The sequence below is a fragment of the Pseudomonas sp. AC211 genome, from assembly GCF_979258055.1.
On sequence record NZ_OZ409830.1, the window covers coordinates 229,844 to 286,175 of the forward strand.

General features: G+C 57.9%; 52 protein-coding genes and 10 pseudogenes (2 of these 62 cut by a window edge). 54 read left to right on the forward strand and 8 right to left on the reverse strand.

Annotated elements, in window-relative coordinates; genetic code table 11:
• The 40 genes and pseudogenes from nusG to ACZZZP_RS01315 all read left to right on the forward strand — a co-directional run.
• A pseudogene (gene nusG, locus ACZZZP_RS01120) lies at positions 1–467 on the forward strand (transcription termination/antitermination protein NusG) (it extends 66 nt beyond the left edge of the window).
• 115 nt (positions 468–582) lie between these two features.
• Positions 583–1,014 (forward strand): 50S ribosomal protein L11, encoded by a 432-nt coding sequence (gene rplK / locus ACZZZP_RS01125; RefSeq protein ID WP_108096542.1) that lies wholly within the window; start codon positions 583–585, stop codon positions 1,012–1,014.
• Positions 1,014–1,709, forward strand: coding sequence for a 50S ribosomal protein L1 (gene rplA / locus ACZZZP_RS01130; RefSeq protein WP_122453846.1), 696 nt, complete (start codon positions 1,014–1,016; stop codon positions 1,707–1,709). Before rplK ends, rplA begins: the two co-directional genes overlap by 1 nt.
• Positions 1,710–1,909: 200 nt before the next feature.
• Positions 1,910–2,410 (forward strand): 50S ribosomal protein L10, encoded by a 501-nt coding sequence (gene rplJ / locus ACZZZP_RS01135; protein ID WP_108096540.1) that lies wholly within the window; start codon positions 1,910–1,912, stop codon positions 2,408–2,410.
• Positions 2,411–2,488: 78 nt separating this feature from the next.
• Complete coding sequence (gene rplL / locus ACZZZP_RS01140) at positions 2,489–2,857, forward strand: 50S ribosomal protein L7/L12 (protein ID WP_122453847.1); 369 nt, start codon at positions 2,489–2,491, stop codon at positions 2,855–2,857.
• 220 nt (positions 2,858–3,077) lie between these two features.
• Positions 3,078–7,152: pseudogene (gene rpoB / locus ACZZZP_RS01145) on the forward strand (DNA-directed RNA polymerase subunit beta).
• A 62-nt stretch (positions 7,153–7,214) separates the two neighbouring features.
• Positions 7,215–11,408 carry a DNA-directed RNA polymerase subunit beta' gene (gene rpoC / locus ACZZZP_RS01150; protein WP_463384580.1) on the forward strand — a complete coding sequence of 1,398 codons (4,194 nt, stop codon included), beginning with the start codon at positions 7,215–7,217 and terminating at the stop codon, positions 11,406–11,408.
• Positions 11,409–11,589: 181 nt separating this feature from the next.
• Positions 11,590–11,961 carry a 30S ribosomal protein S12 gene (gene rpsL, locus ACZZZP_RS01155; protein ID WP_003186084.1) on the forward strand — a complete coding sequence of 124 codons (372 nt, stop codon included), beginning with the start codon at positions 11,590–11,592 and terminating at the stop codon, positions 11,959–11,961.
• A gap of 150 nt (positions 11,962–12,111) precedes the next feature.
• Positions 12,112–12,582, forward strand: coding sequence for a 30S ribosomal protein S7 (rpsG, locus tag ACZZZP_RS01160; protein WP_002555493.1), 471 nt, complete (start codon positions 12,112–12,114; stop codon positions 12,580–12,582).
• Between the two features lie 30 nt (positions 12,583–12,612).
• Entirely contained in the window at positions 12,613–14,718 is a 2,106-nt protein-coding gene (gene fusA, locus ACZZZP_RS01165) for an elongation factor G (protein WP_122453850.1), read from the forward strand.
• A 32-nt stretch (positions 14,719–14,750) separates the two neighbouring features.
• Positions 14,751–15,944, forward strand: a complete 1,194-nt coding sequence (gene tuf, locus ACZZZP_RS01170) for an elongation factor Tu (RefSeq protein WP_122453844.1) — start codon at positions 14,751–14,753, stop codon at positions 15,942–15,944.
• 141 nt (positions 15,945–16,085) lie between these two features.
• A complete protein-coding gene (gene rpsJ / locus ACZZZP_RS01175) occupies positions 16,086–16,397 on the forward strand; it encodes a 30S ribosomal protein S10 (protein ID WP_003186070.1) in 312 nt (103 codons plus the stop codon).
• Between the two features lie 83 nt (positions 16,398–16,480).
• Positions 16,481–17,116, forward strand: coding sequence for a 50S ribosomal protein L3 (rplC, locus tag ACZZZP_RS01180; protein WP_122453851.1), 636 nt, complete (start codon positions 16,481–16,483; stop codon positions 17,114–17,116).
• A 12-nt stretch (positions 17,117–17,128) separates the two neighbouring features.
• Positions 17,129–17,731: a 50S ribosomal protein L4 gene (gene rplD / locus ACZZZP_RS01185; protein ID WP_122493538.1), complete on the forward strand. Its 603-nt coding sequence runs from the start codon at positions 17,129–17,131 to the stop codon at positions 17,729–17,731.
• Positions 17,728–18,027: a 50S ribosomal protein L23 gene (gene rplW / locus ACZZZP_RS01190; RefSeq protein ID WP_002555488.1), complete on the forward strand. Its 300-nt coding sequence runs from the start codon at positions 17,728–17,730 to the stop codon at positions 18,025–18,027. Before rplD ends, rplW begins: the two co-directional genes overlap by 4 nt.
• A gap of 14 nt (positions 18,028–18,041) precedes the next feature.
• Positions 18,042–18,866, forward strand: coding sequence for a 50S ribosomal protein L2 (gene rplB, locus ACZZZP_RS01195; RefSeq protein WP_108096532.1), 825 nt, complete (start codon positions 18,042–18,044; stop codon positions 18,864–18,866).
• 16 nt (positions 18,867–18,882) lie between these two features.
• Positions 18,883–19,157: pseudogene (rpsS, locus tag ACZZZP_RS01200) on the forward strand (30S ribosomal protein S19).
• 11 nt (positions 19,158–19,168) lie between these two features.
• Positions 19,169–19,501, forward strand: a complete 333-nt coding sequence (rplV, locus tag ACZZZP_RS01205; protein WP_003103908.1) for a 50S ribosomal protein L22 — start codon at positions 19,169–19,171, stop codon at positions 19,499–19,501.
• A 13-nt stretch (positions 19,502–19,514) separates the two neighbouring features.
• On the forward strand, positions 19,515–20,252 hold the full coding sequence (gene rpsC, locus ACZZZP_RS01210; protein ID WP_463536202.1) for a 30S ribosomal protein S3: 738 nt from the start codon (positions 19,515–19,517) through the stop codon (positions 20,250–20,252).
• Positions 20,213–20,626 carry a 50S ribosomal protein L16 gene (gene rplP / locus ACZZZP_RS01215; protein ID WP_110618209.1) on the forward strand — a complete coding sequence of 138 codons (414 nt, stop codon included), beginning with the start codon at positions 20,213–20,215 and terminating at the stop codon, positions 20,624–20,626. The genes rpsC and rplP overlap by 40 nt, the downstream gene beginning before the upstream one ends.
• Positions 20,626–20,817 carry a 50S ribosomal protein L29 gene (rpmC, locus tag ACZZZP_RS01220; RefSeq protein ID WP_002555481.1) on the forward strand — a complete coding sequence of 64 codons (192 nt, stop codon included), beginning with the start codon at positions 20,626–20,628 and terminating at the stop codon, positions 20,815–20,817. The genes rplP and rpmC overlap by 1 nt, the downstream gene beginning before the upstream one ends.
• 2 nt (positions 20,818–20,819) lie before the next feature.
• Positions 20,820–21,086, forward strand: coding sequence for a 30S ribosomal protein S17 (gene rpsQ / locus ACZZZP_RS01225; RefSeq protein ID WP_108096530.1), 267 nt, complete (start codon positions 20,820–20,822; stop codon positions 21,084–21,086).
• A 23-nt stretch (positions 21,087–21,109) separates the two neighbouring features.
• A complete protein-coding gene (gene rplN, locus ACZZZP_RS01230; protein WP_003289207.1) occupies positions 21,110–21,478 on the forward strand; it encodes a 50S ribosomal protein L14 in 369 nt (122 codons plus the stop codon).
• Between the two features lie 11 nt (positions 21,479–21,489).
• Complete coding sequence (gene rplX / locus ACZZZP_RS01235) at positions 21,490–21,804, forward strand: 50S ribosomal protein L24 (protein WP_056836274.1); 315 nt, start codon at positions 21,490–21,492, stop codon at positions 21,802–21,804.
• Between the two features lie 20 nt (positions 21,805–21,824).
• The gene (gene rplE / locus ACZZZP_RS01240) at positions 21,825–22,364 is read left to right on the forward strand and encodes a 50S ribosomal protein L5 (protein WP_110618210.1); all 540 of its coding nucleotides are present in this window, start codon (positions 21,825–21,827) and stop codon (positions 22,362–22,364) included.
• 13 nt (positions 22,365–22,377) lie between these two features.
• A complete protein-coding gene (gene rpsN / locus ACZZZP_RS01245) occupies positions 22,378–22,683 on the forward strand; it encodes a 30S ribosomal protein S14 (RefSeq protein WP_463384581.1) in 306 nt (101 codons plus the stop codon).
• 212 nt (positions 22,684–22,895) lie between these two features.
• Positions 22,896–23,288: a 30S ribosomal protein S8 gene (gene rpsH / locus ACZZZP_RS01250; protein WP_108096527.1), complete on the forward strand. Its 393-nt coding sequence runs from the start codon at positions 22,896–22,898 to the stop codon at positions 23,286–23,288.
• A gap of 12 nt (positions 23,289–23,300) precedes the next feature.
• Positions 23,301–23,834 carry a 50S ribosomal protein L6 gene (rplF, locus tag ACZZZP_RS01255; protein ID WP_108096526.1) on the forward strand — a complete coding sequence of 178 codons (534 nt, stop codon included), beginning with the start codon at positions 23,301–23,303 and terminating at the stop codon, positions 23,832–23,834.
• Between the two features lie 10 nt (positions 23,835–23,844).
• Positions 23,845–24,195, forward strand: a complete 351-nt coding sequence (gene rplR / locus ACZZZP_RS01260; RefSeq protein ID WP_463536203.1) for a 50S ribosomal protein L18 — start codon at positions 23,845–23,847, stop codon at positions 24,193–24,195.
• Between the two features lie 3 nt (positions 24,196–24,198).
• Positions 24,199–24,720 carry a 30S ribosomal protein S5 gene (gene rpsE, locus ACZZZP_RS01265; protein ID WP_108096524.1) on the forward strand — a complete coding sequence of 174 codons (522 nt, stop codon included), beginning with the start codon at positions 24,199–24,201 and terminating at the stop codon, positions 24,718–24,720.
• A 2-nt stretch (positions 24,721–24,722) separates the two neighbouring features.
• Complete coding sequence (gene rpmD / locus ACZZZP_RS01270; RefSeq protein WP_003176408.1) at positions 24,723–24,899, forward strand: 50S ribosomal protein L30; 177 nt, start codon at positions 24,723–24,725, stop codon at positions 24,897–24,899.
• A 3-nt stretch (positions 24,900–24,902) separates the two neighbouring features.
• Positions 24,903–25,337 (forward strand): 50S ribosomal protein L15, encoded by a 435-nt coding sequence (gene rplO, locus ACZZZP_RS01275; protein WP_108096522.1) that lies wholly within the window; start codon positions 24,903–24,905, stop codon positions 25,335–25,337.
• Positions 25,338–26,666: a preprotein translocase subunit SecY gene (secY, locus tag ACZZZP_RS01280; RefSeq protein WP_463384582.1), complete on the forward strand. Its 1,329-nt coding sequence runs from the start codon at positions 25,338–25,340 to the stop codon at positions 26,664–26,666.
• Positions 26,667–26,694: 28 nt separating this feature from the next.
• On the forward strand, positions 26,695–26,811 hold the full coding sequence (gene rpmJ, locus ACZZZP_RS01285) for a 50S ribosomal protein L36 (protein ID WP_002555468.1): 117 nt from the start codon (positions 26,695–26,697) through the stop codon (positions 26,809–26,811).
• 130 nt (positions 26,812–26,941) lie between these two features.
• Positions 26,942–27,298, forward strand: a complete 357-nt coding sequence (gene rpsM / locus ACZZZP_RS01290) for a 30S ribosomal protein S13 (RefSeq protein WP_108096520.1) — start codon at positions 26,942–26,944, stop codon at positions 27,296–27,298.
• Positions 27,299–27,329: 31 nt separating this feature from the next.
• Positions 27,330–27,718, forward strand: a pseudogene (gene rpsK, locus ACZZZP_RS01295) (30S ribosomal protein S11).
• A gap of 17 nt (positions 27,719–27,735) precedes the next feature.
• Positions 27,736–28,354 (forward strand): annotated as a pseudogene (gene rpsD, locus ACZZZP_RS01300) (30S ribosomal protein S4).
• Positions 28,355–28,376: 22 nt separating this feature from the next.
• Positions 28,377–29,379: pseudogene (locus ACZZZP_RS01305) on the forward strand (DNA-directed RNA polymerase subunit alpha).
• A 42-nt stretch (positions 29,380–29,421) separates the two neighbouring features.
• Entirely contained in the window at positions 29,422–29,808 is a 387-nt protein-coding gene (rplQ, locus tag ACZZZP_RS01310) for a 50S ribosomal protein L17 (RefSeq protein ID WP_108096517.1), read from the forward strand.
• Positions 29,809–30,008: 200 nt separating this feature from the next.
• A pseudogene (locus ACZZZP_RS01315) lies at positions 30,009–31,461 on the forward strand (catalase).
• 56 nt (positions 31,462–31,517) lie between these two features.
• Here ACZZZP_RS01315 and ACZZZP_RS01320 read toward each other — a convergent pair.
• Positions 31,518–31,980 (reverse strand): annotated as a pseudogene (locus ACZZZP_RS01320) (tRNA (cytidine(34)-2'-O)-methyltransferase).
• A gap of 21 nt (positions 31,981–32,001) precedes the next feature.
• Here ACZZZP_RS01320 and ACZZZP_RS01325 point away from each other — a divergent pair.
• On the forward strand, positions 32,002–32,421 hold the full coding sequence (locus tag ACZZZP_RS01325) for a hypothetical protein (protein ID WP_463536204.1): 420 nt from the start codon (positions 32,002–32,004) through the stop codon (positions 32,419–32,421).
• A gap of 195 nt (positions 32,422–32,616) precedes the next feature.
• Here the strand turns inward: ACZZZP_RS01325 and ntrC are convergent, their stop codons facing one another.
• The 5 genes from ntrC to glnA form a co-directional block, all read right to left on the reverse strand.
• Complete coding sequence (ntrC, locus tag ACZZZP_RS01330; protein WP_122493530.1) at positions 32,617–34,050, reverse strand: nitrogen regulation protein NR(I); 1,434 nt, start codon at positions 34,048–34,050, stop codon at positions 32,617–32,619.
• Positions 34,047–35,132 carry a nitrogen regulation protein NR(II) gene (gene glnL, locus ACZZZP_RS01335; protein WP_122493529.1) on the reverse strand — a complete coding sequence of 362 codons (1,086 nt, stop codon included), beginning with the start codon at positions 35,130–35,132 and terminating at the stop codon, positions 34,047–34,049. The genes ntrC and glnL overlap by 4 nt, the downstream gene beginning before the upstream one ends.
• 191 nt (positions 35,133–35,323) lie before the next feature.
• Positions 35,324–35,944, reverse strand: coding sequence for a DUF4124 domain-containing protein (locus ACZZZP_RS01340; protein WP_122493528.1), 621 nt, complete (start codon positions 35,942–35,944; stop codon positions 35,324–35,326).
• Positions 35,945–35,947: 3 nt separating this feature from the next.
• Positions 35,948–36,505: a DUF4124 domain-containing protein gene (locus tag ACZZZP_RS01345; protein ID WP_463384585.1), complete on the reverse strand. Its 558-nt coding sequence runs from the start codon at positions 36,503–36,505 to the stop codon at positions 35,948–35,950.
• A 171-nt stretch (positions 36,506–36,676) separates the two neighbouring features.
• The gene (glnA, locus tag ACZZZP_RS01350; protein ID WP_122493526.1) at positions 36,677–38,083 is read right to left on the reverse strand and encodes a glutamate--ammonia ligase; all 1,407 of its coding nucleotides are present in this window, start codon (positions 38,081–38,083) and stop codon (positions 36,677–36,679) included.
• Between the two features lie 331 nt (positions 38,084–38,414).
• Between glnA and thiI the strand changes: the two are divergent.
• Together thiI and typA are read left to right on the forward strand one after the other, a co-directional pair.
• Positions 38,415–39,870 (forward strand): annotated as a pseudogene (gene thiI / locus ACZZZP_RS01355) (tRNA uracil 4-sulfurtransferase ThiI).
• A gap of 128 nt (positions 39,871–39,998) precedes the next feature.
• Complete coding sequence (gene typA, locus ACZZZP_RS01360; protein ID WP_463536205.1) at positions 39,999–41,819, forward strand: translational GTPase TypA; 1,821 nt, start codon at positions 39,999–40,001, stop codon at positions 41,817–41,819.
• Between the two features lie 189 nt (positions 41,820–42,008).
• Here the strand turns inward: typA and ACZZZP_RS01365 are convergent, their stop codons facing one another.
• Positions 42,009–42,416, reverse strand: a complete 408-nt coding sequence (locus ACZZZP_RS01365; protein WP_122453866.1) for a YkgJ family cysteine cluster protein — start codon at positions 42,414–42,416, stop codon at positions 42,009–42,011.
• A gap of 300 nt (positions 42,417–42,716) precedes the next feature.
• On the opposite strand from ACZZZP_RS01365, the gene ACZZZP_RS01370 reads away from it, so the two are divergent.
• The 7 genes and pseudogenes from ACZZZP_RS01370 (at position 42,717) to ACZZZP_RS01400 (ending at position 52,211) form a co-directional block, all read left to right on the forward strand.
• Positions 42,717–46,373 carry a DUF2339 domain-containing protein gene (locus ACZZZP_RS01370; RefSeq protein WP_463384784.1) on the forward strand — a complete coding sequence of 1,219 codons (3,657 nt, stop codon included), beginning with the start codon at positions 42,717–42,719 and terminating at the stop codon, positions 46,371–46,373.
• Between the two features lie 23 nt (positions 46,374–46,396).
• A pseudogene (locus tag ACZZZP_RS01375) lies at positions 46,397–47,759 on the forward strand (DUF3999 domain-containing protein).
• A 183-nt stretch (positions 47,760–47,942) separates the two neighbouring features.
• The gene (locus tag ACZZZP_RS01380) at positions 47,943–49,598 is read left to right on the forward strand and encodes a histidine kinase N-terminal 7TM domain-containing diguanylate cyclase (protein WP_463384586.1); all 1,656 of its coding nucleotides are present in this window, start codon (positions 47,943–47,945) and stop codon (positions 49,596–49,598) included.
• Between the two features lie 113 nt (positions 49,599–49,711).
• On the forward strand, positions 49,712–50,722 hold the full coding sequence (locus ACZZZP_RS01385; RefSeq protein ID WP_122453869.1) for a class 1 fructose-bisphosphatase: 1,011 nt from the start codon (positions 49,712–49,714) through the stop codon (positions 50,720–50,722).
• A 3-nt stretch (positions 50,723–50,725) separates the two neighbouring features.
• The gene (locus ACZZZP_RS01390; protein WP_463384587.1) at positions 50,726–51,328 is read left to right on the forward strand and encodes a DUF924 family protein; all 603 of its coding nucleotides are present in this window, start codon (positions 50,726–50,728) and stop codon (positions 51,326–51,328) included.
• Positions 51,329–51,387: 59 nt separating this feature from the next.
• The gene (gene bamE / locus ACZZZP_RS01395; RefSeq protein ID WP_122493520.1) at positions 51,388–51,642 is read left to right on the forward strand and encodes an outer membrane protein assembly factor BamE domain-containing protein; all 255 of its coding nucleotides are present in this window, start codon (positions 51,388–51,390) and stop codon (positions 51,640–51,642) included.
• Positions 51,643–51,653: 11 nt separating this feature from the next.
• Positions 51,654–52,211, forward strand: a complete 558-nt coding sequence (locus tag ACZZZP_RS01400) for a lipocalin family protein (protein ID WP_463384588.1) — start codon at positions 51,654–51,656, stop codon at positions 52,209–52,211.
• A gap of 84 nt (positions 52,212–52,295) precedes the next feature.
• Here the strand turns inward: ACZZZP_RS01400 and ACZZZP_RS01405 are convergent, their stop codons facing one another.
• Positions 52,296–52,661 (reverse strand): DUF2141 domain-containing protein, encoded by a 366-nt coding sequence (locus ACZZZP_RS01405; protein WP_463384589.1) that lies wholly within the window; start codon positions 52,659–52,661, stop codon positions 52,296–52,298.
• 116 nt (positions 52,662–52,777) lie between these two features.
• Between ACZZZP_RS01405 and ACZZZP_RS01410 the strand changes: the two genes are divergently transcribed.
• The 4 genes from ACZZZP_RS01410 to darH all read left to right on the forward strand — a co-directional run.
• Positions 52,778–53,695, forward strand: a complete 918-nt coding sequence (locus tag ACZZZP_RS01410) for a dialkylrecorsinol condensing enzyme (RefSeq protein ID WP_463536206.1) — start codon at positions 52,778–52,780, stop codon at positions 53,693–53,695.
• A 63-nt stretch (positions 53,696–53,758) separates the two neighbouring features.
• The gene (locus tag ACZZZP_RS01415; protein WP_463384591.1) at positions 53,759–54,916 is read left to right on the forward strand and encodes a beta-ketoacyl-ACP synthase III; all 1,158 of its coding nucleotides are present in this window, start codon (positions 53,759–53,761) and stop codon (positions 54,914–54,916) included.
• Positions 54,906–55,349 carry a DarG family dialkylresorcinol biosynthesis protein gene (locus ACZZZP_RS01420; RefSeq protein WP_463384592.1) on the forward strand — a complete coding sequence of 148 codons (444 nt, stop codon included), beginning with the start codon at positions 54,906–54,908 and terminating at the stop codon, positions 55,347–55,349. The genes ACZZZP_RS01415 and ACZZZP_RS01420 overlap by 11 nt, the downstream gene beginning before the upstream one ends.
• Positions 55,346–56,332, forward strand: partial view of a BtrH-related acyltransferase DarH gene (darH, locus tag ACZZZP_RS01425; RefSeq protein ID WP_463384593.1) — the 5' portion only. 12 nt of this gene lie beyond the right edge of the window; the window shows 987 of its 999 coding nt (coding positions 1–987); the start codon lies at positions 55,346–55,348; its stop codon lies off the right edge, out of view. Before ACZZZP_RS01420 ends, darH begins: the two co-directional genes overlap by 4 nt.

The window sequence follows — 56,332 nt, forward strand, 5'->3', positions numbered from 1 at the left end:
TCGAGCGCGTCAAGCTGGCCGGCATGGAAGATGGGTTCGGCGAGATTCTGGTTCCCACTGAAGAAGTGGTTGAGATGCGTAATGGCCAGAAGCGCAAAAGTGAACGCAAGTTCTTCCCCGGTTATGTTCTGGTGCAGATGGACATGAACGAAGGCACTTGGCACTTGGTCAAGGATACGCCTCGAGTCATGGGCTTCATTGGCGGTACCGCTGATAAGCCAGCACCTATTACCGATAAAGAGGCTGATGCAATTCTGCGTCGCGTCGCTGATGGTAGCGACAAGCCAAAGCCGAAAACACTGTTTGAGCCAGGTGAGATGGTCCGCGTTATTGACGGTCCGTTCGCTGACTTCAGTGGTGTTGTCGAAGAAGTGAACTATGAAAAAAGCCGGATTCAGGTGGCTGTGACCATTTTTGGTCGCTCCACTCCGGTTGAGCTGGAGTTTAGTCAGGTCGAAAAGGCATAGCTGACAAAGCATCCCGTACCCCGCAGTCTCAGGCTGCGGGGTTTTGTCGTCACTGGGATAAACACGTAAGTAAACCGGGAGCCGAAAGGCGTCAGAACCCGAATTGGAGTAGCTAATGGCTAAGAAAATCACGGCTTATATCAAGCTGCAAGTAAAGGCTGCACAAGCTAACCCTAGCCCGCCCGTCGGCCCGGCTCTCGGTCAGCATGGCGTGAACATCATGGAATTCTGCAAGGCGTTCAACGCCAAGACTCAGGGCATGGAACCTGGTCTGCCGACTCCAGTGATCATCACTGTTTATAGCGATCGTAGCTTCACCTTCGAAACCAAAAGCACCCCAGCTTCGGTTCTGTTGAAGAAAGCTGCTGGTCTGACTAGCGGTTCGGCTCGCCCGAACAGCGTCAAGGTTGGCACCGTTACTCGTGCTCAGCTCGAAGAGATCGCCAAGACCAAGCAGGCTGATCTGACCGCTGCTGATATGGACGCAGCCGTACGCACCATCGCTGGCTCTGCTCGCAGCATGGGCCTTAACGTGGAGGGTGTGTAATGGCTAAGTTGACCAAGCGCCAAAAGGCTATTGCCGAGAAAGTTGTTGCCGGCAAGTCTTACAGCTTCGAAGAAGCGGCCACCCTGCTGGGCGAGCTGTCGAAAGTTAAGTTCACCGAGTCGTTTGACATCGCTGTGAATCTGGGCGTTGACCCACGTAAATCCGACCAGGTTGTGCGTAGCGCTACCGTTCTGCCGCACGGCACCGGTAAAACCGTTCGCGTCGCAGTGTTCACTCAGGGCCCGGCAGCTGAAGCTGCTCTGGCCGCCGGCGCTGATCGCGTTGGTATGGATGAGCTGGCTGCTGAAATGAAAGCCGGCGAGCTGAACTACGACGTAGTTATCGCTTCCCCGGACGCCATGCGCGTTGTAGGTCAGTTGGGTCAGATCCTCGGTCCGCGTGGCCTGATGCCTAACCCTAAAGTCGGCACCGTAACTCCAGACGTAGCCACTGCCGTGAAGAACGCCAAGGCTGGTCAGGTTCGTTATCGCACCGACAAAAACGGCATCATCCACACTTCCGTTGGCAAAGTTGGCTTCGAAGCCATCAAGCTGAAGGAAAACGTTGAGGCCCTGATCGCTGATCTCAAGCGCATCAAGCCAGCCTCTTCGAAAGGTATCTACGTTAAGCGCGTTACTCTGAGCACCACCATGGGCCCAGGCCTGGTTATCGATCAGGGCTCGCTGGACGCGTAAGACAAATCAGTCGGAGCAAGTAATTGCTCCGATTGTTGAAAGATTGGGGTCCCTGCCTGGCGGGGGCTATCCAAGACCGTAGGCGACGCAAGTCTTAAACCACAAGCCTACGCAGATGGTGCTCCCGGTTCCTTACGGAATCTGACACCAAACGACATCCGGCTCCGGCCAGATGAAACGTAACAAGCAGGAGTTAACCCGTGGCAATTAAACTCGAAGACAAGAAGGCCATCGTCGCTGAAGTCAACGAGGCTGCCAAAGTCGCTCTGTCCGCTGTCGTGGCTGATGCCCGTGGTGTGACAGTAGGCGCAATGACCGGACTCCGTAAAGAGGCTCGTGAAGCTGGCGTTTACGTACGTGTTGTACGTAACACCCTGCTCAAACGCGCCGTTGCCGGCACTCAATATGACGTGCTCAACGACGTGTTCACCGGCCCGACCCTGGTTGCATTCTCTAACGAACATCCTGGCGCTGCTGCCCGTTTGTTCAAAGAGTTCGCCAAAGGTCAGGATAAGTTCGAGATCAAGGCAGCTGCGTTCGAGGGCAAGTTCCTCGCAGCTAATCAGATCGACGTACTGGCAAGCCTGCCGACCCGTGACGAAGCAATTTCTCAGCTGATGAGCGTGATTCAAGGCGCAACCAGCAAATTGGCTCGTACTCTGGCGGCCCTTCGCGACCAGAAAGAAGCTGCCGCAGCCTGAGGCTGAGCAACTCCTTTCGCGTTTATTGTTTATTTCGATGGCCGCGTAGGCTGTCACCCCAATACAGGAATTAGAGTCATGGCTCTGTCTAATCAAGAAATCATCGACGCAATCGGCGAGAAATCCGTTCTGGAAATCGTTGAGCTGATCAAAGCAATGGAAGAGAAGTTCGGCGTTAGCGCTGCTGCTGCTTCCGCTGGCCCAGCTGCTGGCCCAGCTGCTGTTGCTGAAGAACAAACCGAATTCAACGTAATGCTGCTTGAATCCGGCGAGAAGAAAGTAAACGTGATCAAGGTCGTTCGTGAACTGACCGGTCTGGGTCTGAAAGAAGCTAAAGCTGTTGTTGACAGCGCTCCTGGCATCGTTAAAGAAGGCGTGTCGAAAGACGAAGCCGAAGCTGCCAAGAAAGCCCTGGAAGAAGCAGGCGCTAAAGTCGAGCTCAAGTAAGCGACGACCTTGCGTCTACAGCCCAAGCGTTGAGCGAAAGGCTGATGGCTGGTGGCAATTGCCACCGGCCTTTTTCCGTTATAGGCCGCCTTCGAGGGTTGGCCTGTAGCTGAAGCAGTAACCGCCCCGAGGGGTGGCGCAAACCGAGAGTTTGCAAGATTTTCTGGCTGCTCCCGTCGGGAGGAGCCAAATAAGCAGGTGACCAAGCTGGGGAACGCTGATGGCTTACTCATATACTGAGAAAAAACGTATCCGCAAGGACTTTAGCAAGTTGCCGGATGTCATGGATGTGCCTTATCTGTTGGCCATCCAGCTGGATTCGTATCGCGAATTCCTGCAGGCGGGAGCTACAAAGGATCAGTTCCGCGACATCGGCCTGCATGCGGCCTTCAAGTCCGTTTTCCCGATTATCAGCTATTCCGGCAATGCTGCTCTGGAATATGTCGGTTATCGCCTGGGCGAACCGGCATTTGACGTGAAAGAGTGCGTGCTGCGTGGCGTGACATTCGCCGTGCCGCTGCGGGTAAAAAGTCCGTCTGATCATTTTCGATAAGGAATCGTCGAACAAAGCGATCAAGGACATCAAAGAGCAAGAAGTCTACATGGGGGAAATCCCCCTGATGACCGAGAACGGTACCTTCGTTATCAACGGTACCGAGCGCGTCATCGTGTCCCAGCTGCACCGCTCCCCAGGTGTGTTCTTCGACCACGACCGTGGCAAGACTCACAGCTCGGGCAAGCTGCTGTACTCGGCGCGCATCATTCCTTACCGCGGTTCGTGGTTGGACTTCGAGTTCGACCCGAAAGACGCCGTATTCGTACGTATCGACCGTCGCCGCAAGTTGCCGGCCTCCGTACTGCTGCGCGCTCTGGGTTACACCACTGAGCAAGTGCTCGACGCGTTCTATGAGACCAACGTGTTCCACGTACAGGGCGAGAACCTCAGCCTTGAGCTGGTTCCGCACCGTCTGCGTGGCGAAATTGCTGTTCTCGATATCAAAGACGAGAAGGGCAAGGTCATCGTTGAGCAAGGCCGCCGTATCACTGCGCGCCACATCAACCAGTTGGACAAGTCCGGGATCAAAACCCTGGAAGTGCCGCTGGACTACGTAATCGGTCGTACCTCGGCAAAAGCCATCGTGCACCCGGCTACCGGCGAAATCATCGCTGAATGCAACACCGAGCTGAACACCGAGATCCTGGCGAAAATTGCCAAGGCTCAGGTCGTGCGTATCGAAACGTTGTACACCAACGATATCGACCGCGGTCCGTTCATCTCCGACACATTGAAAATCGACGGCACTACCAATCAATTGGAAGCGCTGGTTGAGATCTATCGCATGATGCGTCCAGGCGAGCCACCTACCAAGGACGCCGCCGAGACCCTGTTCAACAACCTGTTCTTCAGCGCTGAGCGCTACGACCTCTCCGCTGTAGGTCGCATGAAGTTCAACCGTCGTATCGGTCGTACCGAAATCGAAGGTTCGGGCGTATTGAGCAAGGAAGACATCGTCGAAGTTCTCAAGACGCTGGTCGACATCCGTAACGGCAAAGGGATCGTCGATGACATCGACCACCTGGGTAACCGTCGCGTGCGTTGTGTTGGCGAGATGGCCGAGAACCAGTTCCGTGTGGGCCTGGTGCGCGTAGAACGCGCGGTCAAAGAGCGTCTGTCGATGGCTGAAAGCGAAGGCCTGATGCCGCAAGATCTGATCAACGCCAAACCTGTGGCTGCGGCGGTGAAAGAGTTCTTCGGTTCGAGCCAGCTTTCGCAGTTCATGGACCAGAACAACCCGCTGTCCGAGATCACTCACAAGCGCCGCGTTTCTGCTCTCGGCCCGGGTGGTTTGACTCGTGAGCGTGCCGGCTTCGAAGTTCGTGACGTACACCCGACTCACTACGGTCGTGTTTGCCCGATCGAAACGCCGGAAGGTCCGAACATCGGTCTGATCAACTCCCTGGCAGCCTATGCCCGCACCAACCAGTACGGCTTCCTCGAGAGCCCGTACCGTGTGGTGAAGGACACCTTGGTTACTGACGAAATCGTGTTCCTCTCTGCAATTGAAGAGGCAGACCACGTGATCGCTCAGGCATCGGCAACGATGAACCAGAAAGGTCAGCTGGTAGACGAGCTGGTAGCTGTTCGTCACTTGAACGAGTTCACCGTCAAGGTGCCGGAAGACGTCACGCTGATGGACGTTTCGCCGAAGCAGGTTGTGTCCGTCGCCGCTTCGTTGATTCCGTTCCTCGAGCACGACGACGCCAACCGTGCGTTGATGGGTTCGAACATGCAGCGTCAGGCTGTTCCGACTCTGCGTTCGGACAAGCCGCTGGTTGGTACCGGCATGGAGCGCAACGTTGCGCGCGACTCCGGCGTTTGCGTCGTGGCTCGTCGCGGCGGCGTGATCGACTCGGTCGATGCCAGCCGTATCGTGGTTCGTGTTGCTGATGATGAAGTTGAAACTGGCGAAGCCGGTGTAGACATCTACAACCTGACCAAATACACCCGTTCGAACCAGAACACCTGCATCAACCAGCGTCCGCTGGTGAGCAAAGGTGACAAGGTCGAGCGCAGCGACATCCTGGCCGACGGCCCGTCCACCGATATGGGTGAACTGGCGCTGGGTCAGAACATGCGCATCGCGTTCATGGCCTGGAACGGTTACAACTTCGAAGACTCCATCCTCCTGTCGGAGCGTGTGGTTCAGGAAGACCGTTTCACCACGATCCACATTCAGGAACTGACCTGTGTGGCACGTGACACCAAGCTCGGGCCAGAAGAGATTACGTCGGACATTCCGAACGTGGGCGAAGCTGCGCTGAACAAGCTGGACGAAGCCGGTATCGTTTACGTGGGTGCTGAAGTTGGCGCCGGCGACATTCTGGTAGGTAAGGTCACTCCGAAAGGCGAGACCCAGCTGACTCCGGAAGAGAAGCTGCTGCGCGCCATCTTCGGTGAGAAGGCTTCCGACGTTAAAGACACGTCTCTGCGCGTACCGACTGGTACCAAAGGTACTGTTATCGACGTGCAGGTCTTCACCCGTGACGGCGTAGAGCGAGACGCTCGTGCACTGTCGATCGAGAAGATGCAACTCGACGAGATCCGTAAGGACCTCAATGAAGAGTTCCGTATTGTTGAAGGTGCAACCTTCGAACGTCTGCGTTCTGCCCTGGTTGGCAAGAAAGCTGAAGGCGGCGCAGGTCTGAAGAAAGGCGCCGAGATCACGGACGAGTTCCTCGACGGCCTCGAGCGTGGTCAGTGGTTCAAGCTGCGTATGGCTGAAGATGCTCTGAACGAGCAGCTTGAGAAAGCGCAGGCTTATATCGTTGATCGCCGCCAATTGCTCGACGACAAGTTCGAAGACAAGAAGCGCAAGCTGCAGCAAGGCGATGACCTGGCTCCTGGCGTGCTGAAAATCGTCAAGGTTTACCTGGCAATCCGTCGTCGCATCCAGCCGGGCGACAAGATGGCCGGTCGTCACGGTAACAAGGGTGTGGTCTCCGTGATCATGCCGGTTGAAGACATGCCGCACGATGCCTATGGCACTCCGGTCGATATCGTTCTCAACCCGCTGGGCGTACCTTCGCGTATGAACGTCGGTCAGATCCTCGAAACTCACCTGGGCCTCGCGGCCAAAGGTCTGGGCGAGAAGATCAACCGCATGCTCGAAGAGCAGCGCAAGGTTGCTGAGCTGCGTAAGTTCCTGCACCAGATCTACAACGAGATCGGTGGCCGTCAAGAAACGCTGGCAGACCTGTCTGACCAGGAAATTCTGGATCTGGCGAAGAACCTGCGTGGCGGCGTGCCGATGGCAACGCCTGTATTCGACGGTGCTAAGGAAAGCGAAATCAAGGCCATGCTGAAACTGGCAGATCTGCCGGAAAGCGGCCAGATGCAGTTGTTCGATGGCCGTACCGGCAATCAGTTCGAGCGCCGCGTAACCGTTGGCTACATGTACATGCTGAAACTGAACCACCTGGTGGACGACAAGATGCACGCTCGTTCTACCGGTTCCTACAGCCTGGTTACCCAGCAGCCGCTGGGTGGTAAGGCGCAGTTCGGTGGTCAGCGCTTCGGGGAGATGGAAGTTTGGGCGTTGGAAGCATATGGCGCCGCGTACACCCTGCAGGAAATGCTGACCGTTAAGTCGGATGACGTGAACGGCCGTACCAAGATGTACAAAAACATCGTGGACGGTGATCACCGCATGGAGCCGGGCATGCCCGAGTCCTTCAACGTGTTGATCAAAGAAATCCGTTCGCTCGGTATCGATATCGATCTGGAAACCGAATAACACGAAGCGCAATGGGAGCGGGGCTGTAGAGCCCGCTCCTTGCTCCGCCAGGAGGAAAGGCCTTGAAAGACCTACTGAATTTGCTGAAAAACCAGGGTCAAGTCGAAGAGTTCGATGCCATCCGTATTGGGTTGGCGTCGCCAGAGATGATCCGTTCGTGGTCCTTCGGTGAAGTTAAAAAGCCGGAAACCATCAACTACCGTACGTTCAAACCTGAGCGTGACGGCCTGTTCTGCGCCAAGATCTTTGGCCCAGTAAAAGACTATGAGTGCTTGTGCGGTAAGTACAAGCGCCTCAAGCACCGTGGCGTGATCTGCGAGAAGTGCGGCGTTGAAGTTGCGCTGGCCAAGGTTCGTCGTGAGCGCATGGCGCACATCGAACTGGCTTCGCCGGTTGCCCACATCTGGTTCCTGAAATCGCTGCCGTCCCGTATCGGCCTGCTGCTGGACATGACCCTGCGTGATATCGAGCGCGTTCTCTATTTCGAGAGCTATGTCGTTATCGATCCGGGCATGACTACCCTGGAAAAGGGTCAGTTGCTGAACGACGAGCAATATTTCGAAGCCATCGAAGAGTTCGGTGACGACTTCGACGCCCGTATGGGTGCCGAGGCTGTTCGCGAGCTCCTCACCGCTATCGATCTGGAGCACGAAATCGGCCGCCTGCGTGAAGAGATTCCGCAGACCAACTCTGAAACCAAGATCAAGAAGCTGTCCAAGCGTCTGAAGTTGATGGAAGCCTTCCAGGGTTCCGGAAACCACCCAGAGTGGATGGTGCTGACCGTTCTGCCGGTTCTGCCGCCAGATCTGCGTCCATTGGTTCCGCTGGATGGTGGTCGTTTCGCCACTTCCGACCTCAACGATCTGTATCGTCGGGTAATCAACCGTAACAATCGTCTGAAGCGCCTGCTCGATCTGTCCGCACCGGACATCATCGTGCGCAACGAAAAGCGCATGCTGCAGGAAGCGGTTGACGCCTTGCTCGATAACGGCCGTCGCGGTCGTGCCATCACTGGCTCGAACAAGCGTCCGCTGAAATCCTTGGCCGACATGATCAAGGGTAAGCAAGGTCGTTTCCGTCAGAACTTGCTCGGTAAGCGCGTGGACTACTCCGGTCGTTCCGTTATTACCGTGGGCCCGACTCTGCGCCTGCACCAGTGCGGTCTGCCGAAGAAGATGGCCCTCGAGCTGTTCAAGCCGTTCATTTTCGGCAAGTTGGAAATGCGTGGCCTGGCCACCACCATCAAAGCCGCGAAGAAAATGGTTGAGCGCGAGCTGCCAGAGGTTTGGGACGTTCTCGCCGAAGTGATTCGCGAACACCCCGTACTCCTCAACCGTGCCCCGACCCTTCACCGTCTGGGTATCCAGGCGTTTGAACCAGTACTGATCGAAGGTAAAGCTATTCAGCTGCACCCGCTGGTCTGCGCCGCGTACAACGCCGACTTCGACGGCGACCAAATGGCCGTACACGTACCGCTGACACTGGAAGCCCAGTTGGAAGCGCGCGCGTTGATGATGTCGACCAACAACATTCTGTCGCCAGCCAACGGTGAGCCAATCATCGTTCCGTCGCAGGACGTTGTACTGGGTCTGTACTACATGACCCGCGAAGCGATCAACGCCAAAGGCGAAGGCCGCGTGTTTGCAGACCTGCAGGAAGTCGACCGCGTATTCCGCGCCGGCGAAGCAGCGCTGCACGCCAAAGTTAAGGTGCGTATCAACGAGGTCATCAAAGACCGCGATGGCAGCATCACCAAGAACACTCGCATCGTTGACACCACCGTCGGCCGCGCGCTGTTGTTCCAGGTGGTTCCTGCTGGCCTGCCGTACGACGTCGTCAACCAGCCGATGAAGAAAAAGGCGATCTCCAAGCTGATCAACCAGTGCTATCGCACCGTTGGCTTGAAGGACACCGTGATTTTCGCTGACCAGTTGATGTACACCGGCTTCGCCTATTCAACTATCTCCGGCGTTTCCATCGGTGTGAATGACTTTGTCATCCCTGATGAGAAAGCGCGCATCATTGATGCGGCCACCGAAGAAGTTAAAGAAATCGAAAGCCAGTACGCCTCGGGCCTGGTTACCCAGGGCGAGAAGTACAACAAGGTGATCGACCTCTGGTCCAAGGCCAACGACGAAGTGTCGAAGGCGATGATGGCGAACCTCTCGAAAGAGAAGGTCATCGACCGTCATGGTAAAGAAGTGGATCAGGAGTCCTTCAACTCCATGTACATGATGGCTGACTCCGGTGCCCGGGGTTCGGCAGCTCAGATTCGTCAGCTGGCTGGTATGCGTGGCCTGATGGCCAAGCCGGACGGCTCGATCATCGAGACGCCGATCACCGCGAACTTCCGTGAAGGCCTGAGCGTACTTCAGTACTTCATCTCCACGCACGGTGCTCGTAAAGGTCTGGCGGATACCGCGTTGAAAACCGCGAACTCCGGTTACCTGACTCGTCGTCTGGTTGACGTAGCTCAGGATCTGGTTGTTACCGCGATCGATTGCGGTACTGAGCACGGGTTGCTGATGACGCCGCACATTGAAGGCGGTGACGTAGTTGAGCCTTTGGGTGAGCGCGTACTGGGCCGAGTTATTGCTCGCGACGTGTTCAAACCAGGCACTGAAGAAGTCATCGTTCCAGCCGGCACATTGGTTGATGAGCAGTGGGTTGAGTTCATCGAGCTGAACAGCATCGATGAAGTGATCGTGCGTTCGCCGATCAGCTGCGAAACCCGCTACGGTATTTGCGCCAAGTGCTACGGTCGCGACCTGGCTCGTGGTCACCAGATCAACATCGGCGAAGCTGTTGGCGTAATTGCTGCTCAGTCGATCGGTGAGCCGGGTACCCAGCTGACCATGCGTACGTTCCACATCGGTGGTGCGGCAAGCCGGACCTCCGCTGCTGACAGCATTCAGGTGAAAAATGGCGGCACAATCCGTCTGCATAACCTGAAACACGTTGAGCGTGCTGATGGCAACCTGGTTGCAGTATCGCGTTCCGGTGAGCTGGCTCTGGCCGATGAATTCGGTCGTGAGCGTGAGCGTTACAAGCTGCCGTACGGCGCCGTTATTTCCGTCAAGGAAGGCGACAAAGTGGATGCCGGCGCTATCGTCGCCAAATGGGATCCGCACACCCACCCGATCGTTACCGAAATGAAAGGTACCGTGACGTATGTGGGCATGGAAGAAGGCATCACCATCAAGCGTCAGACTGACGAATTGACGGGTTTGACCAACATTGAAGTACTGGATCCGAAAGATCGCCCGGCCGCCGGCAAGGACATCCGTCCCGCTGTGAAGATGGTTGGCATCGATGGCAAAGACTTGCTGCTGCCAGGTACCGACGTACCGGCTCAGTATTTCCTGCCAGCCAACGCCCTGGTCGGTGTGGCGGATGGTGTGCAAGTGGGTGTCGGTGATGTTATCGCCCGTATCCCGCAGGAAACTTCGAAAACCCGCGACATCACCGGTGGTCTGCCGCGTGTTGCCGACTTGTTCGAGGCGCGTCGTCCGAAAGAAGCCTCGATCCTGGCGGAAGTCAGCGGCACCATCGCGTTCGGTAAGGAAACCAAAGGCAAACGCCGTCTGGTTATCACCCCGAACGACGGTAGCGATCCGTACGAAGAGCTGATTCCGAAGTGGCGTCACCTGAACGTCTTCGAAGGCGAACAAGTGAACCGCGGCGAAGTCATCTCCGACGGTCCGAGCGATCCGCACGACATCCTCCGTTTGTTGGGCGTCAGCGCGCTGGCCAAGTACATCGTCAACGAGATCCAGGACGTTTACCGCCTGCAGGGCGTGAAGATCAACGACAAGCACATCGAGACCATCCTGCGTCAGATGCTGCGTAAAGTTGAGATCACCGAATCCGGCGACTCCAGTTTCATTAAGGGCGACCAGATGGAACTGACACACGTACTGGGTGAGAACGAGCGTCTGAGCACGGACGATAAATTTATCTCCAAGTTCGACCGCGTTCTGTTGGGTATTACCAAGGCCTCGTTGTCGACCGAGTCGTTCATCTCTGCGGCTTCCTTCCAGGAAACCACCCGCGTACTCACTGAGGCTGCAGTTACAGGCAAGCGTGACTTCCTGCGCGGCCTGAAAGAGAACGTGGTTGTGGGTCGTCTGATTCCGGCCGGTACCGGTCTGGCTTATCACAGCGAGCGCAAGCGTCGTCGTGAAGCCGGCAAGCCGGTTCAAGTGAGCGCCAGCGAAGCTGAAGCTCAACTGTCGGAAGCGTTGAACAACCTGTAATCACTACAGGTTGCCAATCGGGTCAGGGCCCGGTGAAGCGGAAGCCTCACCGGGCCTTGTCTTGACGGGGTGCCAGAAGCTCTTTAGACTCTTGTACCCCTAAATTTGGCGGGACTCATGTCCTGCCATTTTGTTTTTCTTGTAAGACAATAGCGTCGAAAGACAACAGTGGAGCTAGTAGATGGCAACTATCAACCAGCTGGTACGTCAGCCGCGTAAGCGTATCGTCGAGAAATCCGACGTGCCTGCGCTGCAGAACTGCCCGCAACGTCGTGGCGTATGCACCCGTGTGTATACCACCACGCCGAAAAAACCTAACTCGGCACTGCGTAAAGTATGCCGTGTGCGTCTGACCAACGGTTTCGAGGTTTCCTCGTACATCGGCGGTGAAGGCCACAACCTGCAAGAACACAGCGTGGTACTGATCCGCGGCGGTCGTGTAAAAGACTTGCCAGGTGTTCGTTACCACACCGTTCGTGGTTCTTTGGATACTTCCGGTGTTAAAGGTCGTAACCAGGGCCGTTCGAAATACGGTACCAAGCGTCCGAAGTAAGTGCGGCGTCCGAGTGATCGGTCGTTTCACCCAAAATAGATTTTCATTTTTCTGAGTCGATAAGAGTAAGGTCGGGCGTTTAACCCAGGATTGTCATCCAGAGGTTTTATTGTTCCCGGGCTAACCTGAAGACCGTTTGAGGGCTTATCCATGCCAAGAAGACGTGTAGCAGCCAAGCGCGAAGTGCTTGACGATCCAAAATACGGTAGCCAGATCCTGGCCAAGTTCATGAACCACGTAATGGAAAGCGGCAAGAAAGCCGTTGCCGAGCGTATCGTTTATGGCGCCTTGGAGAAGGTTAAAGAGCGTAAGAACAGCGATCCCCTGGAAATCTTCGAGAAAGCTCTCGACGCCATCGCTCCGCTGGTCGAAGTGAAGTCGCGCCGTGTAGGCGGTGCTACTTACCAGGTTCCGGTCGAAGTTCGTCCGTCCCGTCGTAACGCCCTGGCCATGCGCTGGTTGGTGGATTTCGCCCGTAAGCGTGGCGAGAAATCCATGGCCCTGCGTTTGGCTGGCGAACTGTTGGATGCTGCTGAAGGCAAAGGTGCTGCAGTTAAGAAGCGTGAAGACGTGCACCGTATGGCTGAAGCCAACAAAGCATTTTCGCACTACCGCTTCTAAATTCAGCGCTTCTAATATTGCGAGGGCTTTATGGCTCGTCTTACACCGATTTCCCGCTACCGTAACATCGGTATCGTGGCGCACGTGGATGCTGGCAAAACCACTACCACCGAGCGCGTGCTTTTTTACACAGGCGTGAACCACAAAATGGGCGAGGTGCATGATGGCGCCGCGACCATGGACTGGATGGTTCAGGAGCAGGAGCGCGGTATCACCATTACCTCCGCTGCTACTACTGCGTTCTGGTCTGGCTCCGTTAAGCAGCACAAAGACAGCTACCGCTTCAACATCATCGATACCCCCGGGCACGTTGACTTCACCATCGAAGTAGAGCGCTCGCTGCGCGTACTCGACGGCGCCGTCGTTGTGTTCTGTGGTACTTCGGGCGTTGAGCCACAGTCGGAAACCGTATGGCGTCAAGCCAACAAATACGGCGTTCCACGTCTTGTTTACGTAAACAAGATGGACCGTGCTGGCGCAAACTTCCTGCGCGTAGTTGGTCAGATCAAGCAGCGTCTGGGTCACACTCCGGTGCCAATCCAGTTGGCTATCGGTGCTGAAGACAACTTCCAGGGTCAGATCGATCTGATGACCATGGAAGCTGTTTACTGGGATGACGCCGACAAGGGCATGGCTCCTCGTCGCGAAGCTATCCCGGCCGAGCTGCAAGAGTTGGCTGACGAGTGGCGCAGCAACATGGTTGAAGCTGCCGCTGAAGCCAACGAAGAGCTGATGAACAAATACCTTGAAGGTGAAGAACTCACCAACGAGGAAATCAAGGCCGCTCTGCGTCAGCGTACTATCGCTGGCGAAATCGTCCTGGCTGTTTGTGGTTCTTCGTTCAAGAACAAAGGCGTGCCTTTGGTTCTCGATGCTGTTGTCGACTACCTGCCTGCTCCTGTCGACATCCCGGCCATCAAGGGTTCCGACCCGGATGACGAGACTGTCGAGATGGAGCGTCACGCAGACGACAGCGAGCCTTTCTCTGCTCTGGCATTCAAAATTGCCACCGACCCATTCGTGGGTACTTTGACCTTTGCCCGTGTTTACTCGGGCGTGTTGAGCTCCGGCGACGGCGTGATCAACTCGGTTAAAGGCAAGAAAGAGCGCGTGGGCCGTATGGTTCAGATGCACGCGAACACTCGCGAAGAGATCAAAGAAGTACGCGCTGGCGACATCGCTGCTCTGATTGGCATGAAGGACGTCACTACCGGTGACACCCTGTGCTCTGCTGAAAAGCCAATCATCCTGGTTCGTATGGACTTCCCGGAGCCGGTTATTTCGGTTGCCGTTGAGCCTAAGACCAAGGATGACCAGGAAAAGATGGGTATCGCTCTGGGCAAGCTTGCTCAGGAAGACCCGTCGTTCCGCGTCAAGACCGATGAAGAGACTGGCCAGACCATCATCTCCGGTATGGGTGAGTTGCACTTGGATATTCTCGTCGACCGCATGAAGCGCGAGTTCGGTGTAGAAGCCAACATCGGTAAGCCGCAGGTTTCTTACCGCGAGAAGATCTCTAAGAGCTGTGAGATCGAAGGCAAGTTCGTTCGCCAGTCCGGCGGTCGTGGCCAGTTTGGTCACTGCTGGATTCGCTTCGCACCGGCTGACGAAGGTCAGGAAGGTCTGGAGTTTGTGAACGAGGTTGTGGGTGGTGTGGTTCCGAAGGAATACATCCCGGCAATCCAGAAAGGTATCGAAGAGCAGATGAAGAACGGCGTCGTCGCCGGCTATCCGCTGATCGGCCTGAAGGCTACCGTGTTTGACGGTTCCTACCACGACGTCGACTCCAACGAGATGGCGTTCAAAATCGCAGCATCCATGGCGACCAAGCAGCTGGCCCAGAAGGGCGGCGGTGTTGTGCTTGAGCCGATCATGAAAGTTGAAGTGGTAACCCCGGAAGATTACATGGGTGACGTGATGGGTGACCTGAACCGTCGGCGTGGTTTGATTCAGGGTATGGAAGATACGGTTTCCGGCAAGGTTATCCGTGCCGAAGTGCCGTTGGGTGAGATGTTCGGTTACGCGACCGACGTCCGTTCCATGTCTCAGGGTCGCGCGAGCTACTCCATGGAATTCTCTAAATACTCCGAGGCTCCGTCGAACATCGTCGAAGCTCTGGTTAAAAAACAAGGCTGATTTCAGCCCCTTTAGGCAAGGAGTTTATTGTCGTGGCTAAAGAAAAATTTGAACGTAACAAACCGCACGTCAACGTTGGCACCATCGGTCACGTTGACCACGGTAAAACCACTCTGACCGCTGCGCTGACTCGTGTTTGCTCCGAGGTTTTCGGTTCGGCTCGCGTTGACTTCGACAAGATCGACAGCGCTCCAGAAGAAAAAGCTCGTGGTATCACCATCAACACCGCTCACGTTGAATACGATTCGGCCGTGCGTCACTACGCACACGTTGACTGCCCAGGTCACGCCGACTACGTGAAAAACATGATCACCGGTGCTGCGCAGATGGACGGCGCGATCCTGGTTTGCTCGGCCGCTGATGGTCCGATGCCGCAAACTCGTGAGCACATCCTGCTGTCCCGTCAGGTAGGCGTTCCTTACATCGTTGTCTTCCTGAACAAGGCTGACATGGTGGACGACGCTGAGCTGCTGGAACTGGTAGAGATGGAAGTTCGTGATCTGCTGAGCACTTACGAGTTCCCAGGCGACGACACTCCGATCATCATCGGTTCGGCTCTGATGGCTTTGAACGGCCAAGACGACAACGAAATGGGCACCAGCGCTGTTAAGAAGCTGGTTGAGACTCTGGATAGCTACATTCCTGAGCCAGTTCGTGTTATCGACAAGCCATTCCTGATGCCAATCGAAGACGTATTCTCGATCTCGGGTCGCGGTACTGTAGTTACCGGTCGTATCGAGCGCGGTATCGTCAAGGTTCAAGAGCCTCTGGAAATCGTTGGTCTGCGTGACACCACTCAGACTACCTGTACCGGCGTTGAAATGTTCCGCAAACTGCTCGACGAAGGTCGTGCTGGCGAGAACTGCGGCGTTCTGCTGCGTGGTACCAAGCGTGAAGACGTTGAGCGTGGTCAAGTACTGGCCAAGCCGGGTTCGGTTAAGCCGCACACCAAGTTCGAAGCTGAGGTTTACATCCTGAGCAAAGACGAAGGTGGTCGTCACACTCCGTTCTTCAAAGGCTACCGTCCTCAGTTCTACTTCCGTACTACCGACGTTACTGGTAGCTGCGAACTGCCGGAAGGCGTTGAGATGGTAATGCCAGGCGACAACATCAAGATGGTTGTTACCTTGATCAAGTCGATCGCCATGGAAGATGGTCTGCGTTTCGCGATTCGCGAAGGCGGCCGTACCGTTGGTGCTGGCGTAGTTGCCAAAATCATCGAGTAATCGTTGATTGGCTAGAAAAAACCCCCGCTTGCGGGGGTTTTTTTATTGAGTTGACACCCGTAGGGGGCATCTATAGAATTGCGCCTCCTTTTAACGGGCGTATTGCGCGCGTTGGGAATAGCAACTGGGAGTCTGTGGACAATGCAAAATCAACAAATCCGGATTCGGTTGAAGGCTTTTGATCATCGCCTGATTGACCAGTCCACCCAGGAAATCGTGGAAACCGCGAAACGTACTGGTGCTCAAGTGCGTGGTCCGATTCCTCTGCCCACTCGCAAAGAGCGTTTCACTGTTCTGGTTTCCCCGCACGTCAACAAAGACGCGCGTGACCAGTACGAGATTCGCACTCACAAGCGCGTTCTGGACATCGTCCAGCCAACGGATAAAACCGTTGACGCTCTTATGAAGCTTGATCTTGCAGCTGGCGTAGAAGTTCAGATCAGCCTCGGCTAAAACCGTCTGGTTTTAGTCGTGTAACGCTCTGAAATGGGCGGCCATAGCGGGTGAAAGCCCCGTACACTCATGAGGTTTACAACATGACTATTGGTGTAGTCGGTCGTAAATGCGGTATGACCCGTATTTTCACCGAAGAAGGTGTCTCCATTCCGGTTACGGTCATTGAGATCGAGCCGAATCGCGTCACCCAGTTCAAAACTGAAGAAAGCGATGGCTATCGTGCAGTGCAAGTCACTGTCGGTGAGCGTCGTGCTTCGCGCGTGACTGCTGCTCAGGCAGGTCACTTCGCTAAAGCAAACGTAGCTGCCGGTCGCGGCGTCTGGGAATTCCGTCTTGAAGAAGGCGAGTACCAGGCTGGCGATCTGATCAATGCAGAAATTTTCCAAGCAGGTCAGCTGGTGGATGTCACCGGTCAGTCCAAGGGTAAAGGCTTCGCCGGTACCATCAAGCGCTGGAACTTCCGCGGTCAAGATAACACCCACGGTAACTCCGTCTCCCACCGCGTCCCTGGCTCTATCGGCCAGTGCCAGACTCCTGGTCGTGTATTCAAGGGCAAAAAAATGTCCGGTCATATGGGCGCTGAGCGCGTGACCGTGCAGTCCCTCGAAGTTGTGCGCGTCGACGCTGAACGCAATCTGCTGCTGGTAAAGGGCGCTGTTCCTGGCGCTACCGGTGGCAACCTGGTTGTGCGTCCGGCAGCCAAGGCTCGCGGTTAAGGGGAAGCGAAAATGCAATTAAATGTAAATGACGCTCAAGCGATCGAAGTTTCCGAACTGACTTTCGGCGGCGAGTTCAACGAGACGCTGGTTCACCAAGCAGTCGTGGCCTACATGGCCGGCGGCCGTCAAGGTACTGCTCAGCAGAAGACCCGTTCCGATGTTCGTGGTGGCGGTAAGCGCCCATGGCGTCAGAAGGGTACTGGTCGTGCTCGTGCTGGTACCATCCGTAGCCCAATCTGGCGCGGCGGCGGCACCACTTTCGCTGCTCGTCCTCAGGATCACAGCCAAAAGCTCAACAAGAAGATGTATCGCGCAGCACTGCGCTCCATCCTCGCTGAGCTGGTCCGCACTGATCGTTTGGTTGTGGTTCAGGATTTCGTTGTTGATGCACCGAAAACCAAAGACCTGCTGAACAAACTGAATGGCATGGGCCTGACCGACGTACTGATTGTTTCCGACTCCGTCGACGAGAATCTGTACCTCGCTGCTCGTAACCTTCCACACGTCGATGTCCGCGACGTGCAGGGTTCCGATCCAGTTAGTCTCATCGCCTACGACAAAGTGTTGATCACTGTGTCGGCCGTGAAGAAATTCGAGGAGCTGCTGGGATGAACCAGGAACGCGTATTTAAAGTGCTACTTGGCCCGCACGTCTCTGAGAAAGCCACGGTTTTGGCTGACAAAAAAGGCCAGTTCGTTTTCAAGGTTGCTACCGATGCAACCAAGCTGGAAATCAAAAAGGCCGTCGAAAGCCTGTTCAGCGTGAAAGTAGAGCGTGTTACTACCCTGAATGTTCTGGGTAAGAGCAAGCGTACTGCTCGCGGTCTGGGCAAGCGTAACGACTGGAAGAAGGCAGTTATCTCCCTTCAGCCGGGTCAAGATCTCGACTTCAGCAGCAGTGCTGAGTAAGGAAGGGGAGCATCATGGCAATCGTTAAATGCAAACCGACCTCCGCTGGCCGCCGTTTTGTGGTCAAGGTGGTCAACCAGGAGCTGCACAAAGGCGCTCCTTACGCACCGCTGCTCGAGAAGAAGTCGAAGACTGGTGGTCGTAACAACAATGGCCGTATTACCACTCGTCACATCGGTGGTGGTCATAAGCAGCATTACCGTCTGGTCGATTTCCGTCGCAACGACAAAGATGGCATCGCTGCCACTGTCGAGCGTATTGAATACGATCCAAACCGTACCGCTCACATCGCACTGCTGCTGTACGCAGACGGCGAACGCCGTTACATCATCGCCCCTAAAGGCGTGAGTGCTGGCGACCAGCTGATCTCGGGCGCTCTCGCCCCGATCAAGCCGGGCAACTCGCTGCAACTGCGTAACATCCCAGTGGGTAGCACCATTCATGGTGTTGAGTTGAAGCCGGGTAAAGGTGCTCAGATCGCTCGTTCCGCTGGTGCTTCGGCTCAGCTGATCGCTCGTGAAGGCGCATACGTGACCTTGCGTCTGCGTTCCGGTGAAATGCGTAAAGTACTGGCTGAATGCCGTGCGACCCTGGGCGAAGTCTCGAACTCCGAGCACAGCCTGCGTTCGCTGGGTAAAGCTGGTGCCAAGCGCTGGCGTGGCGTTCGCCCAACCGTTCGTGGTGTTGCCATGAACCCGGTTGACCACCCACATGGTGGTGGTGAAGGTCGTACCTCTGGTGGTCGTCATCCGGTGTCTCCATGGGGCTTCCCGACTAAGGGCGCGAAGACTCGTGGTAACAAACGCACCGATAACATGATCGTCCGTCGTCGCAAGTAAATAGAGGGATACGACAGTGCCACGTTCTCTGAAAAAGGTCCTTTTATCGATCTTCACCTACTGAAGAAGGTCGAAGTGGCGGTGGAAAAGAACGATCGCAAACCGGTGAAAACCTGGTCGCGTCGTTCGATGATCCTGCCACAAATGGTCGGTCTGACCATCGCTGTGCATAACGGTCGTCAACATGTTCCAGTTCTCGTGAACGAAGACATGGTCGGTCACAAACTGGGCGAGTTCGCCGGTACCCGTACATATCGCGGGCACGTGGCTGACAAGAAAGCCAAGCGTTAAGGGGTAAGGAAATGGAAGTAGCCGCTAAGTTGTCGGGCGCTCGAATCTCCGCCCAGAAAGCCCGCTTGGTCGCCGACCAAATCCGCGGGAAGAAGGTGGGCGAAGCGCTCAACCTGCTGGCTTTTAGCAGTAAGAAAGCCGCGGAAATCATGAAGAAAGTGCTGGAGTCGGCTGTAGCCAACGCCGAGCACAACGAAGGCGCTGACGTAGACGACCTCAAAGTCTCTACTGTTTTCGTCAACGAAGGGCGTTCGCTGAAGCGCATCATGCCACGTGCCAAAGGCCGTGCTGATCGCATCGTCAAGCGGTCTTGCCATATCACTGTCAAGGTTGCTGACAAGTAACGGAGTCGAAGAGATGGGTCAGAAAGTACATCCCATTGGCATTCGCCTGGGAATCGTCAAGGAGCACACCTCCGTCTGGTACGCAGACGGTCGGACTTATGCGGACTATTTGTTCGCAGATCTGAAGGTGCGTGAATACCTCCAAGACAAACTAAAAAGCGCGTCCGTAAGCCGTATCGATATCCATCGCCCGGCTCAGACTGCACGCATCACCATCCATACCGCTCGTCCAGGTATCGTTATCGGGAAGAAAGGTGAAGATGTTGAGAAGCTGCGTCAGGACCTGACCAAGCAAATGGGTGTGCCTGTGCACATCAATATCGAAGAGATCCGTAAGCCGGAGCTCGACGGTATGCTGGTTGCGCAGAGCGTAGCTCAGCAGCTGGAGCGTCGTGTGATGTTCCGTCGCGCCATGAAGCGCGCTGTACAGAACGCCATGCGTATTGGTGCCAAGGGCATCAAAATCCAAGTGAGCGGTCGTTTGGGCGGCGCAGAAATTGCCCGTACTGAGTGGTATCGCGAAGGTCGTGTGCCGTTGCACACCCTGCGTGCCGATATCGACTATGCCACGTACGAAGCGCACACCACTTATGGTGTGATCGGTGTAAAGGTTTGGATCTTCAAAGGCGAAGTAATTGGTGGTCGCCAAGAAGAACTGAAACCACAAGCACCAGCGCCTCGTAAAAAGCTGCTAAGTAAGGGGTACGCCAAATGTTGCAACCAAAGCGTACGAAGTTCCGCAAGCAGATGACAGGCCACAACCGTGGTCTGGCACAGCGCGGTAGCAAAGTCAGCTTCGGCGAGTTCGCGTTGAAGTCTGTTGCCCGCGGTCGTCTCACCGCCCGTCAGATTGAGTCCGCTCGTCGTGCTCTGACTCGTCACGTAAAACGTGGCGGGAAAATCTGGATTCGCGTGTTCCCTGACAAACCGGTTACCAAGAAGCCTCTCGAAGTGCGGATGGGTAAAGGGAAGGGTAGCGTTGAATATTGGGTAGCCCAGATCCAGCCAGGTAAAGTCCTGTATGAGATCGAAGGCGTTTCCGAAGAGCTGGCGCGTGAGGCTTTCGCCCTGGCTGCTGCAAAGCTGCCGCTCGCCACCTCCTTTGTTAAGCGGACGGTGATGTGATGAAAGCGAATGAACTTCGTGAAAAATCAGCACAGCAGCTGAACGAGCAACTGCTCGGCCTGCTGCGCGACCAGTTCAATCTGCGTATGCAGAAAGCAACTGGCCAGTTGGGGCAGTCTCACCTGCTCTCGCAAGTTAAGCGCGACATCGCTCGCGTGAAGACTGTGCTTAACCAGCAGGCAGGTAAGTAATCATGGCTGAAGCTGAAAAAACTGTCCGTACGCTGACTGGCCGTGTCGTCAGCGACAAGATGGACAAGACCATCACCGTACTGATCGAGCGTCGCGTTAAGCACCCGATCTACGGTAAATACGTGAAGCGTTCGACCAAATTGCACGCCCACGACGAGACCAACCAGTGCCACATCGGCGACAAAGTCACTATTCGTGAAACTCGTCCGATGGCCAAGACCAAAAATTGGGCACTGGTTGAAGTCGTTGAACGCGCAGTGGAAGTCTAAGGGCTAGGGGTCGGAGAAATTATATGATTCAGACTCAATCCATGCTCGATGTAGCTGATAACAGCGGCGCTCGTCGTGTTATGTGCATCAAGGTGTTGGGCGGTTCGCATCGTCGTTATGCCGGCATCGGCGACATCATCAAAGTTACCGTCAAGGAAGCAATTCCGCGCGGTAAAGTGAAAAAAGGCCAAGTGATGACTGCCGTAGTAGTCCGCACGCGTCACGGTGTTCGTCGCCCTGACGGCTCGATCATTCGCTTTGATGGCAACGCTGCTGTTCTGCTGAACAACAAGCAAGAGCCGATCGGCACCCGTATCTTTGGGCCCGTGACCCGTGAACTTCGCTCTGAGAAGTTCATGAAGATCGTCTCGCTCGCCCCTGAAGTGCTGTAAGGAGATCCGACATGCAAAAGATTCGTCGTGACGACGAGATCATCGTGATCGCCGGCAAAGACAAAGGTAAGCGTGGCAAGGTGCTCAAGGTTCTCGCTGACGACCGTTTGGTCGTTGGTGGGATCAACCTGGTGAAGCGCCATACCAAGCCGAACCCTATGTCGGGCGTTCAAGGCGGTATCGTCGAGAAAGAAGCGCCTCTGCACGCTTCCAACGTCGCCATTTTCAACTCTGAAACCAGCAAGGCTGATCGCGTTGGTTTCAAAGTAGAAGAAGGCAAGAAAATTCGTGTCTTCAAGTCGACCCAAAAAGCGGTTGATGCTTGAACACTGCTAGGTAGAAGACCATGGCACGACTAAAAGAGATTTATCGGAAAGAAATCGCTCCGAAGCTTAAGGAAGAACTCAAGCTCTCGAACGTGATGGAAGTTCCGCGCGTTACCAAAATCACCCTAAACATGGGTCTTGGCGAAGCGATCGGTGACAAGAAAATCATCGAACACGCGGTAGCGGATTTGGAAAAGATCACCGGTCAGAAAGTCGTTGTGACTTATGCCAAGAAATCCATCGCGGGCTTCAAGGTTCGTGAAGGTTGGCCGATCGGCGTGAAAGTGACCCTGCGTCGCGAACGTATGTACGAATTCCTAGATCGTCTGCTTTCGATCTCCCTGCCGCGCGTGCGTGACTTCCGCGGCCTGAATGCCAAGTCCTTCGACGGTCGTGGCAACTACAGCATGGGTGTTAAAGAGCAGATCATTTTCCCGGAAATCGATTACGACAAAATCGACGCGCTGCGCGGTCTGGACATCACCCTGACCACTACTGCTCGTACGGATGATGAAGGTCGCGCCTTGCTGCGTGCTTTCAAATTCCCGTTCCGCAACTGATCGGAGTAGGAACATGGCCAAGACAAGCATGAAAAACCGCGAGCTGAAGCGTCAGCAAGCGGTTGCCAAGTACGCCAAAAAGCGTGCTGAGCTGAAAGCTACCATCGTTAATCCGAACACCAGTCCGGAAGCTCGTTGGGAAGCGCAGATCGCTCTGCAAAAGCAACCACGTGACGCCAGCGCTTCGCGCCTGCGTAACCGTTGCCGCATCACCGGTCGTCCGCACGGCGTGTACCGCAAGTTCGGCCTCGGCCGTAACAAGCTGCGCGAAGCTGCAATGCGCGGTGATGTACCAGGTCTGGTGAAAGCCAGCTGGTAAGTCGAAGTCTCGACAAGCCGGGGTCTGCTCTTTACGGAATTGGCCCTGGTACAGAGCAAAAATGAATCAAGCCCCTTCTGGGGCTTGATTCATTTTTAATCAGTCTCTAGAATGCTCGGCTCGCCTGAGCCTGGCTTTTATATGCACGGCATTTTTCTAGCGACATGCAGTAGCCGTTTGGCTAATTCTTTTGTTTCAGGAGCACCTAGCCCATGAGTATGCAGGACCCGTTAGCGGACATGCTAACTCGTATCCGTAATGCCCAGATGGCTGAAAAGTCCGTCGTAAGCATGCCGTCTTCCACGTTGAAGGTGGCTGTAGCCAAAGTCCTGAAGGACGAAGGTTACATCGCGGGTTTTCAGATCAGCAGCGATGTAAAACCGCAGCTGTCCATCGAGCTGAAATACTTCGAAGGCCGTCCGGTCATCGAAGAAGTGAAGCGCGTCAGCCGTCCAGGCCTGCGCCAGTACAAGTCCGTTGATGATCTGCCGAAAGTTCGTGGCGGTCTCGGCGTTTCCATCGTCTCCACCAACAAAGGTGTGATGACGGATCGTGCTGCGCGCGCTGCCGGTGTCGGCGGCGAAGTGCTCTGCACCGTGTTCTAAGGGGGAACAAGCATGTCTCGCGTTGCTAAGAACCCCGTTAAGCTGCCAGCTGGTGTCGAGATCAAACTCGCAGGCCAACAGCTCTCGGTGAAGGGTGCCAAAGGCGCTCTCGAACTGAACGTTCATTCGTCCGTTGAAATTGTTGAGGAAGCTGGTGAGCTGCGTTTCGCTGCTCGCAATGGCGACCAACAAACTCGTGCAATGGCCGGTACCACCCGTGCGTTGGTGAACAACATGGTAATCGGCGTCAGCCAAGGCTTCGAGCGCAAGCTGCAGCTGGTTGGTGTTGGTTACAAGGCTCAGGCTAAAGGCGAAATCCTTTCCCTGGCACTTGGCTTCTCGCACCCGGTGGATTACGAACTTCCACAAGGCGTAACCGCAGAAACTCCTAGCCAAACCGATATCCTGATCAAGGGCATCGACAAGCAGCTGGTAGGTCAAGTGGCCGCTGAGATCCGTGACTTCCGTCCGCCAGAACCTTACAAAGGTAAAGGTGTGCGTTACGCAGACGAAGTCGTCCGCCGTAAAGAAGCGAAGAAGAAGTAGGGCATAGCAAATGACCGACAAAAGAGTTACTCGACTGCGTCGCGCTCGCAAAGCACGCCTGAAAATGCACGAGCTAGAAGCCGTGCGTCTCTGCGTGTACCGCTCTTCGCAGCACATTTACGCCCAGGTCATCTCGGCCGACGGCAGCAAAGTCTTGGCAAGCGCTTCGACTTTGGACAAGGATCTGCGTACTGGTGCCACTGGCAACATCGACGCGGCCACGAAAGTTGGCCAACTGGTTGCTGAGCGTGCGAAAGCCGCTGGGGTCACTCAGGTGGCATTCGACCGTTCTGGCTTCAAGTACCACGGCCGCGTCAAGGCGCTGGCTGATGCTGCTCGTGAAGGCGGGCTGGAGTTCTAAGTTATGGCAAATAACGATCAAAGACGCGACAGCCGTGACAACGGCAACGACGAAGGCTACATCGAGAAACTGGTTCAGGTTAATCGTGTAGCTAAAACCGTAAAAGGCGGCCGTATCTTCACTTTCACCGCGTTGACCGTGGTGGGTGATGGCAAGGGCCGTGTAGGTTTCGGTCGTGGCAAGTCTCGCGAAGTACCAGCTGCTATCCAGAAAGCGATGGAAGCTGCTCGTCGCAACATGATTCAAGTGGACCTTAACGGCACCACTCTGCAGTACGCAATGAAGTCTGCCCATGGCGCCTCCAAGGTGTACATGCAGCCTGCTTCTGAAGGTACCGGTATCATCGCTGGCGGCGCTATGCGTGCTGTTCTCGAAGTTGCTGGCGTGCAGAACGTATTGGCCAAGTGCTACGGCTCGACTAACCCGGTAAACGTGGTTCACGCCACTTTCAAAGGTTTGAAAGCTATGCAATCCCCAGGTTCTATTGCTGCCAAGCGCGGCAAGAGCGTCGAGGAGATCCGCTGATCATGGCTACCGTTAAAGTTACGCTGATCAAAAGCATGACCGGCCGCATCCCTAACCACAAACTGTGCGTTAAGGGTCTGGGTCTGCGTCGCATCGGTCACACTGTAGAAGTCCAAGATACTCCCGAGAATCGCGGGATGATCAATAAGGCTTACTACATGCTGCGAGTTGAGGGTTAACACATGTACCTGAACGATCTGAGTCCTGCGCCGGGTTCCCGTCGCGAGAAGCACCGTCCGGGCCGTGGTATCGGTAGCGGTTTGGGTAAGACTGGTGGTCGCGGCCACAAAGGTCAGACCTCCCGCTCCGGTGGCACCATCGCTCCGGGCTTTGAAGGCGGTCAACAGCCGCTGCATCGTCGTCTGCCGAAGTTCGGCTTCGTCTCCCTGAAGGCTATGGATCGTGCAGAGGTTCGCACTTCCGAGCTGAATAAAGTGGAAGGCGATGTTGTGACTTTGCAGTCCCTGAAGGATGCCAACCTGATTAATCAAAACGTACAGCGCGTGAAAGTGATGCTGTCCGGTGAGATTACTCGTGCGGTGACCCTCAAAGGTATCGCGGCCACCAAAGGTGCGCGCGCGGCTATCGAAGCAGCTGGCGGCAAATTCGAGGAATAAATGGCTAAGCAAGGTGCTCTCTCAGCGCTCAGCAATGGCGGGTTATCCGAGCTCTGGGCTCGTCTGCGCTTTCTCCTGTTGGCGATCATCGTCTATCGGATAGGTGCACACATCCCAGTTCCAGGTATCAACCCGGACCGGTTGGCGGATCTGTTTCGACAGAATGAGGGGACCATTCTTAGCTTGTTCAACATGTTTTCCGGCGGCGCGCTGGAGCGCATGAGCATTTTTGCGTTGGGGATCATGCCGTATATTTCGGCATCGATCATCATGCAGCTCATGACCGCTGTTAGCCCGCAGCTGGAGCAGTTGAAGAAGGAAGGTGAATCTGGCCGTCGCAAGATTAGCCAGTACACCCGCTACGGCACCTTGGTTCTGGCGTTTGTACAGGCAACCGGCATGTCCGTTGGCCTGGCCGGTCAGGGTGTAGCGTTCTCGGGCGATTTCGGCTTTCACTTCGTGGCAGTCAGCACATTTGTTGCTGGTGCCATGTTCATGATGTGGCTGGGGGAGCAGATCACTGAGCGCGGTGTCGGCAACGGCATCTCGATGTTGATCTTCTCAGGTATTGTCGCTGGTTTGCCGCGTGCAATTGGGCAGTCTTTCGAGTCTGCGCGTCAGGGTGATATCAACATCTTCGCCCTGGTTGCAATCGGCCTTCTCGCGGTAGCGATCATCGGTTTCGTGGTGTTCATCGAGCGTGGCCAGCGTCGTATCGCTGTGCATTACGCCAAGCGTCAGCAGGGCCGCAAGGTTTTCGCTGCACAGACGAGCCACTTGCCGCTGAAGGTAAACATGGCCGGCGTTATTCCGGCGATTTTTGCCAGTAGCCTTCTGTTGTTCCCGGCTTCGCTGGGTGCCTGGTTTGGTCAGTCTGCAGGTTTGGGCTGGCTTCAGGATGTTTCGCAGGCTATCGCTCCTGGTCAGCCGTTGAATATTTTGCTGTTTAGCGCGGGGATTGTTTTCTTCTGCTTCTTCTACACAGCGTTGATGTTCAACCCGAAAGACGTAGCGGAAAACCTGAAGAAGTCTGGTGCCTTTATTCCTGGCATCCGTCCAGGTGAGCAATCGGCGCGCTATATTGATGGCGTGTTGACTCGCTTAACCATGTTCGGTGCTTTGTACATGATGGCTGTTTGTTTGCTGCCCCAGTTCCTGGTGGTTGCCGCAAACGTGCCGTTCTACCTTGGCGGGACCTCGTTGCTGATCGTGGTAGTGGTTGTGATGGACTTTATGTCCCAAGTACAGTCGCACCTCGTTTCACACCAGTACGAATCCCTGATGAAGAAAGCCAACCTGAAGGGTTACGGAAACGGCATGCTCCGTTGATGTGTCCATAAGGTTCGAGGAGTTGGTGATGAAAGTTCGTGCATCGGTGAAAAAGCTGTGCCGCAACTGCAAGATTATTCGCCGTGAAGGTGTCGTGCGAGTTATCTGCAGTGCAGAACCGCGTCACAAGCAGCGCCAAGGCTGAGTGTGATCAAAAGCTATAAGCCCGACAGCTAGTGCGCTGTCGGGTTGCTTATTTGTTATTGCAGCGTTAATATCTCGCGCCCTTTTCTTGGCTTCCAGGGCGTAGGTGGCTGTCATTGGAGTTTCATTGAATGGCCCGTATTGCAGGCGTCAACATTCCAGATAACAAGCATACTGTTATCTCGCTGACCTACATCTTCGGTGTTGGTCGCACAACTGCGCAAAAAATTTGCGCAACCACCGGGGTTAACCCGGCGGCAAAGATCAAAGATCTGAGCGATGAGCAGATTGAGCTTCTGCGTGGCGAAGTGGCAAAGGTAAACACCGAAGGTGACCTTCGCCGTGAAGTCAACATGAAAATCAAGCGCTTGATGGACCTGGGTTGCTACCGCGGCCTTCGTCACCGTCGCGGCCTTCCGGTCCGTGGCCAGCGTACCAAGACCAACGCACGTACCCGTAAGGGTCCGCGTAAGCCGATCCGCAAGTAATCGCGCCCCGCGAATCGACAGGAATCTAGTCATGGCAAAACCTGCTGCTCGTCCTCGTAAAAAGTCAAAAAGACGGTGGTTGATGGCATCGCCCACATCCACGCGTCTTTTAATAACACCATTGTGACCATTACCGATCGTCAAGGTAACGCCCTTTCGTGGGCTACCTCTGGTGGTTCGGGTTTCCGCGGTTCACGCAAGTCCACTCCGTTCGCTGCTCAAGTAGCTGCTGAACGTGCTGGTCAAGCTGCGCTGGAATATGGCCTGAAAAACCTCGACGTTAACGTCAAGGGCCCAGGTCCAGGTCGTGAGTCCGCTGTCCGTGCTTTGAACGGCTGCGGTTACAAGATCGCCAGCATCACCGACGTGACGCCAATCCCGCATAACGGGTGCCGTCCGCCGAAGAAGCGCCGCGTGTAATCAGGAGACGATAGATAATGGCTCGTTACATTGGTCCAAAATGCAAACTGGCGCGTCGTGAAGGCACTGACCTGTTCCTGAAAAGCGGCGTTCGCGCCCTGGAATCGAAGTGCAACATTGAAGCTGCCCCTGGTATCCACGGTCAGCGCCGCGGTCGCCAATCCGACTACGGTACCCAACTGCGTGAAAAGCAGAAGGTCCGTCGTATCTATGGCGTGCTCGAGCGTCAATTCAGCGGTTACTACAAAGAAGCTGCCGGCAAAAAGGCGCTACTGGTGAGAACCTGCTGCAACTGCTCGAATGCCGTCTGGATAACGTTGTATACCGTATGGGCTTTGGCGCTACCCGTGCCGAATCCCGTCAGCTGGTCCCGCACAAAGCGATCAGCATCAACGGTAAAACTGTAAACATCCCGTCCTACCAGGTTCGTGCTGGTGACGTGGTTGCAGTTCGCGAGAAATCGAAGAATCACTGCGCATTGTTCAAGCTCTTGAGCTGTGTGCCCAGCGTGGCCGCGTTGAGTGGGTCGATGTTGACACTGAGAAGAAGTCGGGCGTTTTCAAGAACGTTCCAGCTCGCAGTGACCTCTCGGCTGACATCAACGAAAGCCTGATTGTCGAGCTCTACTCCAAGTAAGGGCTAGAAAATAGGTGCATCCATGCAGATTTCGGTAAATGAGTTCCTGACCCCCCGCCATATTGATGTGCAGGTGGTCAGTCCGACCCGCGCTAAAATCACTCTCGAGCCTCTCGAGCGTGGTTTTGGCCACACGTTGGGCAACGCGCTGCGTCGCATTTTGTTGTCCTCAATGCCTGGCTGTGCAGTAGTCGAGGCCGAGATTGACGGTGTACTCCACGAGTACAGCGCCATCGAAGGTGTACAGGAAGACGTAATTGAAATCCTGCTCAACCTGAAAGGTCTGGCTATCAAGTTGCACGGTCGTGACGAAGTGACTCTGACACTGGCGAAGAAGGGCTCGGGCGTTGTTACCGCTGCCGATATTCAGCTGGATCATGATGTCGAGATCGTCAACGGTGATCACGTTATTGCCAACCTGGCTTCTAACGGCGCACTGAACATGAAGCTGACTGTGGCTCGTGGTCGCGGCTATGAGCCTGCTGATTCGCGTCAGAGTGATGAAGACGAAAGCCGCAGCATTGGTCGCTTGCAGCTGGACTCTTCTTTCAGCCCCGTACGCCGTGTTGCGTACGTTGTTGAAAACGCCCGTGTTGAGCAGCGTACTAACCTTGACAAGCTGGTTATTGACCTGGAAACCAACGGTACCCTGGATCCTGAAGAGGCCATCCGCCGCGCTGCAACCATTCTGCAACAGCAGTTGGCTGCGTTCGTCGATCTCAAAGGTGACAGTGAGCCAGTGGTGATCGAGCAGGAAGATGAGATCGATCCGATCCTGCTGCGTCCGGTTGATGACCTGGAATTGACCGTTCGTTCGGCCAACTGCCTCAAGGCGGAGAACATCTACTACATCGGCGACCTGATTCAGCGCACCGAAGTAGAGCTGTTGAAAACTCCGAACTTGGGCAAAAAGTCCCTGACTGAGATCAAGGACTGTGCTGGCCTCTCGTGGTCTTTCTCTCGGTATGCGCCTGGACAACTGGCCACCGGCAAGTCTTAAGAAGGACGACAAGGCGACTGCCTGATCGTCGTAATCACCGAACGTAAGTTTGGTAAGGAATAGAACCATGCGTCATCGTAAGAGTGGTCGTCACCTGAGCCGCACTAGCGCTCACCGCAAGGCCATGTTTCAAAACATGGCGGTGTCGCTGTTTGAGCACGAGCTGATCAAAACGACCCTGCCTAAGGCCAAGGAACTGCGTCGCGTAGCCGAGCCGCTGATTACCCTGGCTAAAGAAGATAGTCTGGCTAACCGTCGTTTGGCCTTCGACCGTACTCGTTCGAAAGCCATCGTTGGTAAGCTGTTCAACGACCTGGGCAAGCGCTACGCCACCCGTCAGGGCGGTTACCTGCGTATTCTCAAGTGCGGTTTCCGCGCTGGCGACAATGCTCCAATGGCTTATGTTGAGCTGGTTGACCGTCCGGTCGGCGGCGCAGCTGTAGACGCTGAGTAAGTCGTAGGTTGTAAAGAAAAAACCGGGCCTGGCCCGGTTTTTTTATGCCCGAAGAAAGCCTCTCTATCGGAATGGCGCTGAGTGGAAGAGTTTACCTATCGATAGCGCGTTAGGTTAATGAATTGGGTCCTTTCGATAGCGGTCTTTAATATCTCCGTCAACGCCGGGCGACACCGGATGAAATGACCAGGAGAGCACCAATGAGCGAGTCCCCTATCCTCACAACCGCAAGCGGCGCGCCGGTTGCAGATAACCAGAATTCTCGCACCGCAGGCGCACGCGGCCCCGCTGTTGTTGGACGACTTCCATCTCGTCGAGAAACTCGCCCACTTCAATCGTGAGGTTATTCCTGAGCGTCGCGTGCATGCCAAGGGCTCCGGCGCATACGGAACCTTCACGGTTACCCGCGATATTACCCAGTACAGCTATGCCAATCTGTTCAGTGCGATCGGCAAGCAAACGCCCATTTTCCTGCGTTTTTCTACGGTGGGCGGCGAGCGTGGCTCTGCTGACACCGAACGCGATCCGCGCGGTTTTGCGTTGAAGTTTTATACCGGAGAAGGCAACTGGGACATCGTCGGCAACAACACGCCGGTGTTCTTTATTCGCGATCCATTGAAGTTTCCCGACTTCATTCACACCCAAAAACGCCTGCCGCAGAGCAACCTTAAAAGTCCGCCAGATGATGTGGGATTTCTGGTCGCTTTCGCCCGAATCGCTGCACCAGGTCACCATCCTGTTTTCCGACCGCGGTATCCCAGACGGTTATCGGTTTATGCATGGCTTTGGCAGCCACACGTTCAGCCTGATCAACGCTAACGGCGAGCGTTACTGGGTGAAATGGCATTACAAGAGTCAGCAAGGCATCAAGAATCTGGCGCCCGCTGATGCTGTTCGGCTTGGCCGGCACCGACCCGGACTACGCCCAGCGCGACCTGTTCGGTGCCATCGAGCGCGGCGAGTTTCCGAAGTGGACTGTGTGCATTCAGGTGATGTCCGAGACGCAAGCCGCTGCCCATCGCGAGAATCCGTTCGACGTGACCAAAACCTGGTCGCAGAAGGAGTTTCCGCTGATCGAGGTCGGCGTGATCGAGCTGAACCGTAACCCGCAGAACTATTTTGCCGAGGTCGAGCAGGCAGCGTTTGCGCCGAGCAACGTGGTGCCAGGTGTGGGGTTGTCGCCCGACCGCATGCTGCAAGGCCGCGTATTCGCTTACGCCGACGCCCATCGCTATCGCATCGGAACTAACCACCAGCAGTTGCCAGTGAACGCGCCTAAATCGCCGGTGAATAACTACCAACGAGATGGCTCCATGCGCTTCGATGGCAATGGTGGGAGCCGCCACGCACTACGAGCCGAACAGCTACGCCAGCGCGCCGAAACAAGCGCCGCAGTATCGTGAGCCTGCGTTGGCGTTGGAAGGCGCGGCCGACCGTTACGACCACCGCACCGACAGCGATTACTACAGCCAGGCAGGAGCGCTGTTCCGCTTGATGAATAGCGATCAACAAGCGTTGCTCATTAGCAATATCGCGGGTGCGATGCACAGCGTTACTCGAGACGTACAGCTGCGTCAGCTCCAGCACTTCACCCAGGCCGACCCAGCGTACGGGCGCGGTGTGGCGAAGGCGCTCGGGTTAAACGTGGAGTAACCGTTACGCAATAAAAAGAGGCGCCTGTCAGGGCGCCTTTTTTATTCGCGAGGTACTCAGTCCAGGCCAAACCCCAGCTGACGCCAACCTTCATAAACAGCCACCGCTACTGTATTGGAGAGATTGAGGCTTCGGCAGCCCGGTCGCATTGGCAGGCGCAGCCGTTGCTCGGCCGGCAGCGCTTCCAGTACGTCAGCGGGCAAGCCGCGACTTTCCGGGCCAAACAACAGCGCGTCGCCCTTGGCATAGATGGCCTCGTGGGAAAGGGCGCGATGCTTTAGTGGTGTACGCGAACAACCTGGGGTGGCCCAAGCTTTCCAAGCAGCTGGTCAGATCTGCGTGGCGCGTAAGCGTCGCGTATTCGTGATAGTCCAAGCCCGCACGACGCAGACGCTTGTCGTCCAGCTCGAAACCAATCGGTTCGATCAGGTGCAGACTGCATCCGCTATTGGCGCAGAGCCTGATAATGTTGCCGGTATTGGGGGGGATTTCCGGTTGAAACAAAATCACGTGAAACATGCACGACTCCGACTTGAGGGCGTGGACGATTTTACCCCTGCGGAGCCCGATCCGCGGCCGAAATTATTGCTCCGGGTAATCGCCTCGCTCGCGCTGTTCGGTTTTCTGGTGGGAATGATGATTGGCCGCCTCGGTGATCCGCAGCCCATCATGCTGGAGAAGGTCCAGGTCGTTTCCGGCGGCCTTGAGCTGCAGTTCGATACCGAACCAAAAGTGACCGCCGAGCACGTGGATGGTGCGCTGGTAATGCGCTTTGATGCCGAAGGCAGCTCGCGACAAGGGCAGCTGCAACTCGACGGTAAGAACGTCAATTGGCGGCTTTTGCGAAGTAAGGGTGGGTTGCTGCTTAACTTGGTGGCGGCCCGTCCGCTGCGTGCCCAGTGGCACGGTACAGCGGAGGGTGGGAGCTGGCGGCTGGTGATCAGCCTTGCTGCGGAGTGACGGTTGCGGGTTGAACCGCAGAATAAAAAAGGGGAATCCCCGGCCTGCCTGTACCAAGGTCCCCGAAAACTGGGGGTGTTTCGTGTTGCGTACTTAACACTATGCAGGGCGTGTGCCAGTTTTATTGCAACGTCGGTTTTGGGCAAAAAAAGCGAGCTCAGGGCTCGCTTTTCTGTGTGCGTTTGGCCGGAAGGTCTAGCCCTCGTCTTCCTCGTCGTCGCCGCCGTCGATCTTCATGCCCAGCTCTTTTATCTTACGGGTCAAGGTGTTACGGCCCCATCCCAGCAGAACGGCGGCGTCGCGGCGGCGTCCGGCGGTGTGTTTCAGGGCAGTCTCAATCATGATTCGTTCGAACGTCGGCACAGCCGTATCAAGCAAGCTGGACTGCCCGCGCGCGAGCGCCTGATCGGCCCATTGGCGCAAAGCCTGCTCCCAATTGGTCGCCGGAGCACTGTCTTGGGGCTGCGTAAGCAATTCCGGGGGCAGGTCGTCAATATGAACCTCGCGGCCCGACGCCATCACCGTGATCCAGCGGCAGGTATTTTCCAGCTGGCGCACGTTGCCTGGCCACGGCAGGTTCTTCAGGTAGTCCTCAGTTTCGGTTTTAAGCAGCTTCGGCTCGACTGCCAGCTCCTGCGCCGCCCGGGCGAGGAAGTGGCGCGCCAGGGTCGGAATGTCTTCACGACGATCCGACATGCGCGGGATGTGAATCCGAATCACGTTGAGGCGGTGGAACAAGTCTTCGCGAAACTTGCCAGCTTGCACCAGGTTTTCCAGATTCTGATGCGTGGCGGCGATGATGCGCACGTCCACCTTCACCGGCGTATGTCCGCCCACGCGGTAGAACTCGCCGTCGGCCAGCACGCGCAATAGGCGGGTCTGCGTATCGGCCGGCATATCGCCGATTTCATCCAGAAACAGCGTGCCGCCATCGGCCTGTTCGAAGCGGCCGCGACGCTGGTTCGCGGCGCCGGTAAACGCGCCTTTCTCATGGCCGAAGAGTTCGGATTCCATCAAGTCTTTCGGAATGGCCGCCATATTCAGTGCGATGAACGGCGAGGCCGCACGGGGACTGTGACGGTGCAGCGCGTGCGCCACCAATTCCTTGCCAGTGCCGGACTCACCATTAATAAGCACGGTGATGTTCGAGTGGCTCAGGCGGCCGATGGCGCGAAACACTTCTTGCATCGCCGGCGCTTCACCGATGATTTCCGGCGTGCGGGTTTGTTCTACGGGAACGTGCAGGCCTTGCTGTTCCTGAGCGTGCTGGAACGCGCGCTTGACCAGCGAAACCGCCTCGTCCACGTCAAATGGCTTGGGCAGGTATTCGAAGGCGCCGCCCTGATAAGAGGCGACCGCGCTTTCAAGGTCGGAGTGGGCCGTCATGATGATCACGGGCAGGCGCGGATACAGCTCGCGTATGCGGGCGAGCAAATCCAGGCCGCTGGCGCCGGGCATACGAATGTCCGAAATGATAACGTCCGGCTGTTGGCGAGTGAGGCGGGTGAGCACACCGTCAGCGCTGTCAAAGCTGGTGGTGGTCATGCCTTCTTGCTGCAGGGCTTTTTCCAGTACCCAACGGATGGAACGGTCGTCGTCGACAATCCAGACGGTTTCGCTGCGGCTCATGACGAAGTAGCTCCTTGTTCCAGCGGCAGAAAGATCGAAAACACGGTATGGCCAGGGTGGCTCTCGCATTCGATCAGTCCCTGATGCTGACTGATGATGTTCTGGGTAATAGCCAAGCCCAGTCCGGTACCGTCCGGACGACCACTGACCATGGGATAGAAGATGGTTTCTTGAAGTTCAGCGGGAATGCCGGGGCCGTTGTCGATGATTTCGACTTTGGCCACCAGGCGATGTCGGGTGTGGGCGATGGTGAACTGCCGCAAGGTGCGTGTGCGCAACAGGATGCGGCCTTGGCGGAACTCGTTCTGGCCGCCGATGGCCTGCATGGCGTTGCGCACGATATTGAGCACCGCCTGAATCATCTGCTCGCGGTCGATCAACACGTCGGGAATGCTCGGGTCGTAATCGCGCACCAAGGTGATGCCGCCTTGGCTTTCCGCCTCGACCAGGCTGCTGACACGCTCCAGCACTTCATGCACGTTGGTCAACGCCAGCGACGGCAACTTGTTCGAGCCGAGCATGCGGTCGACCAGGTTACGCAGGCGGTCGGCCTCTTCGATGATGACGTTGGTGTAGTCCTTGAGGTTCTCGTCCGGCAGTTCACGCGCCAGCAGTTGCGCGGCGCCGCGAATTCCGCCCAACGGATTCTTTATTTCGTGGGCCAGGCCGCGCACCAGCATCTTGGTGGTTTCCTGCTTGGACAGCTGGGCCTCTTCTTTGGTGATGCGCAGCAACCGATCACGCGGATGCACTTCGAGTAATAACAGGGTCTCGCCCCGGTTAAGGATCGGCGTTACCGCGTAGTCCACCGTCAGCGTTTGGCCGGTGAGCGCGATCAGCACAGCTTCGCGCTTATTGAAGGGATGGGCCTCTTCGACGGCTTGGCGTAATGAGGCCAGCGCTTCGGGCGACTCGGTGAACAATTCGCTAATGAACTGCCCGTGGCTGCGTTGACCGCTTACGGCAAGCAGCATCTCCGCTGCGGGGTTCATGTACTCCAGGCGCAATTGCGCGTTGAGCAACAAAGTCGCAGTGGTCAGGTTGTCCAGCAGCAGGCGGTGCAGCGCGTCGTTGATGGTCATCTATGGGATCCCGAGAATGGGACTGAAAATGCAAAAAGCAAACCAAAGCCCCGAAAAGACGCGCGATACGTGCCTGAATGAGGAAATTGGGTTGTTTTGCTGCACCAGCCGCTGTCGTGTGCGAACCAAAACAGGGAGAGCATAGAATTTGGTGCGCCACAAAGCACCATATTGGTGCCCTGCTTCAGGCGTTAGAAAAACGGCAGGATGGAGACGTCGTCGTCTTCTTCGGGCTTATCGCCAATCGGGCATTCCGGGCGCACGCCGTAATCGTCTTTCTTGCACGGGTTTGCCCGGCGCTTGCTGTCGAGCGACGTGCGCACAATGTGCACGGGCTGGCTGGGCGTGCGCTCGATGATGCGCCCCTGGCTATCGATGATTTCGGCCGCCAACTGATGGGTGCCGCGGTCCAGATTGGTCAGCGGAAACACCGGGCTGCGGCTGGGCGCGCCGATGATGTTGCCGTCGAGCAGCAGGCGATAGGTGTGGTCGTCCATCAAGCCCGGGTCGCTGGTGAGCGTGACGATCAAATCGCCGGACGACCCTTCGCGGATAGTCGCATCCGGCTCCGGTACCAGAATGCGCAACAGCTGGTACGCCGGCAATTCGGCGACAGGCGCCACCGGCGTGACTGTACGCACGCTGGGTGGGTTGGTCTGGTTCATGCCGTTAGTGGGCGCGATGTCCAGCTTCTTGGCATTGGCGCGCGGCTGGTCGGTAAATACCCGGTTACCTTCGCTGTCGATGTAGGTGTACACATCGGCCATGGCTGGCAGGCCCAGCAACAGCAGGCAGAACAGAGCGAATCGCATGGTTTAGTTAGCTGGCCTTGGGGTCGGTTTGGGCGGTGCCACGCGCACAGGATTGTTGGTGCTGGTGCGCTGCACGGTAAAGGAAATAGTGGGGCTCTGCTGAATCAGGCGGTCGCCGCTAAACACTTGGGCGCCCAAGGTGTGATCGCCGCGCTCAATATTGTTCAGCGGGAATTGCAGGCTGTTGGTGAGGCCGCCGTAGGGTTGGCCGTCAAGCACCAACTGAATGCTGTCGCCAATGCGCAGTGCGGGTTCCAGGCGAACGCCCACGGTGAAGTTGCCGTTGTTGCTGCGCAGCGCATCTTCGGTCGGCACGTTAGTGATTTCCACCACGCTGTACACCTGTTCCTCGGGCGCGCCGCTCTGGCTGCTGTCGGGCATGGCCGGCGGCGGAGGCGATTGCACCGTGTTGACCGGCGGCAGCGAAACTTCCTGCGCGTTGGTGCCTTGCGGTGGCTGGTTGGTGAACACGGTATTGCCGTTGGCGTCGGTGTATTTGTAAATCTCGGCGCTGGCTGGAAGGGCGAGGGCGGCGAGCAGGCAGGTCACGATCAGGCGCATGGCTAGGGTCTCGTGGGATGTGTGCTAAGCCTTGCACTGCAACGCTGCGCTGGCAAGTTCGTACCGTTATGGCTGGGGTGTTAATCACACCAAAATAAAAAAGGCCTCCCGAGGGAGGCCTTTTCAATCACGCCGCTAAGCAAGCGACATGTCTGGCTTGGACGCTACTACTTAAACGCTGTAGTAGAGGTCGTATTCCAGAGGGTGCACGAAGGTGCGCACTTTGATTTCTTCTTCGCTCTTCAGCTCGATGTAGGCATCGATGAAGTCGTCGCTGAACACGCCGCCTTTGGTCAAGAACGCACGGCCCTTATCCAACTCTTCCAGAGCTTCTTTCAGGCTGCCGCACACTTGTGGGATCAGCTTGCCTTCTTCTGGTGGCAGGTCGTACAGGTTTTTGTCTGCAGCATCGCCAGGGTGGATCTTGTTCTGAATGCCGTCCAGGCCAGCCATCAACAGAGCGGCGAACGCCAGGTACGGGTTAGCAGCCGGGTCCGGGAAGCGTGCTTCGATACGGCGGGCTTTCGGGCTCGACACGTAGGGAATACGGATGGAGGCGGAACGGTTGCGAGCCGAGTAGGCCAGCATTACCGGTGCTTCGAAACCAGGGACCAGACGCTTGTACGAGTTGGTCGACGGGTTGGTGAAGCCGTTCAGAGCCTTACCGTGCTTGATGATGCCGCCGATGAAGTACAGAGCGGTGTCGGATAGGCCGGCATAGCCTTCGCCGGAGAAGGTGTTCTTGCCATCTTTGGAGATGGACATGTGTACGTGCATACCCGAGCCGTTGTCGCCGTACAGAGGCTTAGGCATGAAGGTCGCGGTTTTGCCGTAGGCATCGGCCACGTTGTGTACGCAGTACTTCAGGGTTTGAACTTCGTCAGCCTTGGCAACCAGGGTGTTGAACTTCACGCCGATTTCGTTCTGGCCGGCAGTCGCCACTTCGTGGTGGTGAACTTCGATGACCAGGCCCATTTCTTCCATGGCATTACACATGGCAGTACGGATTTCGTGGTCGTGGTCGACTGGTGGAACCGGGAAGTAGCCGCCTTTTACGCCTGGGCGGTGGCCTTTGTTGCCGGTTTCGAAATCGCTGTCGGTGTTCCAGGACGCTTGTTCAGAGATGATTTTGAACATCGAGCCGGAAATGTCGGACTTGAATTTCACTTCGTCGAAAACGAAGAACTCAGGCTCCGGGCCTACGAATACGGTGTCGCCAATGCCGGTCGACTTGAGGTATTCCTCAGCGCGAGCAGCGATGGAACGCGGGTCGCGGTCGTAGCCTTGCATGGTCGACGGTTCGATGATGTTGCAGACCAGAATCAGGGTCGGCTCTTCAGTGAACGGGTCGAGAACGGCAGTGCTGTCTACTGGCAGCAGGATCATGTCGGAGGCTTCGATGCCTTTCCAGCCATGGATCGAGGAACCGTCGAACATTTTGCCGACTTCGAAGAATTCGTCGTCAAGGGCGTCACGGGCCGGCATGGTCACGTGGTGCTGCTTGCCTTTGGTATCGGTGAAGCGCAGGTCAACCCACTTCACGTCGTGATCTTTGATTAGTTGAAGCGCCTTCGACATGGTGTCCTCCAGATGGTGGGGCGTTGTGATTTTTTAGCCCCAAATAAAACGGTGAAGCCGGGCGGCATAGTCCGCCAGGGCAACCTGCCTCACAAGGGAGCAAATTGCATGCCAGTGCCCCGAAGTGGGTTTGTTGCTCGAAAGTCAGGCGCTGCGGGGGCTGCGCGTGAAAAGAACGAGGCGCAACGCACCAAAATGATTCTCTCAGTAAATGCCGTGATGCATTTTGGTGCGCGCCGGATCTTTCTACGCATTGCCTGGTTAAACCTTGAGCAATTTCCGCTATAATCCGCGCCCCCTAATTTAGGCCAGGCTCGCGCGCACTGTTTTCATGAAACTTATCGTCAAAGTCTTCCCCGAGATCACCATAAAAAGCCGGCCGGTGCGTACGCGCTTCATCCGCCAGCTCACGAAGAATATTCGTGCGGTGATGCGTGACCTGGATCCGAATCTGGTGGTGGACGGCGTGTGGGACAACATTGACGTCGAGACCAGTCTCACCGAGCCCAGAGTTCTGGCCGAGCTGAAACAGCGCCTCGGGCGCATCTCCGGCATCGGTCAGTTCCTGGAAAGTGAACGAATACCCGCTGGGCGATTTCGACGACATGGTCGAAAAATGCAAAGCCCACTTCGGCGATCAGCTGGCCGGCAAAGTATTCGCCGTGCGCTGCAAGCGCGCCGGCAAGCACAGCTTCAGTTCGATGGACGTCGAGCGTTATGTCGGCAGCCAATTGCGTCGCCAGTGCGGCGCTGCCGGTATCTCGCTGAAAGATCCCGAGCTGCTGGTGCGTATGGAAATCCGCAATCAGCTTCTCTATATCATCCACAGCCAGCACGAAGGCCTGGGCGGCTACCCGCTTGGCGCCATCGAGCAGACGCTGGTGCTGATGTCCGGCGGCTTCGACTCCACCGTGGCCGCGTATCAAATGATTCGTCGCGGCATGATCAGCCACTTCTGTTTCTTCAACCTTGGCGGCCGTGCCCACGAGCTGGGCGTGATGGAAGTGGCCCACTATCTGTGGAGCCAATACGCCAGTTCGCACCGCGTGCTGTTTATCAGCGTGCCGTTTGAAGAAGTGCTCGGCGAAATTCTCGGCAAAGTCGACAACGCCCACATGGGCGTCGTGCTCAAGCGCATGATGCTGCGCGCCGCCAGCCGAATTGCCGATGGTCTGGACATTGATGCGCTGGTTACCGGCGAGGCCATTTCCCAGGTTTCCAGCCAGACGCTGCCGAACCTCTCGGTCATCGACCGTGCCACTGACAAGTTGGTGATTCGCCCGCTGATTGCCAGCCACAAGCAAGACATCATCAACATGGCCGAGGCCATCGGCACCGCCGATTTTGCCAAGCACATGCCTGAATACTGCGGCGTGATTTCGGTAAACCCGACCACCCGCGCAAAACCTGACCGCGTCGTTTACGAAGAAGCCCAGATCGACATGACCGTATTCGAGCGTGCCCTGGAGCGCGCTCGTTCGGTAACGATTGATCGGGTGATCGACGAGTTGGGGCAAGACATCCAGGTCGAGGAATTGAGTGAAGCCTTGCCTGGGCAGATCGTGCTGGACATCCGTCACCCGGATGCCCAGGAAGATTTGCCGCTGGAGTTGGACGGCATCGAAGTAAGAGCGGTGCCGTTCTTCGCGCTCAACAGTCGCTACAAGGAACTGGACCCTACCCGTCAGTACCTGCTGTATTGCGACAAAGGCGTGATGAGCCGCCTGCATGCCCACCACTTGCTCAGCGAGGGGCATGCCAATGTGCGCGTTTATCGTCCGGCATAAAACGCCGGGTCTGAATGGCGGCAGTATCCGCCACCGCCCCCCGACCGACGGGGCAGTTGAGCCACTCATTCTTCATACTGGCCGCCTAGACTTAGCGGCGAACCGAATCCTCTGATCGAGATGCAAAAGTGATCGAAAATCTACGCAACATCGCCATCATCGCCCACGTTGACCATGGTAAGACCACCCTGGTTGATAAACTCCTGCGTCAATCCGGCACCCTGGAGCGCAACGAGCTCAACGACGAGCGCGTGATGGACTCCAACGACCAGGAAAAAGAGCGCGGCATTACCATTCTTGCCAAGAACACCGCGATCAACTGGAACGGCTACCACATCAACATCGTCGACACCCCCGGCCACGCCGACCTCGGCGGCGAAGTTGAGCGCGTTATGTCGATGGTTGACTCGGTTCTGCTGCTGGTCGACGCCCAAGACGGCCCGATGCCACAAACCCGCTTCGTAACCAAGAAAGCCTTCGAAGCCGGCTTGCGTCCTATCGTTGTGATCAACAAAGTTGACCGTCCAGGCGCGCGTCCGGATTGGGTTCTGGACCAGATTTTCGACCTGTTCGACAACCTGGGTGCTACCGAAGAACAGCTCGACTTCAAAGTGGTTTACGCCTCCGCCCTGAACGGTATTGCTGGTCTCGACCACACCGACATGGCTGAAGACACGACCCCGCTGTACCAGTCCATCGTCGACAACGTTCCGGCTCCGGCCGTTGACCGCGACGGTCCGTTCCAGATGCAAATCTCGGCACTGGACTACAACAGCTTCCTCGGCATTATCGGCGTTGGCCGTATCGCCCGTGGTCGCGTCAAGCCGAACACCCCGGTTGTGGCCATCGACGCTGACGGCAAGCGCCGCAACGGTCGTATCCTCAAGCTGATGGGTCACCACGGCCTGCACCGCGTAGACGTAGAAGAAGCCGCCGCTGGCGACATCGTCTGCATCAGCGGTATGGACCAGCTGTTCATCTCCGACACCCTGTGCGACGTGAACAACGTTGAAGCCATGAAGCCGTTGACCGTTGACGAGCCGACCGTTTCGATGACCTTCCAGGTAAACGACTCGCCGTTCTGCGGTAAAGAAGGCAAGTTCGTGACCAGCCGCAACATCAAAGAGCGTCTGGACAAAGAGCTGCTGTACAACGTGGCCCTGCGCGTTGAAGAAGGCGACTCGGCTGACCGTTTCAAAGTATCGGGCCGTGGCGAGCTGCACTTGTCCGTACTGATCGAAACCATGCGTCGCGAAGGTTTTGAAATGGGCGTAGGCCGTCCGGAAGTAATCATCCGTGTGGTTGATGGCGTGAAGAACGAACCGTTCGAAAACGTCACCATCGACATCCCTGAAGAATCGCAGGGCAAGGTCATGGAAGAGATGGGTCTGCGTAAAGGCGACCTGACCAACATGTCCCCGGATGGCAAAGGCCGTGTACGTCTGGAATACAACATTCCAGCCCGTGGTCTGATCGGTTTCCGTAACCAGTTCCTGACCCTCACCAACGGTGCCGGCATCCTGACCTCGATCTTCGACCGTTACGACGTGATGAAGTCGGGCCACATGTCTGGCCGTCAGAACGGCGTTCTGGTTTCGGTTGAAACCGGCAAGGCACTGACCTACTCCCTGGAAACCCTGCAAGCGCGCGGCAAGCTGTTCGTTGAGCACGGTCAGGACATCTACAACGGTCAGATCGTTGGTCTGAACAGCCGTGACAACGACCTGGGCGTGAACCCAACCAAAGGCAAGAAGCTCGACAACATGCGTGCTTCGGGCAAGGACGAAACCATCGCCCTGGTTCCGCCGGTTCGCTTCACCCTGGAACAAGCTCTGGAATTCATCCAGGACGACGAGCTGTGCGAAGTGACGCCAAAATCCATCCGTCTTCGTAAGAAGATCCTGGACGAAGGCGAGCGCACCCGCGCTGCTAAAAAGGCCGCCAAGTAAGGTTTAGCTTCGGCTAAATAAAAACGCCCCCGGTCGCGAGACCGGGGGCGTTTTTTTTTAGCTGCGTTTCTTCTCAGAGGCCTTAGGAGCGAGCTTGCTCGCGAACCCTGCAAACGGAATTACAGAGCGGCGTTTGCGCCGTTCGCGACCAAGGTCGCTCCTACAAAAAAAGCAGCGCAGGCGCTTGCCCTAAACCTTCCCAACCGCCTTCGGCTTATACGCACAATACCCCGGCCGAGGCCCAATCTTGGGGTGGTTGCGGCAGGTATCCGGGCGCTGTTCGTAAATGGTGCACAACCGGCTTTTGCGGTCCAGATACAGGCAATCGTTGTTGCCCATGCGCGTCAGCGTGTAGATGCCGTACTTCTGGTTGAAACGTTCCACCACACCTTCTTTCATCAGGCGTTTGGCGATCTGCTTGGCCGGTTCGCTGCGTTCGAACTCTTGCACCAGGCCGATGCGCAGCAGGTCGTTGAACTTCACTTCCACCGGCATGGTGCAGCAGCTCGACACGCAGCTGCTGCACATGGTGCGTTCGTATTTGATCCAGGTGTCGGTGCGATCGAGCTCAGCGCCAACTACCAATAACTTTGTCATGACGTGCATACCTGAGGAAAACGCTGCGCCCGGCCAGTGGGGGAGGGGCGCGAAGCGGTGGGGGCGGCATCATAGCGATATTGGTGAAATTGTGAACAACCATCCGCCGAATCACGCGCAAAGCGTGCGCTGGTAGTAGCGGTGCGGTGGGGTAGGGCGGATATACTGCCGCCGTTGCGGGCCACGGCCTGCGCGTGCTGGACAGGGATGCCCGGTGGCGGGATGTGACGCCGCTATAACGGCGGCAGTCTCTGGCTGGCACTTCGCCTGACTAGGAAGCGCTGCATGCAATGGATTTTCATGCTGGTCGGTCTGCTCATCGGCGTTTCGCTGGATGAGTCGATCACGGAAGGGTTACTCGGCGCTTCGCTGGGTTTTGCCATCGGTCTCTGGTTGCAACTGCGCAACCTGCAGCAGCGCAACGACGAGTTGCAGACCAAGCTGAGCGGTTTCGCCGAGCGCTTCGAGCGCGGCACCCTCGCCGTCACCACACGCCTAACGCATCTTGAAGAGCGCCTCGCCACCGGCGGCAGCGCTCCCGTTGCCGAGCCGCCCCCCGCGCCGGCCACAGCAGCCGAAGCGCCCATTTCCAGCGGCGCCGTCGACGATCTGGATTTCACCTTCGAATTCGACCCGCAGCCCGAGCCGGTTGCCGTTCCCACCATCGAGCCTGGCTTGGTATTCGAGCTTCCGCCCGAGTTGCTGGCCACACCGCCGAAGCCGGTGACCGGCGTTGTCGACCAAATGCCCGTCAGCGACTGGGCCCGCGAGCCTGTGGCGTCCGCTGCGCCGCCTCGCCAACCGCCGGCCCCGCCGACTCCTCGCGAACCGAATCTGTTCGAACGCGGTTTCAGCGCCGCGAAGAACTGGCTGTTCGGGGGTAATACCGTACTGCGCATTGGCGTGGTGCTGCTGTTTCTCGGTCTGGCCTTTTTGCTGCGTTACGCCACCGAAGGCATGGTCGTGCCGGTGCAGGTGCGTTATGCCGGTGTGGCCGCCAGTGCGGTGGCGTTGCTGGCGCTGGGTTGGTGGCTGCGGCTACGCAACCCCAATTACGCCTTGATGCTGCAGGGCACCGGCATCGCCGTGCTGTACCTGACGGTGTTCGCGGCCTTCCGCCTGCATCCGCTGCTCGACCCGAAAATGGCCCTGAGCCTGTTGGTGATCGTCACCATCTGCTCGGCCATTCTTGCTGTCACGCAGAACGCCATGGCGTTGGCCGCCGTCGCCGCCCTGGGCGGTTTTGCGGCGCCGATTCTGACCTCCACCGGCAGCGGCAATCACGTCGCGCTGTTCTCATACTTCATCCTGCTCAACAGCGGCATCTTCGCCATCGCCTGGTTCAAGGCGTGGCGCATGCTCAACCTGATCGGTTTCGTCGGCACCTTCGGCATCGGCTTCGCCTGGGGCATACGCTCCTACACGCCGGAACTGCTGTGGAGCACTGAGCCTTTCCTGATCGTGTTCTTCCTGATGTACGTCGCCATCGGCCTGCTGTTCGCCCGCCGCAAATTGCGCGAGCACAGCGTCGGCCCAGTGAACGACAGCCGCGACGCGCTGCTGCTCTGGTCCCGCCGCCAGGGCGACTATGTCGACGGCACCATGCTATTCGGCCCGCCGCTGGTGGGCTTTGGCTTGCAGTTCGCACTGGTGCACCACATTGAGTTCGCCGCCGCGTTCAGCGCCTTGGCCATGGGCCTGCTGTATATGCTCATCGCCCGCATTCTGGTCGGTCGCGCACCGGGCCGTGCCTTGCTGCTGGTGGAAACCTGCATGGCGCTGGGCGTGATCTTCGGTTCGCTGGCCATTCCGTTGGGGCTGGACGCCAGCTGGACCTCCGCCGCCTGGGCCGTCGAGGGTGCCGGCATTTACTGGCTGGGCCTGCGTCAGCAACGGCCATTGGCTCGTGCCTTTGCCCTGCTGTTGCAACTGGGCGCGGCGCTGGCGTTTCTGGTGGACCTGCACATCGGCGTTACCTCGCTGCTCTACGGCTCATGGCTCGGGGCGTTGATGCTCGGCCTGGCGTTGTTGTTCAGCCATTACCAATTGCGCAAAGCCCCGGATGATCACACCACCGAGCTGGAGCGCCGGTTTCTGCCGATGCTGGCAGTGCTGGGCCTGACGTTCCTTTATCTGTTGGCGCCGCTGAACCTGCGTGCCGAAGCCACGGCTATCGTCTGGGCGTTGGCGGGCTTGGCGACTTTGTTTGTCGGCTTGCGCATCCGCGCCCGCAGCTTCCTGTTTTCCTCGTTCGCCGTGCAGTTGGTGGGTGGTGCCTTGTTCCTGCTGCAACTGCGCGGCGCGACCGGCGACGACAGCGGCGTGTTCAGTGCTGGCTGGCGCGGCTTGCTGGTGGCCTCGTTGATTGGCCTGGCGCTGGTCGGCGGCATGTTGGTGGCGGCGCGCGATAAAGAAGTGCGCAACGACGCCGGCCTGATGCGCGGGCTGTCGCTGGTGCTGCTGGTGGGCCTGGTGTTTATCAATCTGGCCGTGCTGTTTGTGCTGCCTTGGCAAACCGCCAGCGCGGTGTGGGCGGGCAGCGGTTTGCTGATCGTGTGGCTGAGCCTGCATTTGCAACAGCGCGCCAGTTTTGTCTTTGGATTGCTGCTGCAGGCAGTGGGTGGCGTGGCGTTTCTGGCGGCCAGTCCGCTGTTGCTGGGGCCGCTGAGCAGCGAAGGCCTGCGCCCGCTGGCCCATGCCGGCTTCTGGACGCCCGCAACCCTGGCGCTGGCCGCCATGGTTGGCGCCTGGCGCCTGATGCGCGCCGCCCGCAACGATGCCGATGTAATGGGCTCGCTGAGTTTGGAACGGCTGTCGCAACTTCTGCTGGTATGGGGCGCCGGTTGGTGGGTGCTGGCGACTGTCAGCGAAGTGCTGCGTTTTGCCGAGCCGGCGTTGCAGGCGCCGTTATTGCTGATGGCGGCGGCGGTGAGCGTGGCGCTCTGGAGTTGGCTGGCTGGGCGGGAGAAATGGCAGGCACTGGCGTTGCTGTGTCCGATGCTGGTGCCGGCTGCCGGCGTGGTGCTGTTGTACATCTGGCACGAGGCCTATCACCCGGCGGCCCACTTCGGTTGGCTGGCGTGGGGCTTGGTATTTGCCGTGCACCTGTGGTCGTTGCGCCGCTTGGCCGGTTTGCTGCCCGCGAACGCATTGAGCGCTGCGCATGTGCTCGGCTGCTGGCTGATTCTCGGCGTGCTGGCGCTGGAGCTGCGTTATTTGCTGTACGTGCTGTCCGACCATTACAACGCCTGGCGCTGGTTGGGTTGGGCGGTGCTGCCGAGCATTTACCTGCTGGCCATGGCCTCGCCGCGTAATTGGCCGTGGCCGGTGCGCGCTTACCCGCGCGAGTACCGTCACTTGGCCGCGCTGCCGTTGGCGGTGCTGATGCTCGGTTGGTTCTGGCTGGCCAATATCGCCAGCGACGGCAATGCCGACCCGCTGCCCTACGTGCCACTGATCAACCCGCTGGAGCTGGGGTTGTTGTTCGCCTTGTTCGGCGTATGTCGCTGGCTGCATACCGCCTTGCCGCACCTGCCCAACGGCGAACGCCTGGGCTGGCTGCCGCAGGTGGTGGCGGGCGCCTCGTTGTTTGCCTTGTTCACCGCTTTGGTGTTCCGCGCGGCGCACCACTGGGGCGGCGTGCCGTATCAGTTGGATTTGCTGCTGGAATCGATGCTGGTGCAGGCGGGCTTGTCGATTGTGTGGACGCTAATCGCCCTGGCGCTGATGATTTTCGGCCATCTGCGCAGCCGTCGCGAAGTGTGGTTGGTGGGCGCCGCGTTGATTGCCGTGGTGGTCGCCAAGCTGTTCTTTGTCGAGCTGGGCAACCGTGGCGGTCTGGAGCGCATCGTGTCGTTTATTGGTGTCGGCGTGCTGTTGCTGGTGGTCGGCTATTTCGCGCCACTGCCACCTCGGCATGCGGCCACTGAAACTGAAGAAGAGCAGGTCAGTTCATGAGTGCGTTGTTTTCTTTGGCGGCCATGCGCCGCGTGATAGTGGGTGGTGCGATCACGCTGGCCTGCGCCGGCGCGTTTGCCGAGCAGCCAGCGGACTACACCACCCAGGTTCCCCTGACCCTGAGTGGCGAAGGGCCGTGGTACCGGCTCGAAGTGCCCATGGCTTTGCGCCTGGCCGCACGCTTCGGCGACTTGCGGGACGTGCGCGTATTCAACGCCGAAGGCCAGGCGCAGGCCTATGCCTTGACCGCTGGCAGTGCCGAACGCAGCGAAACCAACACCGCCACCGCGGTGAAATGGTTCCCGCTGTACGCCGCCGCCGACGCCCCGGCCGGCGCGCCGAGCGTGCGGGTACAGCGCACCACCACGGGCACCATTGTTGAAGTTGGCCCGGAGGCGGCGACTGCCACCGACAAACCCAATCAGGTGCTGCGCGGCTGGCTGCTCGACGCCAGCGCCATTGACGCGCCGCTGAACAAACTGAGCCTAGACTGGACCTCCGAGCAGGACGGCTTCCAGCGCTTCTCCATCGAGGCCAGCGACGACCTGCAAACCTGGACCCCGTGGGAAGACGGCCAGATCGCCCGCCTGGCCTTCGCCGATGAGCGCATCGAACAGCGCGACACCACCTTGCCGGGCCAGCGCGCCCGCTACTTGCGCTTGCTCTGGCTGGCGCCGCAAAAAGCACCTGGTGTTGGTCAGCGCCGAGCTGAGCAGCACCACCCACAACAGCGTGGCGGCGCCGGTGTCGTGGTCCGACGGTTTGCCAACCAAGCAGGTGAAAGACGGCGAATACACCCTCGACTTGCCCGTGCCGTTGCCCCTTGAGCTGCTGCGCGTGGAGCTGACGCAAGCCAACACGCTGGCCCCGGTTACTGTCAGCACCCGGCGTGACAGCAAAGACAATTGGCAGTCGCTTACGCGCGGCCTGCTGTATCGCCTGCCGGAAAATGGCAAAGACGTGATCCATGATGAGCTGCAGCTACCCGGCCAGTGGGTGCAACACCTGCGCTTGCAGGTCGACCCGCGCGGCGGCGGGCTGGGCCAGGCCGCGCCGACCGTGCGCATCGGCTTGCGCTCAACGCAGTTGGTGTTCCTCGCCCGGGGCAGCGCGCCGTATGTGCTGGCGCTGGGTAACGCGAGTGGTACGGCCAACAACTTGCCGCTGAGCACGCTGATTCCCGGCTACGACGATAAACGCCTGGCCTCGCTCGGCATCGCCAAGGCCGGCACGCCGGTGGCGGCACCGCCCGCCACGCAGACGGCAAGCCCCGCCGCGAATGTTGACTGGCAGCGTTACGGGCTTTGGGCTGTGTTGCTCGTGGGTGTGGCCCTGCTGGTAGGCATGGCGCTTAGCTTGTTAAAGGCGCAAAAGCCTCAGGAGTAAGGTGGGCCCCGCTCAACCCTACCTGGCCCACCTACGTTTTTCCGCTTAGATGGCGTATCGTTGCGCGTTCGCTTCGATACTGGCATTGAGCCTTCTGGCTGGGCCGGTGCACCTTTCTACCATTTACCCGCAGATGGCTCCCCGGTTCCGGGCGATGGGCCGTTTGGCTGTAGGTGTAGGGTCATGAGCCTTTGCAGTAATTCAGGTTGGGCGTTGAGCATGCCGGTGGTGTTTACCCTAGTGGTATGCCTGGGCGTGGTCATGCTTGCCCATTGGGTTACCCGCCAACGCAGCTTTCCCGGTCGGGATAGTTTCTTTCTCTTGCATATGGCCAGCCTCTGGTGGCTGCTCGCCGCCAGCCTGGAGTTGGCTGCGCAGGGCGGTGAATGCAAGCAGTTCTGGGCCAGCATGGCGTGGCCGGGCATCGTCGGTTTGCCCACCTTCTGGGCGGTGTTTCTTTGGCAATACGTCAACAGCGAGCGGCAGCCGCTGCCGCTGAGTCAGGTCGCGGTGTTCGCCGTGGTGCCCTTGGTGGTTTGGGCGTTAGCGTTGAGCAACCCGTGGCATGGCTTGTTTTATACACCGGACACGGGCCCCGCCTCCGAACTGCCCGGCGCGCCGATTCTTTACCGGCACGGCCCGTTGTTCTACGCCACGGCAATCTACGAGTACGCCTTTGTGCTGTTCTGCCTGGCCGTGGTGATCAAAGCGGCTGTGCTCAGCACGGGTGTGCATCGCCGTCATTACCTGGCGTTCGGGCTGGTCACGCTGCTGCCGTGGGGCGCCAACCTCTCCTATGTTTTTTGGGACGTTCAGCTGTTTGGCTTCGACCCGACGCCGTTCTGTTTCGCCTTCACCTTGCTGGCGTTTTCCTGGCTGATTGTCGGCGTGCGGCTGTTTGATCTGCTGCCCGTGGCGCGGCATTTGTTGCTTGAGGAATTGCTCGATCCGGTGCTGGTGGTCGACACCCAACAGCGCGTGCTCGAAGCCAACCCGGCGGCGTGCCGCCTGGCCGGCCAAAGCGATACCTGGCAAGGCGTGCCCCTGGCCGAGTGGCCGGTTTATGGCGCCGCGCTGGAAGCCGCACTGAGCCAACCGCTGAGCGCCAATGGTGATCGGCTGCTGACGCTGGACAGTCCGGCTCGCTATTTCGAAGTGTCTTGCCGCGCCATTGAGCGCGCCACGCGCAGCAGTTCCTCGGTGCTGGGGCAAATGCTCTACCTGCGCGACGTCACCCAGCGCCACATCAGCGAGAGCAAGTTGGCCGAAGCCCTGGCCGTGAGCGAAGACCGCCTGCGCACCATTTCCAGCCTGCACGAGCGCTTGCAAGAACAGGCCCTGCGCGATCCGCTGACCGGCCTGTATAACCGCCGCTACCTCGAAGAATTCTTCGACCGTGAACTGGCCCGCGCCCAGCGCGAGCAGAGACCGTTGGCGCTGGCGCTGATCGACCTCGACCATTTCAAAGCGCTCAACGACGCCCATGGCCACTTGGTCGGCGATGACGTGCTGGTGCTGGTTTCGCAGTTGCTCACCGATGCCTTGCGCAGTACCGACGCGGTATTTCGTATCGGTGGTGAGGAGTTCCTGCTGATTCTGCCCGGCGTCGCGCCAGAAGAAGCGCGCCAGCGCGTTGAGGCCATTTGCATGCAGTTGGCGACCACCCAAGTGGCCACGCGCAATGGTCCGCAAGCCGTCACGTTGTCCGCCGGCTTGGCGTTCTGGCCAGCCCAGGGCGAGTTCCTGGATGACCTGCTGCAAATCGCTGACAAAGCGCTCTACCAAGCCAAACGTAGCGGTCGTAACAGAGTTTGTGGCATGGATAGTGCGTCGCTCTAGGCAATGTCCTAGGCAAGTACTGAACTCTCCTGACAGCCCCTGGGTCTGACAGGAGGAATTGCTGACAGACTCGCGCTAAACTGCGCGGGATTTCAAACCCTCTGGAGCCTTCCATGTCCCGCGTTACCCTCAGCCGCTACTTGATCGAGCAGACCCGAAGTAACAACACTCCCGCCGATCTGCGCTTCCTGATCGAAGTGGTCGCGCGTGCCTGCAAAGAGATCAGCCACGCGGTATCCAAAGGCGCCCTGGGTGGCGTACTGGGCAGCATGGGCACCGAAAACGTGCAGGGTGAAGTGCAGAAGAAACTCGACGTCATCTCCAACGAGATTCTGCTCGAAGCCAACGAATGGGGCGGCCACCTGGCCGGTATGGCGTCCGAAGAAATGGACAACGCCTACCAGATCCCCGGCAAATACCCGAAAGGCGCCTACCTGTTGGTGTTCGATCCGTTGGACGGCTCCTCCAACATCGACGTCAACGTCTCGGTTGGCACCATCTTCTCGGTGCTGCGTTGCCCCGACCAATACCTGAGCCAGAACGACAGCCTCGACGAGCAGGCTTTCCTGCAACCGGGCACCAAGCAAGTGTGCGCCGGCTACGCCATTTACGGTCCGCAAACCATGCTGGTGCTGACCCTGGGCAACGGCGTAAAAGGCTTCACCCTCGACCGCGAGCTGGGCAGCTTCGTGCTCACCCACGACGACATTCGCATTCCGGAAACCACCGCTGAATTCGCCATCAACATGTCCAATTCCCGCCACTGGGAAGCGCCAGTCAGCCGCTACGTGGGCGAGCTGTTGGCCGGTGAAGAAGGCCCGCTGGGCAAGAACTACAACATGCGCTGGGTCGCGGCGATGGTTGCCGATGTACACCGCATCCTCACCCGCGGCGGTCTGTTCATGTACCCGCGTGATTCGCGCGAGCCGAGCAAGCCCGGCAAGCTGCGCCTGATGTACGAAGCCAACCCGATGTCCTTTATCGTCGAGCAGGCCGGTGGCGTTTCGACTAACGGCCTGGAACGCATCCTCGACATTCAGCCGACTTCCCTGCACCAGCGCGTAGCCGTTTACCTGGGCTCGAAAGAAGAAGTCGAGCGCGTCACTGCTTACCATCAGGGTTAAGCCGTGAGCGCCCCTTGGCAGCCGTTGCTGGACTGGTGGTTTGGTTCCGGTGAAACGGCGGCCGAGGTTGCCGAGTTGCAGAATCGCCTGTGGTTCGGCAAGCACGCTGCCCAAGACGAATACGCCCGTGAACAGTTTTCGCCGCTGGTGCGCCAAGCACTGGCGGGGGAATTGGAAGGCTGGACGGAAACCGCCGAGGGCTGGCTTGCGCTGATTCTGCTGCTCGATCAGCTGCCCCGCATGATTCACCGCGACAGCCCGTTCGCCTATTCCGGTGATGCGCGCGCTCAGCAGTTAGTGGCCCGTGGTTTGGCCGCTGGTTGGGATCAAGCACTGGCGCCCGTGGAGCAACTCTTCGTGTTCCTGGTGCTCGAACACACCGAAAACCTCGCCGCCCAAGACTTGTCTATCGAATGCTTCGCTGCCTTGCTTGAGCAAGTGGACGAGGATGAGCGTGCGTACTTCGAAAACACCCTTGATCACGCTCGCCGGCATCAACAGGTGATTGCTCGGTTCGGTCGTTTTCCCCATCGAAATCAGGCACTTGGTCGTGACAGTACGGCCGAGGAAATTTCCTATCTCAAGGAACCGGGTTCCGGCTTCTGACGTCCAAGCAGGCAGTTGCTTGTCGCCTGCCCCTACTTTTCCTGCCTTGGAGTTCTTCCATGACCCTGCGTCGTTTCTTGCTCTTGTCAGCCTGTGTGCTGATCACCGCGTGCAGCAAGATCAACCAAGACAACTACTCAAAAATTCAGGTCGGCATGAGCAAAGCCGAGGTCGAAAGCCTGCTCGGTTCGCCGGCCGACTGCTCTGGCGCGCTGGGACTTACCAGCTGCACCTGGGGCGATGAAAAACGCTACATCAGCATTCAATACGCCGGCGAAAAAGTGGTGGTGTTCGCAGGCCATGGTCTGAAATAAGGAGCTCGCTTATGCGTTTGCGTCTGACATTACTGGCCGCGCTGCTGCTCAGCGGCTGCGCCAACTCCGGCACCGGCCCGGTGCCGCCGAAAACCGTGGAAAAGGTAGACCTCGAACGCTACCAAGGCACCTGGTATGAAGCGGCGCGTTTGCCGATGTTCTTCCAGCGTGACTGCGCCCAATCCGAAGCCCACTACACCCTGCAAGCCGACGGCAAAGTGGGCGTGCTCAATCGCTGCCGCACGCTGGAAGGCGAGTGGCAGGAAGCCAAAGGCGAGGCGGTGCCGCAAGTTGAAGGCAAAACCGACAAGCTCTGGGTGACGTTCGATAACTGGGTAAGTGATGTGCTGCCCGGCGTGACCAAGGGTCAGTACTGGGTGCTTTACCTGGACGACGACTACGAGACCGCCATGGTCGGCAGCCCGGACCACGAATACCTGTGGCTGTTGTCGCGCACACCGGAGCTGAAACCCGGCATGCGTGAAAAGCTGCTGGAAATCGCCAAGGGCCAAAACTACGAAACCGGCAAACTGATCTGGCGCACGCCGGATGGGTCGATCAAGAAGTAGCAAGGGAACCTGTAGGAGCGGCTTTAGCCGCGATGCTCTCGACGCTAAAAGCTCGAGGCTAAAGCCTCTCCTACACGAGCCGCGTTATTGCTTGGGCTCTTTCGCCTTTAGCTGGATCTGCACCTGCGTATCCCCAGCCCCATGTTCAAACCCGCACTTGAGCGGCGTCGGCTTGCCGAGCAGTAACGAGGGGTTGCTGGAAAAGCCGACCGGCTCCAGCGGAATGCCCCGCGGGCTGAGGTCAAGCTGGCCGTTGCCGTTGGTGTCCTGGAACACCTGCAGCGCATAACGCCCCGGCGGCAAATTGCGCAGTCGTACCGTCGAGTCCTGGCTGTGCACTTCGCGCAGCACCGTCTGTGGCCATTCTTTTTGATCGGCGAATACCAGGGCGACCCCCAGTTCGCCGTCGGCTTTAACGCCGTCGATGTTGACCACAATGTCGCCCGCCATGGCCTGCGTCCCGACGAGTAACAGGAACAAGCAGGCAGTTCTGGCGAGCGTGGCTACGGGCGTATGAATTCTCTGTGGCATAATTCCGACACTTTGTTGCAAGGATTGCGCGCGCTATGCGTCAGGTGTTGGTGGTTCACTATTCGCAGACAGGGCAGTTAAGCCGGCTGGTTAATGCCGTGTGCGGACCTCTGTTGCAGCGCGACGACGTTCAGGTGGACTTTTTGGCCATCGAGCCGGCGCAACCTTACCCGTTTCCCTGGCCCTTTCTCAGCTTTTTCCGAATCTTCCCGGAAACCGTGCTGATGCGCGCCCAGCCCTTAAAACCACTGACCGTCGATGCCGCAAAACGTTACGACTTAGTCATCCTGGCCTACCAGGTGTGGTTCCTCACCCCCTCGCTGCCCATCACCAGTTTTCTTGCCACGCCCGAAGCGGCGCAGTTGCTGCGCGACACGCCGGTGGTCACGGTGATTGGCTGCCGCAACATGTGGCTGATGGCGCAGGAAAAACTCAAAGCGCGACTTACCGAACTGGGCGCACGCCTGCTCGACAACGTGGCGCTGACCGACGCCTGCGGCACCGCCGCCAGCTTTCTATCGACGCCGTTGTGGATGTTCACCGGCCGGCAGAAACCCTACAGCTGGGTGCCGCGCGCCGGTATCGATGAGGCAGAAATTGCCGCCTCCAGCCGCTTTGGCGAGGCAATTGCCCGTCGCTTGGCCGCTGATGACCAGCCCCTGCGCGAACCCATGCTGCAAGGCCTGGGCGCGGTGCGCGTGGATGAAAAGCTGATCGGCAGCGAAACAGTTGGCAACCGCAGCTTCCAACTGTGGAGCCGCCTGCTCGCCGCCATCGGCCCGCAGCAAAGCCTGCGTCGCGGCTTGGGTCTGGTGGTGTACGTGGTGTTTTTGCTGTGCCTGATCGTGACCGTGGTGCCCTTGGGCACCGTGCTGAAAAAACTCCTGGCGCCGGTATTCAAAACCCGCACCCAACGACAGAAAGCTTATTTTGCCGGCCCATCCGGTGAGTGAAGGGCGCATCGCCGGTGCTTGTTGCACCGTGCCGCGCACCCTGAAGTGACTCGAGGACGTCCCGTGGTTCAACCCGTATTTATCAACCGCATCAGCGCCTATTTGCCCCATGACGCTGTCGACAACGACACCATGGAAGCGCGCCTGGGCATGGTCGGTCCGCGCCCCTCGCGCGCGCGCAAACTGGTGCTGCGCAGCAACGGCATCCAGCAGCGCCACTACGTGATCGACCCCGCCACCGGCGAGCCGAGCATGACCAACGCCCAAGTCAGTGCCGCCGCCATTCGCGGGTTGGCCGGCAATGGCTTTGAGCTCGACCAGCTCGACTGCCTGGTGGCTAGCAGCTCGTCACCGGACCAGGTCATGCCCAACCACGCCGTCATGGTGCATGGCGAGCTGGGCAATCCGCCGTGCGAAGTGGTGTCTACCGCCGGCATCTGCCTGTGCGGCATGACTGCCCTGAAATACGCCTGGCTCAGTGTCGCCAGCGGCGAGAGCCGCAACGCGGTGGCCTGTGGCTCGGAAGTGGCCTCGGTATTGATGCAGGCGAAAAACTTCAACGCTGAATACGAGAGCCGCGTGGAAGAGCTGGAAAGCCACCCGGAAATCGCCTTCGAAAAAGACTTTCTGCGCTGGATGCTTTCCGATGGCGCCGGCGCCGTGCTGGTGCAGCAGCAACCCAACGCCAAGGGCCTGAGCCTGCGCATTGATTGGTTGGACATCTACTCGTTCGCCGACCAGATGCCAGCGTGCATGTATGCCGGCGCCGACATGCAAGACGGCCAGCTTAAAGGCTGGAGCCGCTACGACGCCGAAGAGCGCGGCCGTCACTCGGTAATGGCGATCAAGCAGAACGTCAAACTGCTCAACGACAACATCGTCAAATACACCGTCGAGCAGGCGTTGCAGCGAATCATGTCCAAACGCGCCCTGCATGCCGACGACATCGACCTGTTCCTGCCGCACTATTCCTCAGCGTTTTTCCGCGACCGCCTGGCGGTTGGCCTGGCCAACGCCGACCTGCCGATTCCGCAAGAGCGTTGGTTCACCAACCTCACCACCAAGGGCAACACCGGCGCGGCGTCGATTTTTATCATGCTCGAAGAGCTCTTTAACGGCGGCCGCCTGCACAGCGGTCAACGCTTGCTCTGCTACGTGCCTGAAAGCGGGCGTTTCTCCAGTGCGTTTATGCACCTGACGGTGGTTGGCCATGAAGCTTGATGAAGTGCCGCAAGACCACAGTTCTACCTACGGCGGGCACAGCAAGTTGGTCTACGCCGTGGATGCCGACGGTCATTACCAAGGCTTGCAGAGCGATGGCTGGGAGCCTGAAGCCTTCGCCACGCAATTGGCCGTGGAAGAGCTTGAAGGTCTGGAAGCCGAGGCCCACGCCGCCTGGCAACGTGGAGAGTTGTCGGCTCTGAAATTTCTCATGTACCGCTACCGCCTTGATGAGCCGGCGCTCGCGCAAATTACCGGGCTGTGGCAATGGCGCATTCGCCGGCACTTTCGTCCGGCTGTTTACCGGCGGCTGTCGGCCGCCATTCTGGCCCGCTATGCCGACGCGTTCGGTTTGCCGCTGGCCGACCTGAGCCAGTATCAGCAATCCAAGAGCCAGCACTCCAACAATCAGCACACCAAGGATCCGGTATGAGCAGCTTCCAACACCGCCAGAGCGCCCACTGTGAAAGCGGTGTAATGGCCAGTCTGCTGACCCATGCCGGTCTGCCGATGAGCGAGCCGATGGCCTTTGGCTTGGCCTCGGGCCTGGCTTTCGCCTACCTGCCCATCGTCAAGCTCAGCGGCATGCCGCTGATTGCCTACCGGATGCCGCCCAAATACCTGATCAAAACCCTGAGCAAGCGCCTGGGCGCCAAGCTGCACACGCAGACCTTCAGCAAGCCTGAACAGGGCCGCCTGGCCCTCGACGCCGCGCTGGATGGCGGGCGCCTGGCGGGCTTACAAAGCTCGGTGTTCTGGCTGCCATACTTTCCGCCAGAGATGCGCTTTCACTTCAACGCCCACAACCTGCTGGCTTACGGGCGTGAAGGCAACGAGTACCTGATCAGCGACCCGGTGTTCGAAGAGCCGGTGCGCTGCGCCGCCGAAGACCTGCAAAAAGCCCGCTTTGCCAAAGGCGCGTTGGCCGCCAAAGGCCTGATGTACTGGCTCGACGACGTGCCACTTGAGCAAGACTGGAACCGCCTGATTCGCCAGAGCGTATTGTCGACCACGCGCATTCTTGATGGCATGCCGCTGCCTTGGATTGGCGTGCGCGGCATTCAGCACCTGGCCAGCAAAGTCGAACAGCTCGACCCGGCGCAGGTGAAATACAACCGCCTGTACCTCACCCATATCGTGCGCATGCAGGAAGAAATCGGCACCGGCGGCGCCGGCTTCCGCTTTATGTACGCGAGCTTTTTGCAGGAAGCGGGGGAGAAGCTGGGCGATGCCAGCCTGCAGGAAGCGTCGGTGCAACTGACCGCTATTGGCGACAACTGGCGGCAATTTGCCTCGGCCTGCGTGCGCGCCTGCCGCAGCAAAACCGAGGCGCCGAACTTCGCGCCGATTGCCGATTCGTTGCGGGCGATTGCGGTGCAGGAGCGGGGGTTGATGAAAGAGTTGGGGGCGTGGGCA

Coding starts and splice junctions, on each gene's coding strand:
- rplB (WP_108096532.1), top strand. CDS start 18,042: ATGGCAATCGTTAAATGCAAACCGACCTCCGCTGGCCGCCGTTTTGTG.
- rpsJ (WP_003186070.1), top strand. CDS start 16,086: ATGCAAAATCAACAAATCCGGATTCGGTTGAAGGCTTTTGATCATCGC.
- ntrC (WP_122493530.1), bottom strand. CDS start 34,050: ATGAGCCGCAGCGAAACCGTCTGGATTGTCGACGACGACCGTTCCATC.
- ACZZZP_RS01400 (WP_463384588.1), top strand. CDS start 51,654: ATGCGTTTGCGTCTGACATTACTGGCCGCGCTGCTGCTCAGCGGCTGC.
- rplX (WP_056836274.1), top strand. CDS start 21,490: ATGCAAAAGATTCGTCGTGACGACGAGATCATCGTGATCGCCGGCAAA.
- rpsQ (WP_108096530.1), top strand. CDS start 20,820: ATGGCTGAAGCTGAAAAAACTGTCCGTACGCTGACTGGCCGTGTCGTC.
- ACZZZP_RS01420 (WP_463384592.1), top strand. CDS start 54,906: ATGAAGCTTGATGAAGTGCCGCAAGACCACAGTTCTACCTACGGCGGG.
- rpsC (WP_463536202.1), top strand. CDS start 19,515: ATGGGTCAGAAAGTACATCCCATTGGCATTCGCCTGGGAATCGTCAAG.
- ACZZZP_RS01365 (WP_122453866.1), bottom strand. CDS start 42,416: ATGACAAAGTTATTGGTAGTTGGCGCTGAGCTCGATCGCACCGACACC.
- ACZZZP_RS01380 (WP_463384586.1), top strand. CDS start 47,943: ATGAGCCTTTGCAGTAATTCAGGTTGGGCGTTGAGCATGCCGGTGGTG.
- rplQ (WP_108096517.1), top strand. CDS start 29,422: ATGCGTCATCGTAAGAGTGGTCGTCACCTGAGCCGCACTAGCGCTCAC.
- rplK (WP_108096542.1), top strand. CDS start 583: ATGGCTAAGAAAATCACGGCTTATATCAAGCTGCAAGTAAAGGCTGCA.
- ACZZZP_RS01345 (WP_463384585.1), bottom strand. CDS start 36,505: ATGCGCCTGATCGTGACCTGCCTGCTCGCCGCCCTCGCCCTTCCAGCC.
- rplN (WP_003289207.1), top strand. CDS start 21,110: ATGATTCAGACTCAATCCATGCTCGATGTAGCTGATAACAGCGGCGCT.
- ACZZZP_RS01370 (WP_463384784.1), top strand. CDS start 42,717: ATGCTGGTCGGTCTGCTCATCGGCGTTTCGCTGGATGAGTCGATCACG.
- ACZZZP_RS01410 (WP_463536206.1), top strand. CDS start 52,778: ATGCGTCAGGTGTTGGTGGTTCACTATTCGCAGACAGGGCAGTTAAGC.
- glnL (WP_122493529.1), bottom strand. CDS start 35,132: ATGACCATCAACGACGCGCTGCACCGCCTGCTGCTGGACAACCTGACC.
- rpmD (WP_003176408.1), top strand. CDS start 24,723: ATGGCTACCGTTAAAGTTACGCTGATCAAAAGCATGACCGGCCGCATC.
- rpsE (WP_108096524.1), top strand. CDS start 24,199: ATGGCAAATAACGATCAAAGACGCGACAGCCGTGACAACGGCAACGAC.
- ACZZZP_RS01405 (WP_463384589.1), bottom strand. CDS start 52,661: ATGGCGGGCGACATTGTGGTCAACATCGACGGCGTTAAAGCCGACGGC.
- rpsN (WP_463384581.1), top strand. CDS start 22,378: ATGGCCAAGACAAGCATGAAAAACCGCGAGCTGAAGCGTCAGCAAGCG.
- ACZZZP_RS01340 (WP_122493528.1), bottom strand. CDS start 35,944: ATGCGATTCGCTCTGTTCTGCCTGCTGTTGCTGGGCCTGCCAGCCATG.
- rplF (WP_108096526.1), top strand. CDS start 23,301: ATGTCTCGCGTTGCTAAGAACCCCGTTAAGCTGCCAGCTGGTGTCGAG.
- fusA (WP_122453850.1), top strand. CDS start 12,613: ATGGCTCGTCTTACACCGATTTCCCGCTACCGTAACATCGGTATCGTG.
- rplV (WP_003103908.1), top strand. CDS start 19,169: ATGGAAGTAGCCGCTAAGTTGTCGGGCGCTCGAATCTCCGCCCAGAAA.
- bamE (WP_122493520.1), top strand. CDS start 51,388: ATGACCCTGCGTCGTTTCTTGCTCTTGTCAGCCTGTGTGCTGATCACC.
- rplL (WP_122453847.1), top strand. CDS start 2,489: ATGGCTCTGTCTAATCAAGAAATCATCGACGCAATCGGCGAGAAATCC.
- rplO (WP_108096522.1), top strand. CDS start 24,903: ATGTACCTGAACGATCTGAGTCCTGCGCCGGGTTCCCGTCGCGAGAAG.
- rpmC (WP_002555481.1), top strand. CDS start 20,626: ATGAAAGCGAATGAACTTCGTGAAAAATCAGCACAGCAGCTGAACGAG.
- rplE (WP_110618210.1), top strand. CDS start 21,825: ATGGCACGACTAAAAGAGATTTATCGGAAAGAAATCGCTCCGAAGCTT.
- secY (WP_463384582.1), top strand. CDS start 25,338: ATGGCTAAGCAAGGTGCTCTCTCAGCGCTCAGCAATGGCGGGTTATCC.
- rpsG (WP_002555493.1), top strand. CDS start 12,112: ATGCCAAGAAGACGTGTAGCAGCCAAGCGCGAAGTGCTTGACGATCCA.
- glnA (WP_122493526.1), bottom strand. CDS start 38,083: ATGTCGAAGGCGCTTCAACTAATCAAAGATCACGACGTGAAGTGGGTT.
- rpsH (WP_108096527.1), top strand. CDS start 22,896: ATGAGTATGCAGGACCCGTTAGCGGACATGCTAACTCGTATCCGTAAT.
- rplA (WP_122453846.1), top strand. CDS start 1,014: ATGGCTAAGTTGACCAAGCGCCAAAAGGCTATTGCCGAGAAAGTTGTT.
- rplR (WP_463536203.1), top strand. CDS start 23,845: ATGACCGACAAAAGAGTTACTCGACTGCGTCGCGCTCGCAAAGCACGC.
- rplD (WP_122493538.1), top strand. CDS start 17,129: ATGCAATTAAATGTAAATGACGCTCAAGCGATCGAAGTTTCCGAACTG.
- rplP (WP_110618209.1), top strand. CDS start 20,213: ATGTTGCAACCAAAGCGTACGAAGTTCCGCAAGCAGATGACAGGCCAC.
- rplC (WP_122453851.1), top strand. CDS start 16,481: ATGACTATTGGTGTAGTCGGTCGTAAATGCGGTATGACCCGTATTTTC.
- rpsM (WP_108096520.1), top strand. CDS start 26,942: ATGGCCCGTATTGCAGGCGTCAACATTCCAGATAACAAGCATACTGTT.
- rplW (WP_002555488.1), top strand. CDS start 17,728: ATGAACCAGGAACGCGTATTTAAAGTGCTACTTGGCCCGCACGTCTCT.
- ACZZZP_RS01385 (WP_122453869.1), top strand. CDS start 49,712: ATGTCCCGCGTTACCCTCAGCCGCTACTTGATCGAGCAGACCCGAAGT.
- rpsL (WP_003186084.1), top strand. CDS start 11,590: ATGGCAACTATCAACCAGCTGGTACGTCAGCCGCGTAAGCGTATCGTC.
- rpmJ (WP_002555468.1), top strand. CDS start 26,695: ATGAAAGTTCGTGCATCGGTGAAAAAGCTGTGCCGCAACTGCAAGATT.